This is a genomic window from Streptococcus minor DSM 17118 (assembly GCF_000377005.1).
In the GTDB taxonomy this organism is placed as follows: Bacteria; Bacillota; Bacilli; order Lactobacillales; family Streptococcaceae; genus Streptococcus; species Streptococcus minor.
Map to the genome: position 1 here is coordinate 1 of NZ_AQYB01000028.1, position 57,671 is coordinate 57,671.

General features: G+C 40.3%; 63 protein-coding genes and 1 other annotated feature (1 of these 64 running past the window's edge). Of the genes, 55 read left to right on the plus strand and 8 right to left on the minus strand.

Annotated features, from left to right (window positions below):
- Window positions 1-91: 91 nt before the first annotated feature.
- The 3 genes from F602_RS0102840 to F602_RS0102850 are packed head-to-tail and all read left to right on the plus strand — an operon-like array spanning window position 92 to window position 1,224.
- Window positions 92-367, plus strand: a complete 276-nt coding sequence (locus tag F602_RS0102840; protein WP_018166386.1) for a phage holin — start codon at window positions 92-94, stop codon at window positions 365-367.
- A gap of 10 nt (window positions 368-377) precedes the next feature.
- A complete protein-coding gene (locus F602_RS11150; RefSeq protein WP_018166448.1) occupies window positions 378-503 on the plus strand; it encodes a hypothetical protein in 126 nt (41 codons plus the stop codon).
- Window positions 487-1,224: a PlySs2 family phage lysin gene (locus F602_RS0102850; RefSeq protein WP_018166449.1), complete on the plus strand. Its 738-nt coding sequence runs from the start codon at window positions 487-489 to the stop codon at window positions 1,222-1,224. Before F602_RS11150 ends, F602_RS0102850 begins: the two co-directional genes overlap by 17 nt.
- A gap of 13 nt (window positions 1,225-1,237) precedes the next feature.
- Here F602_RS0102850 and F602_RS10305 read toward each other — a convergent pair whose 3' ends face one another.
- The 6 genes from F602_RS10305 to F602_RS10890 all read right to left on the minus strand — a co-directional run bounded on the left by F602_RS10305 (window position 1,238) and on the right by F602_RS10890 (window position 3,804).
- On the minus strand, window positions 1,238-2,053 hold the full coding sequence (locus F602_RS10305) for a recombinase family protein (RefSeq protein ID WP_169331164.1): 816 nt from the start codon (window positions 2,051-2,053) through the stop codon (window positions 1,238-1,240).
- Between the two features lie 2 nt (window positions 2,054-2,055).
- A complete protein-coding gene (locus F602_RS0102860; RefSeq protein ID WP_018166451.1) occupies window positions 2,056-2,397 on the minus strand; it encodes a hypothetical protein in 342 nt (113 codons plus the stop codon).
- A gap of 22 nt (window positions 2,398-2,419) precedes the next feature.
- On the minus strand, window positions 2,420-2,695 hold the full coding sequence (locus F602_RS0102865; protein WP_018166452.1) for a hypothetical protein: 276 nt from the start codon (window positions 2,693-2,695) through the stop codon (window positions 2,420-2,422).
- A gap of 24 nt (window positions 2,696-2,719) precedes the next feature.
- Window positions 2,720-3,034, minus strand: a complete 315-nt coding sequence (locus tag F602_RS0102870; RefSeq protein ID WP_018166453.1) for a hypothetical protein — start codon at window positions 3,032-3,034, stop codon at window positions 2,720-2,722.
- 219 nt (window positions 3,035-3,253) lie between these two features.
- Entirely contained in the window at window positions 3,254-3,466 is a 213-nt protein-coding gene (locus F602_RS0102875; RefSeq protein WP_018166454.1) for a hypothetical protein, read from the minus strand.
- Between the two features lie 164 nt (window positions 3,467-3,630).
- Window positions 3,631-3,804 (minus strand): hypothetical protein, encoded by a 174-nt coding sequence (locus tag F602_RS10890; RefSeq protein WP_156801842.1) that lies wholly within the window; start codon window positions 3,802-3,804, stop codon window positions 3,631-3,633.
- A 172-nt stretch (window positions 3,805-3,976) separates the two neighbouring features.
- Here F602_RS10890 and F602_RS0102890 point away from each other — a divergent pair, with 172 nt between their 5' ends.
- From F602_RS0102890 to F602_RS0103085, 39 genes are all read left to right on the plus strand, one after another.
- On the plus strand, window positions 3,977-4,162 hold the full coding sequence (locus F602_RS0102890; RefSeq protein WP_018166457.1) for a competence regulator inhibitor paratox: 186 nt from the start codon (window positions 3,977-3,979) through the stop codon (window positions 4,160-4,162).
- Between the two features lie 200 nt (window positions 4,163-4,362).
- Complete coding sequence (gene ezrA, locus F602_RS0102895; protein ID WP_018166458.1) at window positions 4,363-6,087, plus strand: septation ring formation regulator EzrA; 1,725 nt, start codon at window positions 4,363-4,365, stop codon at window positions 6,085-6,087.
- A gap of 376 nt (window positions 6,088-6,463) precedes the next feature.
- Window positions 6,464-7,516, plus strand: a complete 1,053-nt coding sequence (hisC, locus tag F602_RS0102900) for a histidinol-phosphate transaminase (protein WP_018166459.1) — start codon at window positions 6,464-6,466, stop codon at window positions 7,514-7,516.
- Window positions 7,513-8,484 (plus strand): ATP phosphoribosyltransferase regulatory subunit, encoded by a 972-nt coding sequence (locus F602_RS0102905; RefSeq protein WP_018166460.1) that lies wholly within the window; start codon window positions 7,513-7,515, stop codon window positions 8,482-8,484. The genes hisC and F602_RS0102905 overlap by 4 nt, the downstream gene beginning before the upstream one ends.
- Window positions 8,484-9,131 (plus strand): ATP phosphoribosyltransferase, encoded by a 648-nt coding sequence (gene hisG, locus F602_RS0102910; RefSeq protein WP_018166461.1) that lies wholly within the window; start codon window positions 8,484-8,486, stop codon window positions 9,129-9,131. Before F602_RS0102905 ends, hisG begins: the two co-directional genes overlap by 1 nt.
- Complete coding sequence (gene hisD, locus F602_RS0102915) at window positions 9,128-10,411, plus strand: histidinol dehydrogenase (RefSeq protein ID WP_018166462.1); 1,284 nt, start codon at window positions 9,128-9,130, stop codon at window positions 10,409-10,411. Before hisG ends, hisD begins: the two co-directional genes overlap by 4 nt.
- The gene (gene serB, locus F602_RS0102920) at window positions 10,398-11,072 is read left to right on the plus strand and encodes a phosphoserine phosphatase SerB (protein ID WP_018166463.1); all 675 of its coding nucleotides are present in this window, start codon (window positions 10,398-10,400) and stop codon (window positions 11,070-11,072) included. The genes hisD and serB overlap by 14 nt, the downstream gene beginning before the upstream one ends.
- A gap of 381 nt (window positions 11,073-11,453) precedes the next feature.
- A complete protein-coding gene (gene hisB, locus F602_RS0102930; RefSeq protein ID WP_018166465.1) occupies window positions 11,454-12,038 on the plus strand; it encodes an imidazoleglycerol-phosphate dehydratase HisB in 585 nt (194 codons plus the stop codon).
- Between the two features lies 1 nt (window position 12,039).
- Window positions 12,040-12,645, plus strand: coding sequence for an imidazole glycerol phosphate synthase subunit HisH (gene hisH / locus F602_RS0102935; protein WP_018166466.1), 606 nt, complete (start codon window positions 12,040-12,042; stop codon window positions 12,643-12,645).
- A gap of 118 nt (window positions 12,646-12,763) precedes the next feature.
- Entirely contained in the window at window positions 12,764-13,483 is a 720-nt protein-coding gene (hisA, locus tag F602_RS0102940) for a 1-(5-phosphoribosyl)-5-[(5-phosphoribosylamino)methylideneamino]imidazole-4-carboxamide isomerase (RefSeq protein WP_018166467.1), read from the plus strand.
- Window positions 13,484-13,486: 3 nt separating this feature from the next.
- Window positions 13,487-14,245 (plus strand): imidazole glycerol phosphate synthase subunit HisF, encoded by a 759-nt coding sequence (gene hisF, locus F602_RS0102945; RefSeq protein WP_018166468.1) that lies wholly within the window; start codon window positions 13,487-13,489, stop codon window positions 14,243-14,245.
- Window positions 14,242-14,571 (plus strand): phosphoribosyl-AMP cyclohydrolase, encoded by a 330-nt coding sequence (gene hisI, locus F602_RS0102950; protein ID WP_018166469.1) that lies wholly within the window; start codon window positions 14,242-14,244, stop codon window positions 14,569-14,571. The genes hisF and hisI overlap by 4 nt, the downstream gene beginning before the upstream one ends.
- A 17-nt stretch (window positions 14,572-14,588) precedes the next feature.
- Window positions 14,589-14,903, plus strand: a complete 315-nt coding sequence (hisE, locus tag F602_RS0102955; protein WP_018166470.1) for a phosphoribosyl-ATP diphosphatase — start codon at window positions 14,589-14,591, stop codon at window positions 14,901-14,903.
- A gap of 100 nt (window positions 14,904-15,003) precedes the next feature.
- Complete coding sequence (cls, locus tag F602_RS0102960; protein WP_018166471.1) at window positions 15,004-16,551, plus strand: cardiolipin synthase; 1,548 nt, start codon at window positions 15,004-15,006, stop codon at window positions 16,549-16,551.
- A 111-nt stretch (window positions 16,552-16,662) separates the two neighbouring features.
- Window positions 16,663-17,376 carry a hypothetical protein gene (locus tag F602_RS0102965; RefSeq protein ID WP_018166472.1) on the plus strand — a complete coding sequence of 238 codons (714 nt, stop codon included), beginning with the start codon at window positions 16,663-16,665 and terminating at the stop codon, window positions 17,374-17,376.
- 90 nt (window positions 17,377-17,466) lie between these two features.
- Window positions 17,467-19,665, plus strand: coding sequence for a single-stranded-DNA-specific exonuclease RecJ (gene recJ / locus F602_RS0102970; RefSeq protein WP_018166473.1), 2,199 nt, complete (start codon window positions 17,467-17,469; stop codon window positions 19,663-19,665).
- A gap of 206 nt (window positions 19,666-19,871) precedes the next feature.
- Window positions 19,872-20,390: an adenine phosphoribosyltransferase gene (locus F602_RS0102975; protein WP_018166474.1), complete on the plus strand. Its 519-nt coding sequence runs from the start codon at window positions 19,872-19,874 to the stop codon at window positions 20,388-20,390.
- A gap of 121 nt (window positions 20,391-20,511) precedes the next feature.
- Window positions 20,512-21,453 carry a homoserine O-acetyltransferase MetA gene (gene metA / locus F602_RS0102980; RefSeq protein ID WP_018166475.1) on the plus strand — a complete coding sequence of 314 codons (942 nt, stop codon included), beginning with the start codon at window positions 20,512-20,514 and terminating at the stop codon, window positions 21,451-21,453.
- An 8-nt stretch (window positions 21,454-21,461) separates the two neighbouring features.
- Window positions 21,462-22,136, plus strand: coding sequence for a DnaD domain-containing protein (locus F602_RS0102985; protein ID WP_018166476.1), 675 nt, complete (start codon window positions 21,462-21,464; stop codon window positions 22,134-22,136).
- A 1-nt stretch (window position 22,137) separates the two neighbouring features.
- The gene (locus F602_RS0102990; RefSeq protein WP_018166477.1) at window positions 22,138-22,833 is read left to right on the plus strand and encodes a tRNA (adenine(22)-N(1))-methyltransferase; all 696 of its coding nucleotides are present in this window, start codon (window positions 22,138-22,140) and stop codon (window positions 22,831-22,833) included.
- Window positions 22,811-23,605 carry a Nif3-like dinuclear metal center hexameric protein gene (locus tag F602_RS0102995; RefSeq protein ID WP_018166478.1) on the plus strand — a complete coding sequence of 265 codons (795 nt, stop codon included), beginning with the start codon at window positions 22,811-22,813 and terminating at the stop codon, window positions 23,603-23,605. The genes F602_RS0102990 and F602_RS0102995 overlap by 23 nt, the downstream gene beginning before the upstream one ends.
- A 48-nt stretch (window positions 23,606-23,653) precedes the next feature.
- Window positions 23,654-24,478: a ZIP family metal transporter gene (locus F602_RS0103000; RefSeq protein ID WP_018166479.1), complete on the plus strand. Its 825-nt coding sequence runs from the start codon at window positions 23,654-23,656 to the stop codon at window positions 24,476-24,478.
- Between the two features lie 343 nt (window positions 24,479-24,821).
- Entirely contained in the window at window positions 24,822-25,691 is an 870-nt protein-coding gene (gene rfbA / locus F602_RS0103005; protein WP_018166480.1) for a glucose-1-phosphate thymidylyltransferase RfbA, read from the plus strand.
- Window positions 25,691-26,284, plus strand: coding sequence for a dTDP-4-dehydrorhamnose 3,5-epimerase family protein (locus tag F602_RS0103010; protein WP_018166481.1), 594 nt, complete (start codon window positions 25,691-25,693; stop codon window positions 26,282-26,284). The genes rfbA and F602_RS0103010 overlap by 1 nt, the downstream gene beginning before the upstream one ends.
- 1 nt (window position 26,285) lies before the next feature.
- The gene (locus F602_RS0103015) at window positions 26,286-26,780 is read left to right on the plus strand and encodes a nucleotidyltransferase family protein (protein WP_018166482.1); all 495 of its coding nucleotides are present in this window, start codon (window positions 26,286-26,288) and stop codon (window positions 26,778-26,780) included.
- A 124-nt stretch (window positions 26,781-26,904) separates the two neighbouring features.
- A complete protein-coding gene (gene rfbB / locus F602_RS0103020; protein WP_018166483.1) occupies window positions 26,905-27,945 on the plus strand; it encodes a dTDP-glucose 4,6-dehydratase in 1,041 nt (346 codons plus the stop codon).
- Window positions 27,946-28,001: 56 nt separating this feature from the next.
- Window positions 28,002-28,853: a dTDP-4-dehydrorhamnose reductase gene (gene rfbD, locus F602_RS0103025; protein WP_018166484.1), complete on the plus strand. Its 852-nt coding sequence runs from the start codon at window positions 28,002-28,004 to the stop codon at window positions 28,851-28,853.
- Window positions 28,854-28,970: 117 nt separating this feature from the next.
- The gene (locus tag F602_RS0103030) at window positions 28,971-29,585 is read left to right on the plus strand and encodes a TVP38/TMEM64 family protein (RefSeq protein ID WP_018166485.1); all 615 of its coding nucleotides are present in this window, start codon (window positions 28,971-28,973) and stop codon (window positions 29,583-29,585) included.
- Between the two features lie 128 nt (window positions 29,586-29,713).
- On the plus strand, window positions 29,714-30,862 hold the full coding sequence (cps2T, locus tag F602_RS0103035) for a beta 1-4 rhamnosyltransferase Cps2T (protein WP_018166486.1): 1,149 nt from the start codon (window positions 29,714-29,716) through the stop codon (window positions 30,860-30,862).
- On the plus strand, window positions 30,859-31,794 hold the full coding sequence (locus F602_RS0103040) for a glycosyltransferase family 2 protein (RefSeq protein WP_018166487.1): 936 nt from the start codon (window positions 30,859-30,861) through the stop codon (window positions 31,792-31,794). The genes cps2T and F602_RS0103040 overlap by 4 nt, the downstream gene beginning before the upstream one ends.
- Window positions 31,791-32,597: an ABC transporter permease gene (locus tag F602_RS0103045; RefSeq protein ID WP_018166488.1), complete on the plus strand. Its 807-nt coding sequence runs from the start codon at window positions 31,791-31,793 to the stop codon at window positions 32,595-32,597. The genes F602_RS0103040 and F602_RS0103045 overlap by 4 nt, the downstream gene beginning before the upstream one ends.
- Window positions 32,597-33,823, plus strand: coding sequence for an ABC transporter ATP-binding protein (locus F602_RS0103050; RefSeq protein ID WP_018166489.1), 1,227 nt, complete (start codon window positions 32,597-32,599; stop codon window positions 33,821-33,823). Before F602_RS0103045 ends, F602_RS0103050 begins: the two co-directional genes overlap by 1 nt.
- A 12-nt stretch (window positions 33,824-33,835) precedes the next feature.
- The gene (locus F602_RS0103055) at window positions 33,836-35,248 is read left to right on the plus strand and encodes a glycosyltransferase (protein WP_026183280.1); all 1,413 of its coding nucleotides are present in this window, start codon (window positions 33,836-33,838) and stop codon (window positions 35,246-35,248) included.
- The gene (locus tag F602_RS0103060) at window positions 35,245-36,993 is read left to right on the plus strand and encodes a rhamnan synthesis F family protein (protein ID WP_018166491.1); all 1,749 of its coding nucleotides are present in this window, start codon (window positions 35,245-35,247) and stop codon (window positions 36,991-36,993) included. Before F602_RS0103055 ends, F602_RS0103060 begins: the two co-directional genes overlap by 4 nt.
- A gap of 161 nt (window positions 36,994-37,154) precedes the next feature.
- Entirely contained in the window at window positions 37,155-39,521 is a 2,367-nt protein-coding gene (locus F602_RS0103065; RefSeq protein ID WP_018166492.1) for an LTA synthase family protein, read from the plus strand.
- A 16-nt stretch (window positions 39,522-39,537) separates the two neighbouring features.
- Window positions 39,538-41,304: a hypothetical protein gene (locus tag F602_RS0103070; protein ID WP_018166493.1), complete on the plus strand. Its 1,767-nt coding sequence runs from the start codon at window positions 39,538-39,540 to the stop codon at window positions 41,302-41,304.
- Window positions 41,301-42,230 carry a glycosyltransferase family 2 protein gene (locus F602_RS0103075; protein ID WP_018166494.1) on the plus strand — a complete coding sequence of 310 codons (930 nt, stop codon included), beginning with the start codon at window positions 41,301-41,303 and terminating at the stop codon, window positions 42,228-42,230. Before F602_RS0103070 ends, F602_RS0103075 begins: the two co-directional genes overlap by 4 nt.
- 63 nt (window positions 42,231-42,293) lie before the next feature.
- A complete protein-coding gene (locus tag F602_RS0103080) occupies window positions 42,294-43,913 on the plus strand; it encodes an LTA synthase family protein (protein WP_018166495.1) in 1,620 nt (539 codons plus the stop codon).
- 339 nt (window positions 43,914-44,252) lie between these two features.
- Window positions 44,253-44,741, plus strand: a complete 489-nt coding sequence (locus tag F602_RS0103085; RefSeq protein WP_018166496.1) for an EbsA family protein — start codon at window positions 44,253-44,255, stop codon at window positions 44,739-44,741.
- Here the strand turns inward: F602_RS0103085 and F602_RS0103090 are convergent.
- Window positions 44,730-44,924: a ferredoxin gene (locus F602_RS0103090; RefSeq protein WP_018166497.1), complete on the minus strand. Its 195-nt coding sequence runs from the start codon at window positions 44,922-44,924 to the stop codon at window positions 44,730-44,732. The genes F602_RS0103085 and F602_RS0103090 overlap by 12 nt on opposite strands.
- Before the next feature lie 50 nt (window positions 44,925-44,974).
- On the opposite strand from F602_RS0103090, the gene F602_RS0103095 reads away from it, so the two are divergent.
- The 5 genes from F602_RS0103095 (at window position 44,975) to rplT (ending at window position 47,482) form a co-directional block, all read left to right on the plus strand.
- Window positions 44,975-45,448: an SAG1386/EF1546 family surface-associated protein gene (locus tag F602_RS0103095; RefSeq protein WP_018166498.1), complete on the plus strand. Its 474-nt coding sequence runs from the start codon at window positions 44,975-44,977 to the stop codon at window positions 45,446-45,448.
- An 11-nt stretch (window positions 45,449-45,459) separates the two neighbouring features.
- Window positions 45,460-46,137 (plus strand): (d)CMP kinase, encoded by a 678-nt coding sequence (cmk, locus tag F602_RS0103100; protein WP_018166499.1) that lies wholly within the window; start codon window positions 45,460-45,462, stop codon window positions 46,135-46,137.
- A 26-nt stretch (window positions 46,138-46,163) separates the two neighbouring features.
- Window positions 46,164-46,289 (plus strand) — a sequence feature (ribosomal protein L20 leader region).
- Between the two features lie 16 nt (window positions 46,290-46,305).
- The gene (gene infC, locus F602_RS0103105; protein ID WP_018166500.1) at window positions 46,306-46,836 is read left to right on the plus strand and encodes a translation initiation factor IF-3; all 531 of its coding nucleotides are present in this window, start codon (window positions 46,306-46,308) and stop codon (window positions 46,834-46,836) included.
- 32 nt (window positions 46,837-46,868) lie between these two features.
- Window positions 46,869-47,069 (plus strand): 50S ribosomal protein L35, encoded by a 201-nt coding sequence (gene rpmI, locus F602_RS0103110; protein WP_018166501.1) that lies wholly within the window; start codon window positions 46,869-46,871, stop codon window positions 47,067-47,069.
- A gap of 53 nt (window positions 47,070-47,122) precedes the next feature.
- Window positions 47,123-47,482, plus strand: a complete 360-nt coding sequence (rplT, locus tag F602_RS0103115; RefSeq protein ID WP_018166502.1) for a 50S ribosomal protein L20 — start codon at window positions 47,123-47,125, stop codon at window positions 47,480-47,482.
- Between the two features lie 231 nt (window positions 47,483-47,713).
- Here rplT and F602_RS0103120 read toward each other — a convergent pair whose 3' ends face one another.
- Window positions 47,714-49,897, minus strand: a complete 2,184-nt coding sequence (locus F602_RS0103120) for an LTA synthase family protein (protein WP_018166503.1) — start codon at window positions 49,895-49,897, stop codon at window positions 47,714-47,716.
- A gap of 120 nt (window positions 49,898-50,017) precedes the next feature.
- Between F602_RS0103120 and F602_RS0103125 the strand changes: the two genes are divergently transcribed.
- The 8 genes from F602_RS0103125 to F602_RS0103160 all read left to right on the plus strand — a co-directional run.
- Complete coding sequence (locus F602_RS0103125; protein ID WP_018166504.1) at window positions 50,018-51,181, plus strand: class I SAM-dependent rRNA methyltransferase; 1,164 nt, start codon at window positions 50,018-50,020, stop codon at window positions 51,179-51,181.
- A complete protein-coding gene (gene aroD / locus F602_RS0103130; RefSeq protein WP_018166505.1) occupies window positions 51,178-51,849 on the plus strand; it encodes a type I 3-dehydroquinate dehydratase in 672 nt (223 codons plus the stop codon). The genes F602_RS0103125 and aroD overlap by 4 nt, the downstream gene beginning before the upstream one ends.
- A 3-nt stretch (window positions 51,850-51,852) precedes the next feature.
- Complete coding sequence (aroC, locus tag F602_RS0103135) at window positions 51,853-53,019, plus strand: chorismate synthase (RefSeq protein WP_018166506.1); 1,167 nt, start codon at window positions 51,853-51,855, stop codon at window positions 53,017-53,019.
- 34 nt (window positions 53,020-53,053) lie between these two features.
- Window positions 53,054-54,160, plus strand: a complete 1,107-nt coding sequence (locus F602_RS0103140) for a prephenate dehydrogenase (protein WP_018166507.1) — start codon at window positions 53,054-53,056, stop codon at window positions 54,158-54,160.
- 25 nt (window positions 54,161-54,185) lie between these two features.
- Window positions 54,186-54,524 carry a YlbF/YmcA family competence regulator gene (locus F602_RS0103145; protein WP_018166508.1) on the plus strand — a complete coding sequence of 113 codons (339 nt, stop codon included), beginning with the start codon at window positions 54,186-54,188 and terminating at the stop codon, window positions 54,522-54,524.
- Window positions 54,525-54,830: 306 nt separating this feature from the next.
- Window positions 54,831-56,228 (plus strand): glycoside hydrolase family 1 protein, encoded by a 1,398-nt coding sequence (locus tag F602_RS0103150; RefSeq protein WP_018166509.1) that lies wholly within the window; start codon window positions 54,831-54,833, stop codon window positions 56,226-56,228.
- Between the two features lie 10 nt (window positions 56,229-56,238).
- Window positions 56,239-57,345, plus strand: a complete 1,107-nt coding sequence (locus tag F602_RS0103155) for a DUF871 domain-containing protein (RefSeq protein ID WP_018166510.1) — start codon at window positions 56,239-56,241, stop codon at window positions 57,343-57,345.
- A gap of 77 nt (window positions 57,346-57,422) precedes the next feature.
- On the plus strand, window positions 57,423-57,671 hold the start of the coding sequence (locus tag F602_RS0103160) for a BglG family transcription antiterminator (protein ID WP_018166511.1). The gene runs 1,764 nt beyond the window's last position; the window shows 249 of its 2,013 coding nt (coding positions 1-249); it begins with the start codon at window positions 57,423-57,425; the stop codon falls past the right edge of the window.

Here is a 57,671-nt window from a genome sequence, read left to right on the forward strand (position 1 = left end):
CTGGTGGAGCAAATCAAAAATTTATCGACAGACATCGGAGAACTCAAGCAAGACTTCAAAGATTTTCAAAAAAATTACGGAGGGAAATAGAATGAAACTCAATTGGAAAGTGCGGTTTAACGCAAAAAACAAGGCATTTTTAGCCCGTTTTGCTGTAGCAGTGTTATTGCCTATCTTGGGCTATTACGGCCTTAAAACAAGCGATTTGACAACGTGGCAGGCTGTTTTAGATGTCATTGTCAAAGCTCTATCAAATCCTTACGTTTTAGGGATGATGGTTGTCAACGCAATCAACATCTTGCCAGACCCAACCACATCAGGTCTATCTGACAGTGAGCAAGCACTCACTTATACCAAACCAAAATAGGAGGCTCAGCATGAAGACGGTTTTAAAAAATCTAGCACTGGCTATTTTATCACTGCCCCTGATCGCGGTTGTCTTTTTGCTTAGCCCGTTTGTTGAGATTTTAGGAAAGGAGGAACAAGATGGCAACAGTAAATGAAGCTCTAAATAATGTCAGGGCTCACGTAAATTCTGGTAAGTCTATCGGAAATGGTGAGTGCTACGGCCTAGCCAGTTGGTATGAGTCCATGATTACCCCTGGTTCAGTCGTAGGGCTCGGAGCTGGCATTGGTTGGGTCACAGGAGCAATTGGCGATACGATGGCTGCCCACAATATCGGCTCATCATACAACTGGGCAGCAAACGGTTGGAATGTCTCAAAAACAGGGCCATTCAAATCTGGCCAGATTGTTACTATGTACGGCGGAACTTATGGACATGTTGCCATTGTTGAGTCAATTGACGGCGATAGGCTAGTTATTTTGGAGCAAAACTATGCTGGCAAGCGATATGTTACTCGGAATGTCTATAGTGCTTCATCATATGCCCGCAATATCGCCCACTATATCACTCCTCCTGGATCAGAAGTGACTCAAAAAACAGTCCCAACTCAATCCGCTGGAGCTCGAACTTATGCCGAAAGCGGAACAATGACAGTCATGGTCGATGCGCTAAATGTTCGCAGAGCGCCGAACACATCAGGCCAGATTGTAGCGACTTACACAAAAGGTCAGTCATTTAAGTATGATACAGTCATCATTGATGCCAATGGCTACGTCTGGGTATCCTATGTCGGTGGCAGTGGCAAGCGAAACTATGTTGCAACTGGTGCGACCCGTAATGGGTCTCGCTATGGTGCTGCATGGGGAACTTTTAAATAAAAAAAATTAAACCCTAGCGTTTGCTAGGGCTTTTTTGTTTGGAAATGTTTGGAGTTTGCTTTGTCATTGGTATCCTTATTTGGGCCAGATTATACATTTCTTCAGAGATTATCGGCTCATGGTTTCCTTGGTACAACTGACCGCGCCAACGAATTTTACCACAGTAGACCGGATTTTCCAGGATTCGTTTAATAGTGGCATAGTGCCATTTTTTATTTAAAACCTTTCTATCTGTCAGGTCGGAGGCGATAGTGTTTATCGTATCTCCGGCTATAAATCTACCAAATATATATATAACCCATTTGCTGTATTCGTTCTGATGATAATTTTCGTCTATATAATCATATCCGAGCGGAACGAATCTATCTACCCATGCCATTGGTTTGCCTTCCATAGCTCTACCAAGTTTTCCTAGTTGCATCCGCTCTCTGATTTGATCGCGCTCAAATTGAGCGAAAACTGCCAAAAATCCTATCATAGCCTTTCCAAGAGGTGTTCTCGTGTCGAAGCTTTCTGTCAGGCTAACAAATTCGATATTATTCTTTAAAAAAATATCTTCGATGATGTATAGGATGTCTTTCTGCGACCGTCCGAGTCTATCCAGCTTGTGTACGACAACACAGTCAAACAAACCATCCATTGCGTCTTCTAGCAATTTATTTAGAGCTGGTCTATCCATTTTCGCCCCTGTTATTTCATCGGTATAGATACTGAAAATATCAATATTGTTAGTTTCGCAATATGATTTTGCTGTCTTAGATTGCATGTCAAGTGAGTAACCTTCGGATTGCTCGAAGGTACTCACTCTTGTGTAAATTGCTGCTTTCATAGTCATAGTCCAACTTGAGCCCTGCTTCTGTTCGAGTACCAAATCTCAAAACTTTCTTTCTCCCAGCCAAATAGATGTCTAATTTGCTCGTGGAAATACTCAGTTGAAAGAGTAGCTATTACTTGCTTCTCGAAACATTTGAGGATAGCTGGAGAAAATCCGATACGATATCCCTCTTCGCGTAAAATCTCCATACATTTGCTAGGTATATTGTGTTTTTTCAGCATCTCCATATGCTGTTCAGATAGTACATTAGCAAGTACCTCATCGATGATAGCAAAGCACTTTTCGTTTTGAATTGCATAAAACCCTATTGTTTGTATAGTTATTGTTTTTGTTTTCATGTTATTTTCCTCGTTTCTGTTTTTAAAATGGATTATATGCTCCCTCAACCGTGTTTCCGATTAGATCATATTTAAGCAGACGGTAGTTGACGATTGGTCCTGTTGCTCCATCTCGCTCAACTATCAAGATTTCTGTATCAGATAGATTAAGTAGTTGCTTGCTTTTTTCAATGTAAACAGCTGGTTTACGGATTTTGTTGGTTTTTTCAACTTTTCCTTGGTCTTCAAGGATTTGCACTAAATCCCATACTAAGTTGTGTCCTTGGTTAGCTTGAGCGATAATTTCTTGTTTTTTCATGTTTTTTACCTCTTTCTTTTTTTGTTATTTCACCATGTCTATGATTTCTGCTTGTGTGTACTCTTTAAGTTCGTTGTTTTCTAATTTTACAAAATATTGTTCTTTATATTTTATGCTTGGGCAAATGCAGTAGATGACATTTTCTTTGATTTCCCAAATTTTAAAGAAACCGTCATCTTCTTTTGCATCAATAAATTTTCTGTCCAATTTATAAGTTGGATGAGGGCCAACAATTTCTGCTACCCAAGCCCCTTGACGTTTGCTGTAAGGCATTTCGATTTTTCCATTTACGATTGCTTTTTCCATTTCCCAGCTTGTTACATTAGTAACTGTTGCCATATGTCTACCTCTTTCTAATTTTTGAGGTACTAAAAAAAGTACCTGTTGCAATCAGCAGGTACTTTATGATATACTGTATACATCATTAGCTTTCTGCTGATGAGTTCCAGCTCTTAACGTGTCAGCTCGCCAAAGTAGTCACGTTAGGGGCTTTTTTTATTTTTCTTGATTATATGTTATCATAGTTTATAAACCATGTCAAGAGAAAAATCAATTTTTTTAAAAATTTTTTTCTCTTTCAAAAATTAGCTGTTTTAATTCCTGCAAATCGTCAGCCGTAGCATGCTTTCTAATAAAGCTTCTAGCGGTTCCGCGATAAGTTAGATAGTTGCGATGTTTACGCTTCTCTTCGTTGTTTAGCCATCGTTTAGTTGCTTCACGCTGTTGCTCTTGAGTTGCGTAGCCTCTACGCTTTTTAGTTTCTTTTTCCAATTTTATCTGCCTTTCTGTTGATGAGATAAGCTAGTAGATTAAAAAAACCAGCCATGCCTATCATAATAGCAATAATCTTCATTGCGTCCATCTTGCTTTCTCCTCTCATATATAGTATACTATGAGTAGAGGGAAAGCCGTTAGGCTTTCCATACTCAATGATTCTAGCGTTTGCCTTTCGTTTTGGACTTGATAGGCTTACGCTTTTTTGTTGCAATCAGGAGACTAATGCTTTCTATCAACTTTGCGATAGCTTCAATTAGTTTAGCTATGCTTGTCAATAGACTTGCTAGGACTCCCAACATAACGACCAAGGTTAGTACATCCAGTGGATTCACCTCCCTTCGTGGTTAGCTATCTGCTAACCTTGATTATAGTTTATCATAGTTTATAAACCATGTCAAGTATTTTGCTAAACTTTTTTAATTTTTTTGCCGTTTTAACAGAAAATTTTCAGATTGTCTGTTTTATCGGACTTTTTTGCGAATAGAGTAAGTAGGAGGAAGAAAGATGTTAGATCTAAACGAATTAAAAACAGCAATGGATAATGGACAAGTAGACCGTGAGCAGGTCAGGGTTGTCATCAGAGATGGCCAGATAGTGGATTTTCTGACAAACAGTGATAGTCCGCGAGAGGATGAGGAAATAAGAGTGATGCCTCTGATTGAAGTGCTGAGCGATATTTTTGAGATTTAAAAAAGGCAGCAAATTTCCGAAAGTGGCATAAAAGTGGCAAAAATATTGTAAAGTTACACAATTTTGCGCAAAAATAAGGTATAATATAGTTTGAAAACATTGATTTGCGTAAGTTTATGTCAAACTATGTACTTTTGCGTTTGTTCGTGATATAATGAAGCGATATTTTCTAGTAACTACTATTACCTAAGGAGATTTACATGTCTAGAGGAACAATCATTTTAATCATTGCGATTGTTGTAATACTCATTGTTGCCTATATTGCTGGGCTTATCGTGCGGAAACGCAATGATAACTTGTTGGATGCTTTGGAAGGGCGCAAGGATGACTTGTTTAACCTTCCTGTCAATGAAGAAGTCGAAGCTGTAAAAAGTCTTCACTTGATCGGTCAAAGTCAGGTTTCCTTCCGTGAGTGGAATCAAAAGTGGGTAGATATTTCTCTCAATTCCTTTGCGGATATCGAAAATCATATCTTTGAGGCGGAAGCTTTCAACAATTCCTTCCGTTTCGTTAGTGCCAAGAATGCGATTGAGAGCATTGAGAGTCAAATTGACCTGATTGAAGAGGACATCGCAGCTATTCGTCTCGGCCTGAAAGATTTGAAAGAACAAGAAGTCAAAAATACTGGGCGTGTGAAACATGCCTTGGATCTCTTTGATAGTTTACAAGATTCTGTTCGTGAGAATGCAGATAGCTTTGGTGAAACACTTCCTGAATTGGAAAAACAGCTTAAAAATATTGAAGTTGAGTTTTCAGAATTTGTCATGCTCAATTCATCTGGTGACCCAATCGAGGCTTCTGAAATCTTAGATAAAACTGAGGAACATATGATTGCCCTCAATCAAATCATGGATCGTATCCCTGGTTTGATTGAAAAGGTCAATAAATCCTTCCCAGAACAATTGGAAGATTTGGAGACAGGTTACCGTAAATTGGTGGAGCAAAACTACCTCTTTACAGAGCAAAATATCGAGTCGAGCTTCCAGGATATTCGTGTAGCAATCCGTGAAAATACGGCTTTGATTGTCTCATTTGACTTAGATGCAGCGGAAGAAGCTAATAAAGAAATTCAAGAAGATATTGACCAGCTTTACCAAATCTTCACAGCTGAAATTGAGGCTCACAGGGCAACGGTGAAACTCAGTAAGACTCTACCAAAATTCTTGGAACACAATGCGCAAAATACCAAGAATCTCTTGGAAGAAACAGACCGTCTCAACAAGTCTTACACTCTGGCTGATAGTAAATTGTCTCGTATTCAGCAGTTGTCCAAACGGATGGCTTCTGTTGAGACCATTATCAAGGATAGCTTGGAAGATATTGAAAATCCAGAAGTGGCCTACACAATCTTACAAGAACGCCTAGAGCATTGTTTGACAACGCTGAAAGAGATGGAAGAAGAACAATTAGTTTTGGCTGATTATCTTCAGTCGCAAGAAGTTTCTGAAACTAATGCTCGCAAAAAAGCTAACCAGTATATCAATCAATTGCATACCCTCAAGCGCTACATGGAGAAACGCAATCTTCCAGGTATACCCGATCAATTCTTAAATACCTTCTTCCGTGCGAGCGATCATGTGGAAGCACTCTTAGCTGAGTTAGACTACAAACGCATCAATATCGAGATAGTCAACCGTCTCTTGGAGAGTGCTACTTATGATATGAATGAATTGGAAGAAGTGGCCTATAATATTGTCCAACATGCGACCTTGACCGAGCAACTTCTCCAGTATTCAAACCGCTATCGTTCCTTTGATGCGAGTGTTCAAAAGGCCTTCAATCGTTCTCTAGCTATCTTTGAAAAAGAGTATGACTATGAGGCAGCCTTTGAGGAAATTTCATTCGCTTTGGAGACAGTGGAACCAGGTGTAACTGAACGTTTTGTTCATTCCTATGAAAAAACACGTGAGTTAATTCGCTACTAACATGTAAAAGTCTTCTGAAATCAGAAGGCTTTTATTTTTGCAATAATAAAATAATTTCTTGCAATGTTTGGCTTTTTCTTGTAAAATGGTAGAAATAAGAAAGCGATGATAGAAAAAGTCTAAGACAACAGACAGAGAGTGCCCGGGGGTGAGAAGGCATGCAATCCTTAGACGACACATTCTTGAGTGCGTGTGCGAAATCGAAAGAAACTAGTGCACGACGGGTGGTTCCGTTAACAACCCGGACTCATTTTTGAGTTCATGAGGGCAGGGGAGTGATTCTCTGTCGAAACAAAGGTGGAACCACGTTTTATACGTCCTTGCAAAATTTTTTGCGAGGACATTTTTTGTATCGTTGACAGGGAGGAAAGTGAGAATGACTATCAAAGGGTTACGCAAGATTGAGCCTTATGTTGCAGGCAGTCAACCTCAGGGAAAAAATATCATAAAACTCAATACCAATGAGAATGCTTATGGTCCTAGTCCAGCTGTCCAATCCGCTCTGGTGGAGTTTGATGTAAATAGCTTGCGCAAATATTCCAGTTTGGATCAGGCAGAACTTCGTGAGACTCTATCTGAACATCTAGGAGTTTCTAGTGATCAAATCATTGTCGGAAATGGTTCAGATGATATTTTAGCTATGGCTTTTTTGGCCTTCTTTAATACGGATAGGCCGATTTTGTTTCCTGACTTGACCTATGGCTTTTATAAGGTTTGGGCGGATTTGTACCATATCAATTATCACGAGATTCCACTCAATGATGCTTTTGAAATAAAGACGAGTGATTATCTCACAGATAATGGCGGTATCATCATCGCCAATCCCAATGCACCAACGGGAATAGTCATGCCGCTTGCAGAAATCGAGGCAATTGTTGAGGCTAATCAGGATGTAGTGGTTATCATCGATGAGGCCTATGTCAATTTTGGTGGTCAAACAGCCCTATCTCTACTAGATAAGTATGACAATGTCTTTATCACCAGAACTTTCTCAAAAGACGCTTCTCTAGCAGGTTTACGGGTGGGGTATGGCATCGGCTCTCCCAAGCTCATATCGGTCATTAATGCGGTTAAAAATTCAGTTAACCCCTATAATGTCAATACATTGTCAGAGCGGTTGGCGACTGCAGCAGTTCGCTCATGGTCGTATTATGAAGACACTAGTCAAAGAATTGTAAAGACTAGGGATTGGTTTAGCTTGGAACTAGAGGCTATTGGCTTTTCCGTATTACCAAGTTCGACCAACTTTGTCCTGACAGAACCAGCTGGGATTTCGGCTGAGGAGCTATTTCATTACTTACAATCTAAAAACATCTATGTCCGCTATTTTCCAACGGTTGGGCGCCTCAAAAACTGGCTCCGAATTTCTATCGGAACGCAGATAGAAATGGAAAAAGTGGTCCAGACGATTCAGGAGTTACTGCCATGAAAAAAACTAGTTTGCCCATGGGCATGCACGACAAACTCTTTAAACGGGCACGGGTCACCTATCAAATAGAGAGGGTTATCAGTGATTTGCTGATGGAGAGGGGATTCAATCGCATTGAAACTCCAACATTAGAACATGTGGAAGTCTTTGGAGATGAAGTCAACCCTAGTCATTATAATCTCTTTGATAAAAACGGAGCATTGCTCAGTCTTCGTCCTGATATTACCAGTCAAATTGGACGAGTGGTTGCTTCAACTCAGGTAGAGACACCCATTAAATTTTCTTATTCTGGTAAGGTATTTCATTACAATGAAGAGATGCGAGGGCTTATTAACGAACAGACCCAAGCAGGTGTAGAAATTGTTGGTTTTCCAGTAGAAGTGGCTATGCCTGAAGCTATTTATTCTGCTCAGGCAGCTTTGGATAAGGCTCAGGTCCGCTCCTATCGCTTTGAGTTTTCTCATGCGGTAGTCTTGCAAACTATCTTTGCTCATTTGAGTCTAACTGCAGGAGAGCAGAAGAACTTGATGGTGGATATTGTCGATAAAAATATTACAAAATTAAAGGAATTCACCAAGGGTCATCCTAGTGATTTTGATGTTCTGATTCAGCAATTACCCTATCTCTTTGGTGAGAGTAGTAAGGTTTTAGCAGCTGCCCGTCAAATAACAGATGATAGAATTATTTTGTCTGCCTTAGACGAAGTGGAAGAATTGATAGGACAAGTTAAGCCAAGTTTAGGGCAAGTCAATTTGGACCTAGCCCAATTTCCATCTATGCCTTACTATACAGGTGTTATGTTTAAGGTTTTTGGTGATAAGGTTCCTGATGCTTTTGTTTCTGGGGGCCGATACGACAAACTGTTTGAGCGCTTTGGAGCTTCAGAATTAACAGCAGTAGGTTGGGCTATTGACATTGATTCGGTTTACCAAGCCATCCACCATTCTCTAAAAGAAGGAGATAGCTGATGAAAAAACAGATGACTATTGCACTGACCAAGGGACGGATTGAAAAAGATACTGTCAAATTGCTGGAGAAGGCTGGCTTTGATTTAACATTTATGGCTCAAAAGGGGCGTAACCTCATTTTTGAAAGTCCAGATAAGAGTTTTCGTTTTTTGTTGGTCAAGGCTCCCGATGTCACTACTTATGTACGTCATGGAGTAGCAGATTTGGGGATTGTTGGTAAGGATGTCCTTATGGAGCACCCATCAGGTTATTTGGAAATGCTGGATTTGAATTTGGGGCTTTGTAAGTTTTCATTGGCTTCAACAGAAGATTATCAACCAAAAGATCACAAACGTAAGCGCATAGCGACCAAGTATCCGACTGTTACAAAAGAATTTTTCAATAAAAAGGGAGAGGATGTGGAAATCATTTCGATCCAAGGTTCTGTGGAGATTGCGCCAGTCATTGGTTTAGCGGATGCTATTGTGGACATTGTGGAGACAGGAAATACCTTGGTGGCCAATGGTTTGAAGGTCTATGAGGATATTTGTCGGATTTCTACCCGCCTGATTGTCAACAAGGCAGCCCTTAAAAATAAGCCGGAAGTGATGTCCTTTATCCAAAAACTGGAAAGCATTGTAGGCAATGAGGAGGTACCTTTTCAATGAAATGTTTAGTTGGAAGTAATCAGGAGATTGCAGCTCTTCTCTATAAAGAGCAATTGGAACTAAGTCAACAAAATTTGGATGTAGAAGAAGCAGTAGCGACGATTATTCGGGATGTGCGTCTTCGTGGGGATGAAGCTTTACGTCATTATTCATCTAAGTTTGATCGTGTTGACCTAGATCATATTGAAGTTGACCAAGATTTAGTAGAACAGGCTTTTGAGCTGATAGATAAGGATGTCTTGACAGCACTTGAGAATGCCAAGGCCAATATCGAATCTTATCATCGTCAACAATTGGAAACAGGTTTTGAGGACCAACCCAGCCAAGGTGTGGTTCGAGGGCAACTCATTCGTCCTATCGAGCGTGTCGGAGTCTATGTACCAGGTGGTACAGCAGCCTATCCTTCTTCAGTTTTGATGAATGTCATTCCAGCTAAGATTGCTGGGGTCAAAGAAATCATCATGATTACGCCCCCCCAAGAAACCTTTGCACCGGCCATTTTGGTGGCGGCTAAGTTAGCAGGTGTGGACAAGATGTATCAGGTTGGAGGTGCCCATGGGATTGCTGCTCTAGCCTATGGAACGGAGACTATCCCTAAGGTGGATAAGATAACTGGACCTGGCAATATCTTTGTTGCTACAGCCAAGAAACAGGTTTTTGGTATTGTAGGCATTGATATGATTGCAGGACCTTCTGAGATTGGCATTATAGCGGACGAGACAGCTAATCCTATCTATGTAGCAGCAGATTTACTTTCTCAGGCAGAACATGATATCTTGGCTCGGTCCATCTTAGTGACCAATTCGCAGCAATTAGCAGATGCGGTAGAAGTAGAGATTGAAAAGCAACTTCAAATGTTACCAAGACAAGCTATTGCAAGAGCCTCTATTGAGAATAATGGCCGAATCATCCTTGCTAAGGATGTAGATAGTATGTTTGAACTCATGAATTTGGTGGCACCTGAACATTTGGAAATTGCAATGGAAGACGCTTATGCTTATCTGGACAAGGTTGAAAATGCTGGATCTATCTTCCTAGGTCATTACACCAGTGAGCCCATTGGGGATTATTATGCAGGTACCAACCATGTCCTGCCAACAACTGCCACCAGCCGCTTTTCATCAGCTTTGGGTGTTTATGATTTTATCAAACGGATTCAATACACCCAATACAATAAGGCTGCTATTTTAGCAGCAGAACAGGATATTACAAATCTAGCTTATGCAGAAGGATTACAAGCACATGCCAGGGCAATTGAGGTGAGAAATGACGAATATTAAAGGACTGCTGGTGATGGATGTGGATTCCACATTGGTTCAGGAAGAAGTAATTGATTTATTGGGAGAAGAAGCTGGTGTCGGCGAGCAGGTTGCGGATATCACTGAGCGAGCCATGCGGGGCGAATTGGACTTCAAAGAGGCTTTGGAAGAGCGGGTAGCTACTCTTAAGGGCCTGCCTGAAACCATCTTCGACAAGGTTTTTGCCCGCATCCATTTCAATAAGGGAGCCAAGGAATTAGTGGATGAACTCCATATCCGTGGTTACAAGGTGGGCTTGGTTTCTGGAGGTTTTCATGAAACGGTAGACCGCTTGGCTGAGCAGATTGGCATCGATTATGTAAAGGCCAATCATTTGGAAGTTGTAGATGGATTTTTGACCGGCAAAACTTACGGGGACATTGTCACCAAAGATGTCAAGGTGGAAAAATTGTGCCAATGGGCGGAGGAAAATGGCTTGACCTTGGACCAAACCATTGCCATGGGAGACGGGGCCAATGATCTGCCCATGATTCACAAGGCTGGTATTGGTATTGCTTTTTGTGCTAAACCAGTCGTCCGAGAGGAAGCACCCTACCAAATCAATGAACCTGATTTGTATCAGGTGATTGGGGTATTGGATGGAGTAAAAAATGAGCAGCAGGAGTATAGTTACAATAGATAGCTTATCAACATTTATTGAATTTGTGTTTATTGAATTTGTGTTGAATGCTGAAGAGAATAAGGAACAGGATTCTAATTATTATAGAGGTGAGCCAGAATTCTACGAGTTGAGGAATCCTTCACTTTACTTAAATGAAAAGTTGACTGTTAGTGGGTCGGAGAAATACTATAAAACACTCTTTAATGAGTTGGGGATGGATACTTTCTACAAATAAACCATTACATAAATATGTTAATGCAATACAAATTCCTGCTGACTATAAGGCAAATATTAAAAAGCAACTTTCTTTAATAGGAATAACTGACGGCTTTATTTACCCTGACATAGAACATATTTCTAAATCGTTACTATAAAATAAAATGTTAAGGAAAGGAAACAACTATGAGACAAGCAAGCATTGAGCGCAATACTTTTGAAACCAAGATTAAGCTGAGCCTAAACTTGGATGCCCAAGAACCAGTTGATATTGATACGGGAGTTGGTTTTTTTGATCACATGCTGACCCTTTTTGCCCGCCATAGCCGTCTGTCTTTAGTGGTTAAGGTCGATGGTGATCTCCATGTGGATAGTCACCATACAGTCGAAGATGTGGGGATTGTTCTAGGGCAGGCTATTAAGGAAGCTCTTGGTGATAAGGCAGGTATTAACCGATATGGAACCTCTTTTGTACCCATGGATGAGACGCTTGGCATGGCTAGTTTAGACTTATCAGGTCGCTCTTATCTCGTTTTTGATGCCAGCTTTGACAATCCCAAACTAGGTACTTTCGATACCGAATTGGTGGAGGAATTCTTTCAGGCTTTGGCTTTTAATCTTCAAATGAATCTACATCTCAAGATTCTCCACGGCAAGAACAGTCACCACAAGGCAGAAAGTCTCTTCAAGGCCACAGGTCGTGCTCTGCGTGAAGCCATTACCATCAACCCTGACATAAAGGGTGTTAACTCAACCAAAGGAATGCTATAATATGTTAATTGTTATTGATTACGACGCAGGCAATACAGCTAATGTTCTACGAGCCTTGAAAAAAATTGGAGCAAGCGCTGAGTTATCAGCAGATTCCGAAAAAATCTTATCAGCTACTGGCTTGATTTTGCCTGGCGTAGGAGCCTATCCTGCTGCCATGGCTGAGCTGGAAAAAAGAGGCTTGATTACTGTCATCAAGGAGGCTGTTGCCAAAGGAACTCCACTATTGGGTATTTGTCTAGGCATGCAGATTTTGACTGAAAAGGGCTTGGAACATGAGGAGACTAGGGGGCTAGGCTTTATACCCGGTGTCTGCCGGGCCATTCCTACTAGCAAAGATAAACCAGTGCCGCATATGGGCTGGAATAGTTTACAGGTTGAGCAAGAAACCCCTCTGACGTCCGATTTGGAGGACCAAGATGTCTATTTTGTTCATTCTTATTATACGGATGTTCCAGAGGAATACATTGATGTGACTGCAAATTATAGTATTCAAATTCCAGCTATGATTCATAAGGGTAGGGTGTTTGGTGCCCAGTTTCATCCAGAAAAATCTGGAGATGTCGGTCTAGGTATTCTTGAAAAATTTGTCACCTTGTGCCAATAAGGAAGGGCAGGTATTAGGAGTGAGGAAAGTTTCCGCCTAGTGTTATATAGTTCTTAGGTTTAAGAGATAGGAATTGACTGAGGAATGTAAAAAAGATTTTTGAAAAAGGAGTAACAAAATGAATATACTTCCTGCTATTGACATCAAAGATGGGCAAGCAGTCCGTCTTTTCAAAGGCGATTTTAATCAACAGACGGTAGTCAATCCGGATGTTTTGGGTCAGGCCCGTATTTTTGCAGACGCTGGGATTGAATTTATCCATGTTGTAGATTTGGATGGGGCGCTAGATGGCAAGGCTACTAATCGTGACCTGATTGCGGCTCTCAAGGTAGCAACGGGTCTCGGTGTCGAAGTTGGTGGTGGAATCCGAACCTTGGAGCAAATTCAAGATTACCTCAATGTTGGCATTGACCGTGTCATTATCGGCTCCATGGCTGTGAAAAATCCATCTTTTGTCAAAGAAGCTATTGAGAAATTTGGAGCAGAAAAAATTGTAGTCGGTATTGATGCTAAAGATGGATTTGTCGCAACGGAAGGATGGCTAGAGACCAGCGATGTCGATTATCTTAGTCTAGCAAAAGAAATGGAGAAAATAGGTGTGAACCTTTTTGTCTATACGGATGTGGACAGAGATGGTACCCTGACGGAACCTAATTTTGACCATTATGAGCGTCTAGTGGCTGAACTAACTACTGCCAAGGTGATTGCATCTGGTGGTATTGCTCAGCTATCTGATTTGAACAAGCTAGCTGAAATTGGTGTAGCTGGAACAATAGTTGGCAAAGCCTATTACAATGGTAATATTAGCCTAGATGAGCTAAAAACCTTTGGAGGGTAAACCATGTTGAAAAAAAGAATCATTCCTTGTCTAGATGTTAAGGATGGTCGAGTAGTCAAGGGGATTAATTTTATCAATTTGACCGATGTCGGCGACCCTGTCGACTCAGCTCGAGCTTATTATGAGGCGGGATGCGATGAGTTGGTTTTTCTAGATATTACCGCCACCCATGAAGAACGAGATACCACTGTGGAGATGGTTCGCCAGGTGGCCGACCAAGTCTTCATTCCTTTTACAGTTGGTGGCGGCATTCGTTCGGTGGATGATATGAACAAGATGCTCAAGGCTGGTGCCGATAAGGTAGCAGTCAATTCGTCAGCTGTGACCAATCCTCAACTCATCAAGGATTGTGCTGAAAAATTTGGGAGCCAGTGTGTAGTGGTAGCCATCGATGGTCGAAAAGAGCTGGATGGAACTTGGCATGTCTATGTGGCTGGTGGTCGTAAGGACACTGGTAAGGATTTGATTGAATGGGCAAGAGAAGTTGTCCGACTTGGAGCTGGTGAAATTCTCTTGACATCAATGGATAAAGATGGCACAAAATCAGGTTTTGACCTTGACATGCTCAAGGCTGTTGCTGGAGTGGTAGATGTGCCGATTATTGCTTCGGGAGGTGCTGGCAACAGTGACCACATTATCGAGGTTTTCCAAAAAACACCAGTGACAGGTGCCCTCGCCGCTTCTATTTTCCACTTTGGGGAAGTATCGATTGCACAGACCAAGCAGGCTATGCAAGAAGCCGGAATCGAGGTGCGCCTATGACACATGTCAAATTGGATTTTGCTAAGCAAGGTGGTCTGATTCCTGTTATCGTGACTGACCATGAGACGGGTCAAGTCCTCATGCTGGCCTATATGAATGAAGAATCCTACCAGCTGACTCTAGCTACTAAGACCATGCACTACTGGAGCCGTTCCCGCAATGAACTGTGGCACAAAGGAGCTACTAGTGGCCATTATCAGCATGTTAGAAGCATCAAGACAGACTGTGATGCGGATACTTTGTTGATTTCAGTTGAGCAAGTTGGTGCAGCCTGTCATACGGGTCAATATTCTTGTTTCTTCACAGAGATTTTTACAGAACAGTAGATAGAACAGGAGATACAATGTTAGAAACGCTATACAAAGAAGCCTTAAACCGTAAGGAAAATCCCAAGGAGGGTTCTTATACCAATTACTTATTTGACAAGGGATTGGATAAAATTTTGAAAAAGATTGGCGAAGAAGCTACAGAAGTTGTCATTAGTGCTAAAAATGCAGACAAGGTAGAAATTGCTAATGAAACAGCAGATCTCCTCTATCATTTAGCAGTCATGCTAGTAGAGACAGGGGTTAGCCTGAATGAGGTGAATGCAGTCCTACAATCCCGCCATGGAAAGATAAGCAAAGTCCAAGATCGTCCTGAAATAGAAGAGTATTAAGCGCCAGCAGGTGCTTTTTCTTTTCGTTTTATACTTTCCTAGTCAGAGGGATTGATTTTTGGTATAATAACAAAATATACAAATGAAATAGGAGCTTACCGTGAAAAAGATTTGGAGATTGATTTATAGTCGGGTCTTTATTGTTCTACTCTTATTGCTTGTGACGATCCTGACCATCCTTTGGGTGGTAACATCAGTAGCTACCTACTTCCCAGCTTTTTTAGCTTTCCTACAATTCTTTTCGATTGTTATTGCTATTTCCATTGTCAATCGACCCATGAATGCTAGTTTTAAGCTGACCTGGATACTGTTTGTGATGGGAATTCCCATCTTTGGGGCTCTCTTTTACTTTATCCTCCAATCCAATATTGAAACCAGACGCTACCGCAAAAATTTCCAAAAACAAGCAAAACTGTTGAAAGAATATGGGCATACTTCTTATAAAGTCATGAGTGGCTTGGGGAAAAAGGATAAGGAGCAACTCAAACTAGCTAATTACATGAGTGAACATGTCGGCTATGCCCTTCATGCAAACAGTGATGCCAAATATTACTCCTCTGGAGAGGCTTGGTTTGAAGACCTTCTAACGGATTTACGTCAGGCTAAAAACCATATTTTTATGGAGTACTACATTGTCGATTTTGGTTATATGTGGGATACCATTCTGGAAGTCCTAAAAGAAAAAGCTGCACAAGGTGTGGAGGTGCGATTCATGTATGATGGCATGAACTCCCTCAATACACTCCCATATAGTTACTATAAACGGTTACGGGAAATGGGCATCAAAGCTAAAGTTTTTTCTCAAATCATCCCTGCCTTGTCTACGATACATAATAATCGTGACCACCGAAAAATCACGGTTATCGATGGCCAAATTGCTTACACAGGTGGGGCAAATCTAGCTGACGAATACATCAACCGCATCGAGCGCTTTGGTTACTGGAAAGATGCCAATATCAAAGTGACAGGGGAAGCAGTGGCGAACTTTACACTGATGTTCTTGCAGATGTGGAATTTTGATGAAAAGACAGAGAACCGTGACATGGCCTATATGGAGGAACATTATGAACGAGAAAGTGACGTAGTGGAGTCAGATTCGTACTTCTTAGCCTACGGAGAAAGTCCGTTTGACAACGACGCAGTTGCTAAGCGTGTCTACCTTGATATGTTCCAGTCGGCGCAAGATTCCATTGATATTATGACTCCTTATCTTGTATTGGATGATGAAATGCAAGAGTCCCTCATCTATGCTGCTAAGCGTGGGGTCAAGGTTCGCATTCTCCTGCCTCATATTTATGACAAGCAGATGCCTTACTTAGTGGCGCGAACAGATTTTGAACTCTATCTCAAGGCGGGGATTGAGATTTATGAATTTTTACCTGGTTTTGTCCATTCCAAGGTTGTTTTAGTGGATGGGCAGATGGCTTCTGTCGGTACGGTCAATCTAGATTTTAGGAGCTTTTACCTCAATTTTGAATGTGGTCTCTATATCTATAATCACAAGCAAGTCATGGCTGATATTACCAGAGACTTTGAGGAGTCCCTTGCCCAATCCGAAAGAATTACGCTACTTGGCTTTCGGAAACATTATCCTTGGTATAAGCGAGCAGCTGGTGCTGTAATGGCCATGGTTTCACCCTTGTTGTAGACGAAAAAGACAGGTTCTAGACCTGTCTTTTATTTATCAATAACTATTTTTCTTTTTTACAAATGTATGCTATAATTAAAGGTGAAATATCCTAAAAAAGGAGATGGGAATATGAAAAAACAATGGTTCGTAGCAGGTATCATAACCTTGGCGTCAGTCAGTTTGTTGATGGCTTGTGGTTCGTCCGATACTAAGTCGGTAGCCAAGCAGGAAAAAACGACAGAAGTTACAATGGAGACGACTAAATCCTCTGACTCAGTGGATAAGAAAGAAAAGAAGGGTGCGACAGCATCAAATTTTTCATCAACAAAATATGCTGACACAGAGAACATGGAGTTTGCAATCAATGGGAAGGTCTACAAGTTAGGTGAAACAACGATTCAGACCCTGATAGATGATGGTGTACCATTTGAAGAAAATAGTCTAAATAATGTTGGTAATAATGTAAATCCGGATTATGTCTCTGATACCTTTAAAGTGGTAGTGGGAGAGTACTGGGGATTGCAGATTTGGGCAGGTAACTTTACAGATGCCCCTAAGGCTACCAAGGATCTACCTATCACCAAGATTTATTTCCCATTTAAAAAAGATCAAACACAAGATATTTTGAGTTTTAATTTCCCAACAGATTTGTCTATGGATGATTTAAAGGCGAATAGTGGAGAACCAACAGAAAACGATCACTACGAAGGAGATGGTGGATATACATCTGATAATATGCAGTATGAATATGAATCTTCCACTTATCTTTCTAAAGGCGGTTATCAATTTAACTTTATCAAGGGAGTATTGGATAATATCACTATCACCTATATTCCACGATAATGACCAAATAAAAAACAGACTGAACGGTCTGTTTTTTATTTGGTCATTTTCGTGATATAATAAGTGGTGACGTTTTAAAGGAGTAAGACTGTGATTAGATCAAAGTATAATTGGGAATTATTGCCTAGTTTTTCAGACCAAGCATTTGTAAAAGCTACCAAAAAAGAAGGATTGGATAGTTTAGCAACACAGATTTTGTATGAGAGAGGGATTCAGACGCCAGAAGCACTGAGCGCTTTTTTAAATCCCTCTTTAGAGCAACTTCACGACCCGTACTTGTTTCATGATATGGACAAGGCAGTCAAACGGATTCGTAGGGCTATTGAGGACAATGAACGGATTTTAATCTATGGGGACTACGATGCAGATGGTATGACTTCGGCTTCCATTTTAAAGGAGACTTTGGAAGAGTTGGGAGCAGAATATCAGGTTTATTTACCTAATCGTTTTACAGACGGCTATGGTCCTAATAAGTCAGTGTATAAATATTTTATTGAGCAGCAGCAGGTTTCTCTGATTGTCACAGTAGATAATGGAGTAGCAGGGCAAGAGGCCATTGCCTATGCTCAAGACATGGGGGTTGATGTTATCGTCACGGACCACCATTCCTTACCGGACCAATTACCAGATGCTTATGCTATTATTCATCCAGAGCATCCCGCAGGTGAGTATCCCTTCAAATATCTAGCTGGATGTGGTGTGGCTTTTAAGTTGGCTACAGCCTTATTAGAACAAATTCAACCAGAATTACTGGATTTGGTGGCTATCGGAACTATTGCGGATATGGTGTCCTTAACAGATGAAAACCGTATTATGGTACAATACGGTCTTGCTTTGTTACGCCAAAGTGAACGAATAGGTCTGCAGGAGTTGCTGAAATTGGCTGGTGTCGAGGCTAGCCAAGTCAATGAAGAAACAATTGGTTTTCAATTGGCTCCACGCCTCAATGCTTTAGGAAGACTAGACGACCCTAATCCAGCTATCGAACTGTTAACTGGCTTTGACGAGGAAGAAGTGGCGGATATTGCAGCCATGATTGATGACAAGAATACTGAGCGAAAGCATGTGGTTCAAACCATTTACGAAGAAGCTAAAGTCATGATTAAGCCGGACAGTCCTGTTCAGGTGTTGGCAGCCGAAGGTTGGAATCCAGGCGTCTTGGGAATTGTGGCAGGTCGACTCTTGGAAGAATTGCAACAGCCTGTCATTGTTTTATCCATCCAGGATGGTTTGGCCAAAGGCTCAGCACGTTCTGTAGAAGGACTTGATATATTTCAAGCTCTTAATAGCGGTCGAGAACTGTTTGAAGCCTTTGGTGGTCATAGTGGAGCAGCTGGTCTAACCGTGAAAGTGGAAAATCTAGAATCCTTATCTGAGTTGTTAGTGGCATTTATTCAAAAATATCAGCTAGATTTGACTCAAAAACCTACATTGATTCTTGATGAAGAGTTGGATTTGGCAGATTTGACACTAGAGACTGTCAAATCTTTAGAAAAATTAGCTCCGTTTGGAATGAACTTTTCTAAACCGACTTTTTATCTCAGAGATTTTCAGGTAGAATCTGTTCGTACGATGGGTCAGGACAATGCCCATCTTAAACTTCGTATCCAAAAAGATGCTGTCAGTGTAGATGTTCTGGCCTTTGGTCAAGGAGCATTGGCTCAAGAATTTGCTCAAGTGAAGCATCTCGAGCTAGCTGTTCAGCTCTCTGTCAACCAGTGGAACGGCAATACGACGCTTCAATTGATGTTAGTGGATGCACGTGTTCAGGGGGTGCAGCTCTTTGATATTCGGGCCAAGCATCACCCGCTACCCGAAGCAGTACCTATTTTGTCTGCTAAAGTTGAGAGCGCGAGTGTGGTTCTACTAGATATACCTGATAATCCCCAAGAGTTGCAGACATTATTTGCTCATCAAGACTTTGAGGCAATCTATTTCAAAAATCAAATTAAAAAAGAATACTATCTGACAGGTTACGGTAGTCGTGAGCAGTTTGCTAAGTTTTATAAGGCTATCTACCAATTCCCTGAATTTGATGTCCGCTATAAGCTCAAAGAGTTGGCAACTTATCTCAATATCCCCTATATTTTATTGATTAAAATGGTTCAGATTTTTCAGGAGCTAGAGTTTGTAACCATCGCTGATGGTATCATGACAGTCAACAAAGAAGCCCCCAAACGAGAGATTGCAGAGAGCCAAATTTATCAAGACTTAAAAAAGACAGTCCAATTTCAGGAACTGATGGCTCTGGGTACTCCACAGGAAATCTATGATTGGCTGACCAAGTAAATTTTTAGAAGAACAAATAAGAACTGACTCATTTTTTCCAGAAATGGTTTTTAATGTCGATTGAGGTTGTTGAAATCGAATGATAACAGAACCTAGGTCTCTTTGTTGTTGAAGGAAGAATCAAAATAAGGGAAGGCCATATTTTACCAAATACCAATTTCGTGGTATAATGAGGAATGTATTAAAAAAGTTAAAGTGAGAATAGAATGAACTTAGAAAACTATATTGCGTCCATTGAAAACTATCCACAAGAAGGCATTACCTTCCGCGACATCTCGCCTTTGATGGCTGACGGCAATGCTTATAGCTATGCCATTCGTGACATTGTCCAGTATGCAACCAATAAGCAAATTGATATGATTGTTGGTCCAGAAGCGCGTGGGTTTATCGTCGGCTGTCCAGTTGCTTTTGAGTTGGGAATCGGTTTTGCCCCTGTCCGCAAACCTGGAAAATTGCCACGTGAGGTGATTTCAGCGGACTACGAAAAAGAATATGGTGTAGATACCTTAACCATGCATGCGGATGCGATCAAACCTGGTCAACGTGTCCTTATCGTAGATGATCTCTTGGCAACGGGTGGTACGGTGAAAGCTACAATTGAAATGATTGAGCGTCTAGGTGGCGTAGTAGCTGGTTGTGCCTTTCTGATTGAGCTAGATGGTCTAGGGGGTCGCGAGACTGTCGGAGACTATGATATGAAGGTCTTGATGAACTTCCCAGGATAGAGATATGCTGAAAAGTGATATAGCTTTCGACTATAGCCTGTCCTAGTTTCTAACACATTGAAAAGACATCTTTCCTACTGTATAATGAAGTTATACTTATGAAATGAATGGGGGATCGTCTATGCCAATCAAAATTCAGAAATCTTTGCCTGCAGTAGATATCTTGCGGACAGAGAATATTTTTGTGATGGATGATAGCCGCGCTCAGCATCAGGATATCCGCCCCCTTAATATTCTCATTCTCAACCTCATGCCGCAAAAAATTGTGACAGAAACTCAGCTTCTACGGCATTTGGCCAATACTCCTTTACAGTTAGAAGTTGAGTTTTTGTATATGGCTAGTCATCGCTCTAAAAATACCCATGAAGGGCATATGGAGCAGTTTTATAAGACTTTTGCTGAAGTTAAGGAAAGGTTTTTCGATGGTCTTATCATTACAGGAGCACCAGTAGAGAATCTTCCTTTTGAGGAGGTTGATTATTGGCAGGAATTGGTTGATGTTTTAGACTGGTCCAAAGAACATGTTTATTCCACCCTCCATATCTGTTGGGGGGCTCAAGCAGGCTTGTATGCCCGCTATGGTATCCGCAAGCACAGCTTAGTAGACAAGTTATCTGGTGTTTACAAGCAAGATGTAATCAAGAAAGACAGTCCTCTTATGAGAGGATTTGATGATGAGTTTTCAGCTCCTCATTCTCGTTATACAGAGGTCAGAACAGAAGATCTCTCACCAGTCAGCCAGCTAGAAGTCTTGTCTAGTGGCAAAGAAGTTGGTTTGTCTATTTTAGCTAGTAAGGACATGCGCGAGGTCTATAGTTTTGGTCATCTAGAATATGAGCGAGATACTTTGGCGAAGGAGTACTATCGCGATGTGGAGGCAGGTCTAGACCCTCACCTTCCAAAACATTATTTTAAGAATAACGACCCAAGCCAAACACCACCTTTGACTTGGAATCTGCCAGCAGCCCAATTTTTCAATAACTGGATTAATTATGCAGTGTATCAAGAAACTCCTTATGATTGGAATATGGTGGAACTCTCTTCCTTATCTGCGAGTTTATAAGAGGAACTATGAAACTTTCACAACAATATCAGTCTGGCAACTTGGTCTTACCAAGTGCTTTGCTATTTCATTTTAAGGACTTATTTCCATCAGCTGATGATTTTTTAGTTTGGCAATTTTTCTTTTTCCAAAATACGAGTAAAATGGATGAAATAGCTTCAAGCCAGATTTCACAAGCTATTGGTAAAAGCATCTCCGAAGTTAATCGTTCGATTGAGAGTTTACAGGAGGCCGGTTTGCTTCAGTTTAAGACTATTGAGTTAGCTGGTGAAATCGAGATGATTTGTAATGCTTGGCCGGCTCTTGAAAAACTAGATGAGCTTTTGCAGCCAGCACCAGCAGAAAAACCTCTATCAGAACCCAATGATTTCAAGATTCTGGTGGGAGAGTTTGAGCGTGAGCTAGGTCGCCTGTTGTCCCCTTTTGAGATTGAAGATTTGCAAAAGACTATTCAGGAAGATAAGACCTCTGTCGATTTGGTTCGTACAGCTCTGCGTGAAGCTGTCTTTAACAATAAGACCAATTGGCGCTATATTCAAGCTATCCTGCGCAACTGGCGTCGCGAAGGGATTACAACTACCAGCCAGGTTGAAGCCAAACAGGTTGACCGTGAATCTCAGCAGGCGAAAACAGTCCAAGTATCCCAAGATTTTAAGGATGCTATGAATCTCTGGAAAGACTAAGATGGAAACAAAATTATCAAAACGTTTAGCAGCTGTGGCAGCTTACGTTCCTAAGAACAGCCGCCTAGCAGATGTGGGGAGTGACCATGCTTACCTCCCTCTTTTTTTAGTAGAAAAAGGTCATATTGACTTTGCTGTAGCTGGTGAAGTGGTTCAAGGTCCATATCAGTCAGCTTTAGCCAATGTTACTCAAGCTAGTAAGCAGGAGCAAATTCAGGTTCGTCTTGCTAATGGACTGGCTGCTATCGACAGCTCAGATCAAATTGATACCATAACCATTGCTGGTATGGGTGGCCGCTTGATTGCAGATATTTTAAGCGCTGGTATGGATAAATTAGCCAATGTTCAACGCTTGATTTTGCAGCCCAATAACCGTGAGGATGAGCTCCGTATCTGGTTGGAGGAAAATGGTTTTCAGATTGTGGCCGAAGAAATAGTTGTAGAAAACCAAAAATTTTATGAGATTCTGGTGGTTGAACAAGGTCAGATGACTCTGAACCAGTTGGAGAAGCGCTTTGGTCCTTATTTGATGCAAGAAAAGTCGGCAGATTTTATTGCCAAATGGCAAAATGAAGCTAGGAAACTGAGCCAGTCCCTAGAAAAAGTTCCGTCAGACCATCAGGATGATATAACTTTACTGCGGGAAAAAATCAAGGCTATCAAGGAGGTTTTAGATGTTAGCTCGTCAAGTGATTGATCGTTACCAGGTCTTTTGCCCACCTCATCTATCTATGGAGGGAGATGTGTCGGGCCTACAAATTGGTACTCTCAACAAAGATATCAAACGAGTGATGGTGGCCCTTGATATTCGAGAAACCACAGTGGCAGAAGCTATTGATAAAGAAGTGGACTTGATCATTGTCAAGCATGCTCCTATTTTTCGTCCCTTGAAAAACTTGGTAGCAGACGACTTGCAAACCCAAATCTACCTCAACCTAGTGAAGCATGATATTGCTGTCTATGTTAGCCATACAGATATTGATATTGTAGAAGGTGGTCTCAATGATTGGTTCTGTCAGATGCTAGATATTGAAAATACAGAGATTCTTCATGAAACAACTCCAGGCTACGGTCTAGGAAGAGTAGGGACTGTTGAGGAGCAGACCTTGGAGGAATTGGCAGGTAAGGTCAAGTCTGTCTTTGGGCTGGATAGTGTTCGGTTGGTGACTTATGCTCATCAGGCTCATCAGTATGTCAATCGAGTGGCCATCTGCGGTGGCTCTGGCGATGATTTTTACAAAGATGCTCTGGAAAAGGGAGCAGATGTGTATATTACTGGAGATATTTACTACCATACTGGGCAGGAAATGCTGACACATGGTCTTCTAGCTATTGATCCTGGGCATCATATTGAAGTATTGTTTGTAAAGAAAATAGCAGAAAAATTACAAAACTGGAAAGCAGAAAACAACTGGGATGTTGAAATTTTGGCTTCCACCGTCTCAACAAATCCCTTCAGACACCTGTAAGATTGAGTGTGCTAAAAATAAAAATGAGAAAGAAAGTGAGGAAGAAGTATGTCATGGTTTGCGGAGCAGTCCGTCGTCTTACAAGCTTTTTTAGCTGGACTGTTTACCTGGACTTGTACCATTGTGGGCTCAGGCATCGTCTTCTTTTTTAAATCTGTCAATCGAAAATTATTGGATACCATGCAAGGCTTTGCAGCAGGTGTTATGATTGCAGCTTCTTTTTGGTCGCTTCTAGCACCGTCTATCTCCTATGCGGAGGCTAGCTATGGAATTTGGTCTTGGGTTCCAGCGACAGTTGGCTTTCTACTGGGGGGTTATTTTCTACGCTTTATTGATGCTATTATTCCCCACCTGCACTTAGGTAATGATGTAACCAAGGCCGAAGGAGGGAGCAAGGAAGAGCGCAAGCGCTTATCTAAGACAGCTCTATTATTTTTAGCTATCACTATTCACAATATTCCAGAGGGTTTAGCAGTTGGAGTGACTTTTGGTGCCTTAGTGAATAATTACAGCCAAGCTGCCTACTTCGGTGCTTTGGGCTTGGCGCTAGGAATTGGCTTGCAGAATATCCCAGAAGGTTCTGCTCTATCGATACCCATTCGAACGGATGGTAAAACCCGTAAGCAGGCCTTTTTCTGGGGGGCTATGTCGGCTATTGTTGAGCCGATAGCCGCAGTTATTGGAGCAGTTGCAGTTATTTATATGACGCCGATTTTACCCTACGCTCTTTCTTTTGCTGCAGGAGCTATGATTTTTGTAGTAGTTGAAGAACTGATTCCAGAATCTCAGACAAATGGCAACACAGACCGAGCAACTCTTGGACTGATGATGGGCTTTGTCATTATGATGATTTTGGATGTGGCATTGGGATAGGTTGTGCTTTAGACAGGTACTTCGCTAAGCCACTTTTTGGCCAAAAAATAAAGGATGCTAAGGGAGAGGCAGGGTATTAGAAATGTCGGACGAAACAGATTGAGATCGCAGTTTGGATGTCTGGTTTATACGAAGCCTTCACTCGTGAAGGTGTGTTGACTCTCTCGAAATGTTAGAATCAAGCATCAAAGCATCGATTTTACGCTTATATATTGATATGGAGAAACAGGATAAATTAGTAAAAATGAGGAGGGAACTCCTCATTTTTTACGCTGACTGCAAGATGACATCATGTTTAAAGTATGGTATAATGGAGTGATTATAATAATGGAAGGTATCATTTATGAAAGGTATTATTCTAGCAGGTGGTTCAGGTACTCGTTTGTACCCCCTCACACGCGCTGCTTCAAAACAACTCATGCCTATTTATGACAAGCCGATGATTTATTATCCGCTGTCTATTTTGATGTTGGCAGGTATCAAAGAGATTCTGATTATATCCACTCCTCAAGATTTACCACGTTTTAAGGAGATGTTGGGAGAGGGTTCTGAACTAGGGATTTCCCTTTCTTATGCAGAACAACCAAGTCCAGACGGTTTGGCTCAAGCCTTTATCATTGGTGAGGAATTTATCGGTGATGACAATGTTGCGCTGGTTCTTGGAGATAATATCTTCCATGGAAATGGGTTGACTAAGATGTTGCAACGAGCTTCTGCTAAGGAAAAGGGAGCAACTGTATTTGGTTACCAAGTCAAAGACCCTGAGCGTTTTGGTGTAGTGGAGTTTGACGAAAATATGAATGCCGTCTCCATCGAAGAAAAACCTGATATTCCAAAGTCAAACTTTGCTGTTACAGGCTTGTATTTCTACGATAACGATGTGGTCGAAATTGCAAAAAATATCAAACCATCGCCTCGTGGTGAATTGGAAATTACGGATGTTAACAAAGCCTATTTAGAGCGCGGTGATTTGTCCGTTGAGTTGATGGGACGTGGTTTTGCTTGGTTGGATACAGGAACTCACGAAAGCCTTCTGGAGGCCGCTCAGTATATTGAAACCGTTCAACGGCTGCAAAATGTCCAAGTTGCTAACCTAGAAGAAATTGCCTACCGTATGGGTTATATCACTAAAGAACAGGTGTATGATTTGGCACAACCTTTGAAGAAAAATGAATACGGACAATACTTGCTCCGTTTGATTGGAGAAGTTTAATGACTGAACAATTTTTTGACAAAACATTAGCTGCCCGTAAGATTGATGCCATTCCTGGAATGTTGGAATTTGATATTCCTGTTCGTGGGGATAACCGTGGCTGGTTTAAAGAAAATTTTCAAAAGGAAAAAATGTTGCCACTTGGCTTTCCAGAATCTTTCTTTGCTGAAGGTAAGTTACAAAATAATGTCAGTTTTTCTCGCAAGCATGTTCTTCGTGGTCTCCATGCAGAACCTTGGGACAAGTACATTTCTGTAGCAGATGAAGGTAAGGTTCTTGGTTCATGGGTAGATCTTCGTGAAGGCGAAAGTTTTGGCAATGTTTACCAAACAGTGATTGATGCTTCAAAAGGTATTTTTGTTCCTCGCGGGGTGGCTAACGGCTTCCAAGTGTTATCAGATAAAGTCGCATACAGCTATCTGGTCAATGATTACTGGGCCTTAGAACTCAAACCCAAATATGCCTTTGTCAACTATGCTGATCCAGCACTTGGTATTGAGTGGGAGAACCTAGATGAAGCAGAAGTTTCGGAAGCTGATAAAAATCATCCACTTCTCAAAGATGTCAAACCGTTGACGAAGGAAGATTTGTAATATGTATCAGGTATTTTTAGAGATTGCTAACGAACTCAATGACATAGGCATTACTCCTTTGTTGATGGGTTCTGTAGGATTAGAGAGGCGAACCGGCCGAGATTGGCAAGCAGGAGACATAGACATCCATGTTCCTAGTGACCCAAGAGGTTGGGCAGCACCAGATGAGGGGCGGATTTATCATTTTAACGAACTAAACGCTATCATGGAAAAACTAGGATTTCAACTAGTTGACCGCCATGAACATGAGTTTCAAAGAAATGGGCTATCTGTAGAGTTTGGTGGTCTGCACTCCTTACCAAGTTTTGCTGGAGTAGCCTTGGATGAGCTAGAAGAAGTGGTAGACCAAGGTGTCCATTACTATCTTCCCAACCTTGAACAATATCTAAAAATCTACCAAGCTTCTTCAAAAGACTCCTACCGAGCAGAAAATAACAATCGAAAAGATTTTGCAAAGATTGATTACTTAGCAGAGATTCTGAAGTATTCAAACTAGTAGAAAAAGACCAGTAAAGCAAGTCTATTTCTGCGTATCACCACCGTAGTGAACATCTCTTTGTTTGTGAAACTGCTACTCAAAGTGATACACAAAAAGAAAAAATTCGGAGAAAAAATAAAACATGTATAAACATATCATCGTCACCGGTGGCGCAGGTTTCATCGGTTCAAATTTCGTACATTATGTCTATAATAACCATCCAGATGTGCATGTGACGGTTTTGGACAAACTCACTTATGCAGGAAACAAGGCCAACATTGAAGCCATTCTTGGTGACCGTGTTGAGTTGGTAGTCGGCGATATTGCAGATGCGGAATTGGTAGACAAATTGGCTGCCAAGGCGGATGCAATCGTCCATTATGCGGCAGAAAGCCATAATGACAACTCCCTCAACGACCCTTCTCCTTTTGTCCACACCAACTTTATCGGTACCTACACTTTGCTAGAAGCTGCTCGTAAATATGATATCCGTTTCCACCATGTGTCAACGGATGAAGTTTATGGTGATCTTCCTTTGCGTGAGGATTTGCCAGGACATGGTGAAGGTCCAGGTGAGAAATTTACTGCTGAAACCAACTATAACCCTTCATCGCCTTATTCTTCCACTAAGGCAGCGTCAGACTTGATTGTCAAGGCATGGGTTCGGTCTTTTGGTGTCAAAGCGACTATCTCAAATTGTTCAAATAACTACGGTCCGTACCAACACATCGAGAAATTCATTCCGCGTCAAATCACCAATATCCTATCAGGAATCAAGCCAAAACTCTATGGAGAAGGTAAGAATGTCCGTGACTGGATCCATACGAATGACCACTCAACAGGTGTTTGGGCAATTTTGACAAAAGGTAAAATGGGAGAAACCTATCTCATCGGAGCTGATGGTGAGAAGAACAATAAAGAAGTGTTGGAGTTGATTCTTGAAAAAATGGGTCAACCGGCAGATGCTTACGATCATGTAACGGACCGTGCTGGTCACGATCTGCGCTATGCTATTGATTCAACTAAACTCCGTGAAGAACTGGGCTGGGAGCCACAATTTACCAACTTTGAGCAAGGTTTACAAGAAACCATCAACTGGTACACCGAAAATCAAGATTGGTGGAAGGCTGACAAAGAAGCTGTCGAAGCCAACTATGCCAAGACACAAGAAGTAATCAAGTAAATATATGGATAAGGCTGAACATATTGCTCAGCCTTTCTTAAAGTGAAGGAGTCAAGATGATTTTAATTACAGGTGCAAACGGCCAACTGGGAACTGAGCTACGTTATCTTTTGGATGAACGCGGTATTGAATACGTTGCTGCTGATGTTGCCGAAATGGATATCACAGATGCAGCTAAGGTGGATGCTTTCTTTGCAGAAGTGAAACCTAGCATTGTATATCACTGTGCGGCTTATACAGCAGTGGATGCAGCTGAAGATGAGGGCAAGGAACTAAACTATAAAATAAATGTAACAGGTACTGAAAATGTAGCGAAAGCCGCTGCTACATATGACGCTACTCTGGTATACATTTCAACCGACTACGTTTTTGAGGGTCAAAAACCTGTTGGTCTGGAATTGGAAGTTGATGAGCCAGCCAATCCACAGACGGAGTACGGCCGTACCAAACGTCTGGGAGAAGAAGCTGTGGAAAAATACACTGAAAAGTTCTACACAGTTCGAACTGCTTGGGTCTTTGGAAATTACGGTAAAAACTTTGTCTTCACTATGCAAAATCTGGCAGAGACTCGTGACACTCTGGGTGTTGTCAATGATCAGTTTGGTCGTCCAACTTGGACTCGTACCCTAGCAGAATTTATGACTTATTTGGTGGATACCAAACAAGAATTTGGCTACTATCATTTGTCAAATGACTCAGAAAAAGGAATCTCATGGTATGATTTTGCCAAAGAAATCTTGAAAGGCAAGTCTGTAACGGTTAACCCAGTCTCATCAGACCAATTCCCTGCTAAGGCAAAACGTCCTCTTAACTCAACCATGAGCTTGGCGAAATCAAAAGCAACTGGCTTTGTTATTCCAACTTGGCAAGAGGCCCTAGAAGCTTTTTACAAGCAAGGAAAAAAATAAATATCTAGTAGAAGGCGTGAGCCTTCTTTTTTTGCTATAATGAAAAATCATACCTCAGACTTATGTTTTTGTGCTAATAAAACGATACAATAGAGCTAAATCAAGGAGGTAAAAGTAGTGGTACTGAGATTCCCTTTTAAACTAACCAATAAACAATGGATACAACTCGTGACAGTCTTGGGGATTTTATTCTCCATTTGGATGGCTATTTACATCAAAATGCATCCTAGTGTATTTGCTGTGGGTGGTCGTTTCCAGTCTTTTTTAAAAGCTTTGGGAATATTTGGACCTATTCTTTTCATTTGTATTCAAGTCATTCAAGTGCTATATCCTGTTATTCCAGGTGGTTTAACCTGTGTAGTTGGTCATGTACTCTTTGGACCGCTCATAGGCTTTGTTTACAATACGACTGGTATCTTTCTCGGCTCTATTATTGCCTTTCTTCTGGCACGACGCTATGGTCAGGTTTTTGTCCAGTCTTTTGTATCAGAGTCTATCTATGATAAGTATATTGTTTATTTGGATAAGGGAAAAATGTTTGAACGTTTTTTGGCAACCGCTTTTATCTTACCAGGCTTTCCAGATGATTTTCTTTGTATGGTAGCTGGAATGAGCAAGATGTCCCTTAGGAGATTTATCTATATAACTCTTCTGACCAAGCCAGCGACTCTCTATCTCTACACAGTTCTTAGTTACAATGGACTCCAGATGCTCAACCAATTCTTTTCTTAAAATAGTGGTGAAACGATACTTGTTTTATCAGCTACAAGGGTGGATTTCTATCTGCCCTTTTTCCATGAATTCTCTAGCTTTTTATGGTATAATAGCCTGATTAGACATTTTAGAAAACAGAAGAAAACATGAAACACATTTTTATTATTGGTAGCCGAGGATTACCAGCTAAATATGGTGGTTTTGAGACCTTTGTTAATGAATTGGTATCCCATCAAGTATCGGATGATTTACAGTATCATGTAGCTTGTTTATCAGATGATAGCCACCATCAGCACTCTAACTACAAACAAGTAGATTGTTTCACCATCAATCCGCCCAAACTGGGACCAGCTCGGGTTATCGCATATGATATGATGGCTATTTCTTATGCCCTTAAGTGGATTAAAAAAGAAGGTATTCAAAAGCCTATTTTCTATATCTTGGGCAATACTATTGGGGCTTTCATTGCGCCTTTTGCACATCAAATACATAAAATTGGTGGTCAGCTCTTTATCAATCCTGATGGTTTAGAATGGAAACGCTCTAAGTGGAGCAAACCCGTACAAGCCTATCTCAAGTATTCAGAGAAAGTGATGACCAAATATGCAGACTTGGTTATCTCGGATAATGAGGGGATTGAGACTTATATAAAAGAAAGTTATCCTTGGTCTAAAACAACCTTTATCGCCTATGGAACAGACCTAACCCCAACCGGTTTTACCAAAGATAGTGAACCAGTTCGTACTTTCTTCGATCAATGGAATATTGAGGAAAAAGGTTATTACCTGATAATTGGTCGCTTTGTTCCTGAAAATAATTACGCAGCAGCTATTCGTGAGTTTATGGCTTCAGATACCAAACGAGATTTGGTTATCGTCTGTAACTATCAAGGTTCTGGCTACTTTGAGCAATTGCGAAAAGAAACGCAGTTTGACAAGGATAGACGGATCAAATTTGTCGGTACAGTTTATGATAAGGATATGCTCAAGTATCTTCGACAGGAATGTCGAGCCTATATTCATGGCCATGAGGTAGGGGGAACCAATCCCAGTCTTTTGGAAGCCCTAGCACAGACCAATGAAAACTTAGTGTTGGGAGTGGATTTTAATCGTAAGGTGGCTCTCAATACGGTGCATTATTGGCTCAAGGAATCAGGGAGTTTGGCACGTTTGATCAATCAGATAGATAATCAGCCAGAAGCGCTTGAGCTAGGTCAAGCTGCCAAAAAACACATGCAAACATACTACACATGGGAGGAAATTGTCCGTCAATACGAGGACTTGTTTTTGAAATGAAGGTAAATATTCTTCTGTCCACTTACAATGGTGAGCAGTTTTTAGCGGAACAAATTCAAAGCATTCAAGAACAGACGGTTCAAGACTGGAAGCTCCTGATTCGTGACGATGGCTCTTCGGATAAGACGCAGGACATCATCTCCGCATTTGTAGCTCAGGACAATCGGATTCATTGGGTCAACCAAGAAGATACAAGGAATCTGGGCGTCATCAAGAGCTTTCATAACCTTGTTCAGCAGGAAGAGGCCGATGTCTATTTTTTCAGCGATCAGGACGACATATGGTTGCCAAACAAACTAGAACTTTCTTTGTTAGAAGCTCAAAAATATCCATCGGACATGCCTCTCATGGTTTATATGGATTTGATGGTGGTCAATCAAGAGCTTCAAGTCTTATCAGAGAGTATGATTCGCAGTCAATCTGGACATGCCAACACTGAGCTAGTTCAGGAATTAACAGAAAATACAGTAACAGGTGGAGTGGCCATGATCAATCATGCCCTTGCCCAACTCTGGACTCAGACAGAAGATATCCTGATGCACGACTGGTACTTGGCCCTCTTGGCAACATCCTTTGGGAAATTAGTCTATGTTGACCAGCCTGGGGAGCTTTACCGCCAACACGACAATAATGTTCTGGGAGCTAGGACTTGGTCCAAACGTTTCAAGAAATGGCTACGCCCAAATCTGCTCTTTTCGATGTATTGGGAATTAATAACAAATAGTCAAAAACAAGCAGCCTTCCTGTTAGATATGCCCTTGCCTGCTGACAAGAGAGAATTGGTTTCAGCTTTTGTGACCATCATGGACCAACCTGTACTTGAGCGTTGGCGAATTCTCAGACAGTATGGGCTAAGAAAAAATAAGGCCTTTCATACTCTTGTTTTTACCACACTTATTATTAGCAAATTTGCTTATAGGAGAACACAATGAACTTTTTCAGTAAGGAAAATCGTATCTTACTTAGAGAAATGATAAAAACCGATTTCAAGTTGCGCTATCAAGGTAGCCTCATCGGGCATCTCTGGTCTATTTTAAAGCCCATGATGCTCTTTACCATCATGTATGCTGTATTTATTCGCTTTTTGAGGATTGATGATGGGACCCCTCATACTGCTATTGGAGTTCTTTTTTCCATGGTGACCTGGAATTTCTTTGCTGAAGCAACCAATATGGGCATGCTATCCATTGTCACTCGAGGTGATTTGCTGCGCAAACTCAATTTTTCGAAGGAAATTATTGTTATTTCATCCGTTGCGGGTGCAGGAATCAACTATTCTATTAACTTGCTAGTTGTTCTGACGTTTGCTCTAATCAACGGGGTTCCTCTAAGTGTCAATTTTTTGATTTTGATTCCTCTTTTTGTAGAGTTAGTCTTGTTGGCATCGGGGATTGCTTTTATTCTATCCAGTCTCTTTGTTAAATACCGTGACATCGGACCAATATGGGAAGTCATGATGCAGGCTGGGATGTATGGAACACCGATTATCTATTCGTTGACCTATATTTTACAAAAGGGTCAGATTACAATAGCCAAGGTTTTGATGCTGAATCCAATGGCACAAATTGTACAAGATATTCGTCACTTCATTGTTTTTGATGGCAATATTCGGGGATGGGATTTGATTAATAATAAGCTAATTGCTGTTATTCCATACGTTTTACCAATCTTTATTTTTATGATTGGACTTGCTATCTTTAAGAAAAACGCTAAGTACTTTGCGGAGATTTTATAATGTCAGATAAAAAAATTGCAGTAAAGGTTGATCATGTCAGCAAGTTTTTTAAGTTGCCAACTGAAGCAACTAAAAGTTTGCGAACAAGCCTAGTCAATCGATTCAAGGGAGTTAAGGGTTACAAAGAACAGCATGTGTTGAAGGATATTTCCTTTGAAGTCGAAGAGGGAGATTTCTTCGGTATTCTAGGAAGAAATGGTTCTGGTAAGTCCACTCTCCTCAAAATCATCTCTCAAATCTATGTTCCTGAAAAAGGTTCTGTGACTGTCAACGGGAAATTGGTTTCCTTTATCGAGCTTGGGGTTGGTTTCAATCCAGAATTGACTGGCCGCGAAAATGTTTATATGAATGGTGCGATGCTCGGTTTTACTACTGAGGAGATCGATGCTATGTATGATGATATAGTTGATTTCGCTGAGCTAAAAGAGTTTATGAACCAAAAGCTGAAGAATTATTCAAGTGGTATGCAGGTTCGTCTAGCTTTCTCTGTTGCAATCAAAGCGCAGGGGGATATTTTGATTTTGGATGAGGTTCTTGCTGTCGGGGATGAAGCCTTTCAGCGCAAATGTAATGATTATTTTATGGAGCGCAAGAAGAGTGGTAAGACTACTATCCTAGTGACCCATGATATGGGGGCGGTCAAAAAGTATTGTAACAAGGCTGTCTTGATTGAGCATGGTTTGGTCAAGGCCATTGGTAATCCAGAAAATGTGGCTAACCAGTACAGTTTTGACAATACTGCACCTCTGCATCAGGATGCTACTGAAGAAGGTCAACATGCAGTAGAATCACAAGAAGAGGTTGTTCGTGTTGAAAATTTCAAATTGCAGCTATTGACACCCAACCAGATTAGTCCAGCAGATGAGATTCGCTTCCAGATGGATTTTGATGTTTTGGAAGATATAGAGACTTATATTGCTTTATCTTTGACCGATATTGACCGTAATATCTGGATTTACAATGACAATTCCATGGATACTAAGATGAGTGGAAAGGGTCATAAGACGGTCCATTATACCTGCTCTTTGCCAAATGTCAATGACTTGAAGATGAAGCTGGAAGTGACAGTGCGGGATAAGGATGGGCAAATGTTGGCTTTTTCAGATGCGACTCAAACACCGATTATTTTTGTCAATCGTCAGGACATTGCTCCAGATGATACATCTGCCTTGGATTCGGCTAGCGGTTTGATTCAACGTAATGGTCATTGGACAATGGAAGACTAGTGAAAGGATACTATGATGACAGAGCCTCTTGTTTCGATTCTCTGTACTGTTTATAACAAGGAGCCTTGGCTGGCTCAGACCATCGAGAGCTTCTTGGCACAAGAACGGGATTTTCCGATTGAAATCCTTTTGATAGATGACGCTTCAACAGATGGTTCCAAAGCCATTATTGCAACCTATCAGGAAGAGTACCCAGATTTGATTCGAACCTTTTACAATCAAGAAAACCAAGGAATTGCTAAAACATGGGTGTCTATTTGCCAAGAAGCGCGTGGTCACTATATCGCCCGTTGTGATGGCGATGATTTCTGGCTAGATAAGCAAAAGTTGAAAAAACAACTCTCCCTCCTAGCAGATAATCCTCAGGCTAAGTGGTCTAATACAGATTTCGATGTGTACAATGAATATGGTGAACTCGTATCGCAAGCTGGTTTCGAAAATGGTTTTATTCCTTTAGCTGACACTTTTGAAAAAATGTTGGCGACTCGTGGTTTTACCATGGCCTCGACTTGGTTAGTGGAGCGAGAATTGATGCTAGAGGTCAACGCTGAGTTAGATTTGACCACTTCAGACGATACTTTCAATCTGCAGATGGATCTCTTTCAGCGGACAGAGTTGGCTTATTTGCCAGAAGCAACAGTGGCTTATGTTATCAATCAGGGTTCGGATTCTAGGCCTAAGGATTTTAACAGTATTGTTCGACGGTTCAATACATTGTTGCAAACTCAAAACCAGTATCTGGATAAATACCCAAATAGTGATTACCGGGAAATGCTCCGAATTCTCCTAGATCGAAATAATCGTTATGAACTAGAATTGACCAAACGGGAGGGTAGCCTTAGTCAAGTCGGAATAGAGAATGTGACGATCTACCTCAATCGTGGAGGAAAAGGTTTCAATCAAGAGGATATCTTGCAGTTTCCACTGGCTCAGTCTGACGCTATCGATTTTCAACTGCCAGATGATTGCTCCATGATACGAGTAGATTTATCTGAAATTCCTAATTTTTTCAAAGAAGTACACCTCATTTCCAAACTTGGACAGACCGATATTTTACCAGAGTTTACAAATGCGATTGTACTAGGAGATGCTTATATCTTCCCGAATCGGGATCCTCAAATGCTTTTCACGATACCAGTTGATCTTTTTGGACGAGATTTGCAACTTAAGTATGAAATCTATGAAGTAGATGATATCCATTCGGATGATTATATTGGTAAGATTTTAGCTCAGGATTTCTTAGATGCTAAAGCTAAAATCCGGCAATTACAACGTGATCAACTGAAGTTTGAAGCTGCTCTTCGTACTGTTGAAACACAACAAAAAGATATAGAGGAATTAACCCGTCTGTATAATTCGGTGATTTGTTCCAGACGTTGGACTATTCCGACAAAAATTATCAATTTTTTCAGGAGAAAAAAATGAAACGTTTACTCTTGTATGTGCATTTTAATAAATTCAATGACCTCAGTTCACATGTGGAATACCAACTGACGCAGATGCGCCCACTGTTTTCAAAACTAGTCTTTATTTCAAATAGTAGCTTATCAGACCAAAAAAGAGATGAATTGCTTGAAAAAGGTTTGATTACAGATTTTCTCCAAAGAGAAAATACTGGCTTTGACTTTGCAGCCTGGCGTGATGGTATGCACTGGATTGGTTTTGATTTCCTTAAAGATTATGACTCTGTTACTCTCATGAATGATACCTGCTTTGGGCCTCTTTGGGATATAAAGGAAGTTTATAATCGTTTTGAAGCAGATCCGGAGACAGATTTTTGGGGAATGACCAATTTTCGGGCGAATCAGCAGTTTAAGGAACATTTACAAAGTTACTATCTGTCATTTTCACGACGTGTTGTTCAGTCAGAAGCATTTCAACAGTTTTGGATTGGTGTCAAAAATTATAGTGATGTGCAGGATGTAATAAACAATTACGAAACCCAGGTAACGACAAACTTGACGGATGTGGGCTTCAAATACAAGGCTGTTTTTGACACAGTAGATGCTGATACAACGGGAATGCTGCATCCTGATTTTTCTTACTACAATCCAACAGCCATTCTCAAACATCAAGTCCCTTTTATCAAGGTTAAAACTATTGATGCCAACCAGCACATCATTCCTTATGTCTTAGATGAAATCGAGAGAAAAACAGACTACCCAGTAGAACTCATCATCTCTCACATGTCCAAGATCAACTATCCTGATTTCAAATACCTCTTAGCCAGAAAATACCTCAAGGCAGCTCAAACGGACTTCTCAGGTAATAAAACAGTAGCGGTACATTTGCACGTCTTCTATACGGATCTCTTGCAGGAGTTTTTGGATGCTTTTAAATACTTTGATTTTTCCTATGATCTCTTTATTACTACGGATATAGAGACCAAGCGTACAGAAATCGAAAGTATTTTAGAGAAGAACCAAGTCAATGCTCAGATTTTTGTCACAGGCAATATTGGTCGTGATGTCTTGCCTATGCTCAAATTAAAAGAGCAGTTGCAACATTATGACTATGTCGGACATTTTCATACTAAAAAATCCAAAGAAGCAGATTTTTGGGCTGGTGAATCTTGGCGTAAAGAGTTAATCGATATGCTGATTTTGCCAGCTAATACCGTTCTAGCAAATTTTGAAGAAAAAGCAGATTTGGGGCTAGTCATTGCTGATATTCCGACGTTCTTCCGTTACAATAAGATTGTTGATGCTTATAATGAACATCAGATTGCTCCAGCTATGAATGACCTATGGGAGAGGATGGGGATGACCAAAACTATTGATTTCAATAGTCTCCATACCTTTGTCATGTCCTACGGCACCTATGTCTGGTTTAAATACGATGCTCTCAAACCTCTTTTTGACTTAGATTTGACAGACCGAGATGTGCCATCAGAGCCTCTGCCACAAAATTCTATCCTTCATGCCATCGAGCGCTTGCTCGTTTATGTCGCATGGGATAGAAACTATGACTTTCATATTTCAAAAAACCCAATCGATTTGACTCCTTTTATTGATAATAAATTACTGAATGAGCGGGGTGATGCTTTACCCCATACTTATGTTAATTTTGATCATTTAGGCGGTATAAAAGGTGCGGCCAAGTATATCTTGATTGGCCCAGCACGTGCTCTTAAGTATATTGTTAAACGATTGATACGAAAGGTAAAATAATTGTCATTCAGACATTTACTGAATCATATATTATAAAAATGTTATATATAAAAATATTTGAAAATCAAGAATTTAAAAAGTATTTTTGGGGAGCACTCTCTGTTCTCCTAGTTGCACTATCTCTCATCACAATAGTCCTCCACTTATTTTTAATACACTTTATGACAGGTTCAGAAAAGGCTGCTGAATATTTCGAACCAGTTCAGGCGGGCTTCTATATGGCCTCTACCCTATCTGTTGTGATGTGTGCTTGGTTCGTCAGTAAGGAAATAAAGGTAAGTTACCTTTATAAATTGGCTGGACTATACTTGACCTATCTCATTGGCTCTTATTTTCTGACAACAACACTTAACCTGAATAACGGCTCTTTTCGTTTTTCTAATTTCTCCAAGAACGGTTTCTTTCAATTCAATTTTCTATTACCCCTTATAATGATATTGGGTCTAGGAATCAGTCTACAGTATTATACCCAATGGCTGAGGCAAAGATTTAACAAACCCATAATACAAACTACCAGTAAGTCTGAACTAACCCTTCATGGTTTAATGGCAGCTATACTGTTAACGGATGATTTGACTTTTCAGGTTATCAATCGCCTATATGGAGAGTATGTGCCCTCAAACCTGTTTGCATTATGTGTCCATCTAGTCATTTATATTGCTGCTTTATTGTTTCTTTATGGCATGCTTTCATATTTTTTTGTGAGTAGTGTTCATGCTATTTGGAATAATAAGCCTAATCTAGGGTTGGTTGTTAGTTCAAGTTTTCTATTTGGTCTCATCTTCAATTACTTCCTTCAATATGGTTTGCAAAAAGATGAGAGCCTCATGGAAATGTATATTTTTCCAGCAGCTACGACTTATCAGATAGGGTTGATTTTCATCCTTTCTTTAGTGCTATATTTTGTCGTCAATCGTTATTTATTCTCCACTTTTCTGATTATTGGATTTTGGACCATCATCTCTATTATCAATATTATTAAGATGGCTATGCGCAATGAGCCCCTCCTTTTAACCGATTTTAACTGGGTCAAGCAAATTGGTTTGGTGATAGACTTTGTAGAAACAACGTGGGTTATCAATATTGTACTCGGATTGAGTGTGATTTTTACTGCCTATTTAGCCTTGCATAAGCGTCTATTACCTGGAAAAATTTTTCCTGATATACGCTTACGTCTGTCGGGTCTTTTTGCTCTCTATATCCTTTTAACAAGTGGTTTTATAGTTTTTCAAAATGAAAAAAATCGACTGATCCAAGATGGAGTACCCGTTCTTTCACAACTCAATAACAATTATAATGCTTTTTGGTTAGACTTGTCTTATCACGCTCGCTACCGTTCTCTTTTATTTGTCTGGACCAAGCAACTGACAGCCAATGCTATTGAAAGACCTTCCGATTATAGCCAAAAACGAATGGAAGAAGTCGCAGAAAAATACAAGGGATTGGCTGAAGAAATAAATAAGAGCCGTTCTGAGGAATTGAATGAGCAAACTGTCATTTTTATACTGAGTGAAAGTTTTGCCGATCCAAATCGTTTAGATGGAATTTCTATTTCACAAGATATTATACCGAATATTGAGAAAATTATGGAAAAAAATACCAGTGGAACTATGAAATCAGATGGATATGGTGGCGGAACCGCCAATATGGAATGGCAAAGTTTAGTTGGCTTACCGATGTATAACATGTCAGAGAGTATTTCGACAATCAATACAGAAGTGGTTCCTAAAATGTCCTATATCCCTTCAATCAGTAATTTGTTTGAACCTGAAAATCGCGTGGTTATCCACCTAGGAGATGCAACAACTTATTTGCGAAATAGATTATATATAGATAAATTAGACTTTTCGACTTTCGTAGCTGAAAAAAATGGAACCAGTAAGGCGAAAGATTTTTATCGTTTAGGTTTTTTTCCAAGTGATCATTCTACCTATGAATCTGTTCTAAAAGCTATCGAAAATGAAAAGCATCAATTTTTTTCTGTCATTACCTACCAAAATCATATTCCTTATAACCACGGGGAACCATCCGAATTAGTGGCAACTGGGAAATCCTTTACTGAGGATGAAAATATCAGTCTAACTAGTTTTTCACGCTTAATGTACCATACAGATTTAGAAACACAGAGTTTTTTGGAACAATTATCACATTTAAAACAAAAGGTGACAGTTGTTTTTTATGGAGACCATCTACCAGGCTTTTATCCTAAGAGTCAATTTAAAAATATGCCAAATTCTCAATACGAGACGGACTACTTTATTTGGAGCAACTATCAGGAGGAAAAGTTAGACTATCCTTACATTACTTCCAATGATTTTCCTGCGGCTGTACTGGCACATACAAACTCTAAAGTATCACCTTACTATGCCCTGTTGACAAAAGTATTAGAAAAGGCTAATATCAGAGAAACTGATTATTCACCTGAACAACAGGAAGTTGCTGAGGATTTGATGCTTGTAGAATATGATTTGATTGAAGGTGAGGGCTATCTAAGCCAAGACAGTCATTTTTTTGAAATAAACAAATAATAAAGGGAGAATATTTATGGAAACATTGCAGAGACGAAATAGAAAAGAAAACGAAAAGCAATTTTGGAGCCGGTATCCGTACATTATATTAGCTATTTTTGCTATCGTTTTAACAGCAATCTCCTATGTTCCCATCAATACCAATAGCCAGATTTATGATTACCCATTTCACATGGCTAGAATTGTGGGACTTGCCCAATCAATAGCTAATGGAGATTGGCTTCCTAATTTGAATTACCTCTTTACTCATGGTTCTGGTTATGCAGTACCTATGTTTTATGGCAATGGTATTCTCTATCTCCCGGCATTAGTCTACCTCGTTACAAAGGTGGGAACCCTTGCTTATACAACTTACGCTTTTATTATCATTCTTGCGACAACCTGCACATCCTATTATAGTCTGTTCCAGATGACAGGAGATAAGGCTAAAGCTATTCTTTTTGGAATGACTATGGCGACTGTATTTCCTTACTTCGGTTTTGGGATGACTGCCGCCGTCCCATTTATTCCAATTTTAATTTACTGCATCTATAAAGTACTCTTTATGGAGCGTTTGAATCCGATTTTACTGGGTGTAACAGTTGGTCTTCTAGTGCAAACGCATGTGATTTCTACTCTTGTCTTGGCTATTTCATCAGCTATTATTGTTTTATTTAACATCCATCGGTTTACTTGGAGAAAACTCTTTTCTTTTCTAATTTCAGTTGCCATAGCTTTATCTTTATCCATTGGATATATTCTACAATATTTAGAACAGAATCGTTCACAGACTTTCTTTGTATCTTGGGGGTTACGGGACTATCCATTCCCAAGTCCAACTATTTTAGCGGCAGGTAATCTTTTCCAACTTTTGAAGAACTACTTTTTCCCACTCGCGTTAGTATTTTTGGTACTTGGTTTTATACTAATCAAGTATGTAAAACCCCTATCGCGAACGCTACTTTTTACAAGTCTGGTCTTACTTATTGCTGCGTCAGATATTTTACCATGGCAGTCTATTCTCCGTTTTACCTTTTTAACGGTCTTCCAATATACGACGCGTTTGATTTACTTTTTGCCAGCTTTTATTTTGATGGCACTCTTTCTTGCGGATATCAAATATTTGGACAAGGTACTGGCAGTTGTCCAAATTGGCTTTTATATCCTTACTGGACCACTCAGCTTTTTACCAAATGCAACCAATTACAAGGAGCGATATGGCCTATTAGCAACCAATATTGAAGTGATGCGGGCGCAAAACGCACAAGCCACCACTGCTTATACTCATCCGACAATAACAACTTACTGGTCATCAGGAAGCGAATATTTCAATTTGACTATTGATCATAAACATGTAGAAGACGGCACAATCAATCAATTTATATATGATCAAAGCCTGGTAGAGATTACAAATGTCCAGCAGGGTTATAATCATCTTGAATTTGATATTAGCTTATCAAATGAGGGAACAGAAGCATTAGTAGTTCTCCCACGTATTTGGTACAAGGGGTATGTAGCCGAATACTCAAATGGTGCTGATGGAACCCAGCCTGAGATTTCTTATGTTTCATTAACAGAGGAAGAACTCAAGCAGTATAAAGAAGCTCATAAACCTGCGGTGAAGACTAAAGCTTTATACGATGGTCGCGCAACTATAAATGTTACTAAAAGTGGTCATATCAGCATTCGATACAAAAAGACAAACATTCAGTGGATTGGTCTTATGTTAGAATGTTTCTTCTGGATTAGCCTGCTGAGTTTTTCGATTATTATGTATGTAAAGGAGAAAAAGAAAAGCCTATGAAAACATTATCAATCATCATTCCCTGTTACAATGAAGAAGAGACCATTCGACCATTTTTAGCAGCCACTCAAGATATAGAGGCTGCGATGGCAGACAAACTAGTATTTGACTATATCTTTGTCAATGATGGCTCAAAAGATGCGACCTTAAAGGTGCTGAGACAGGTTTCCAAAGAATATGACAATGTTCATTACCTTTCTTTTTCAAGAAATTTTGGGAAGGAAGCTGGACTTTTAGCTGGGTTAGAAGAAGCAGATGGTGACTTGATAACTGTGATGGATGCCGATTTACAAGATCCTCCGGAAATGTTGATAGATATGTATCAGAAAATCCAAGAAGGATATGATGTTGTTGGCACGAGACGAGCTGACCGCAAAGGGGAACCAGCTATTCGTTCATTTTTTGCCAAAATGTTTTATAAGATTATGAGCTCTGTTTCAGATACTGAGATGGTGGATGGGGCTCGTGACTTCCGTTTGATGACTCGACAAGTGGTGGATAGCATCCTCCAGCTTAATGAAGTCAATCGCTTTTCTAAAGGAATTTTTTCCTGGGTTGGCTTCAATGTGACCTACTTACCTTATGAAAATAGGGAGCGTGTAGCCGGAGAAACTTCTTGGAATTTTTTGAGCTTATTACGTTATTCCATCGATGGCTTTATCAACTTTTCGGAAGCCCCTCTTAATCTAGCCATTTGGGCAGGAATATTGTCCTTCTTTCTATCTATTTTAGGTATTGCTTTTGTAGTGATTCGAAAATTAACTATCGGTGGAAGTATCGCTGGATGGGCTAGTCTTGTAACGATTATCCTATTTATAGGTGGGGTACAGTTATTGGCACTAGGTATTATCGGTAAATATTTGGCCAAAATTTTTTTGGAAACCAAGAAAAGACCAGTGTATATCATAAAAGAAAAGAGTGAATAAAGGAAACTTTAATCACATCTTTTATTTCTAAAAAAATTATCCTCTTCTTAGGAGACGACTGACATGAAAACCTTTTTTGAAGGAAAGAAAGGCCGCCTATTTTTGGCTGGCAAATATCTTTTTTCAATTTTATTGACGATATTGGCTTATCAGACGATTAAAAATCCCTTTTATCTGCTAATCTCTTTGCTGGAGTTGGGCATCATCCTGCTGACGACCAACTGGCTCTTGAAGACCAATAGGGTGTTATCCTACGTTTTCAATATCCTGTTCATTTTTTTATTTAATATCCAACAAATGGTGATGTATTTTGGAGGTTCCTATACAACCCTGGTTATGGTAACCAATCTAGAATCTTTGGAATCTTTGAGTGGACGGATTGTTCCTATTTCCATTGGAGTTGTCTGCCTCATATTCTTTACATTCTTACCAGTCCAAAAGTTTTCTATCCCTAAATTTCGGACAACTTCATTACTCTCACTTTTTTTGATGGCGGAATTAGCCTTGACTTTCCTTTATGGGAATGCTTATTCTCCTCTTTTTGCAGTTTATCGATTGGGTCTGAGCGCAAAAGAGTATCGAGCTCAGATGGCCGCTATTGCAGAACAGCCCAATACAACAGCTTTTTTCTATAAAGATGATAATAAGCCGAGCCGTGATAAGCCAGAAAATTTGCCTGAGAAACCAAATATTGTCTTGATTTTCACTGAGGGATTATCTCAAAACATTATCGATGATAATCGCCAAGTGATGCCAACTGTTCAGGCTTTGCAACAAAAATCTTTGAATTTTGAAAATTACTACAATCATACTTTTGCAACCTACAGAGGCTTAATTGGGCAACTCTATTCGGGCTACCAGTTAAACAACTATGACACCAACAGCTTGATCTCTATTCAGGATATTTTAGCGGGTCAGGGTTACGCTACTAATTTCATCAATACTGAGCCGACGAATACTCAGTTTACTAGTTACCTAGAGAGTTTGAATTTCCAAAACGTGGTAACAGATGCCAAGATGGCAGATGGTATCAATGGTAGTTTAACTGATAAGACTGCCTTTAAGTTACTCTTCGAAACTATTGAAAAACAAGGGAAGTCAGAACAGCCATTCTTTACAAGCATCTATACATATGGAACACATATGAGTTTTGATTCGCCAGATAAAAAATTCGGCGATGGAAAACAAACTTTATTGAACCGTTTCTATAATTTTGACTATTATTTTAATGAATTCTTAGAAAAGTTTGAGAAGAGCTCACTTGCAGACAATACTATTTTAGTATTTACAGCAGATCATGCTACTTTTGAAGATAGTGATTTTAAGGCAGCCTATCCAGATTACCCACGTGCAAATGCTGATGTAGATAAGATGCCGTTGTTTTTCTACTATAAAGGGGTTCAGGCAGAAACTATCAACGCAGAAGGACGGAATTCTCTCAGTATGGCACCGACTCTTTTAGACTATATAGATATTGATCAGCCAAACTATTTCTTAGGCCAGTCACTGTTTTACTACAAGGAAAATAATAATTCCTTTGACACAGTTTTTCATGATAATGCCTATGTTCTTAGTACGGATTATGGAGAGATTGCGCCCTTATCGGAAACCAACCAACAGACAATAGAAGAACTACTGCAACGATACTTTGCTGCCAAGACTCAGGTACCTCAAAAACCATAGGTAACTGTATCTAATTCAGGATCTATTTGATAGGGCTATTTGTTTCAAATGGATCTGGGACTGAGTGATGACAAGATAACCAAAAAAGAAGCAGAATATTTATTTCAGAGACATGAAATCCATTCTGCTTCTTTTTGATGTCATCAGCAAGTTTTATATCACTTGACCTACAAAAATTAAACCAATGTCTGATTTCTTACACGATTGAAATTGGGAGTGCAGATCCTTGAGATAGGAAATCGGATGATAGATGTCAGATGGCTCTGAAAATTAACTGTAGTATTGATTTTGCCATATCCATTTGAACATTTTTGTGATAGAATAGAGAAGGAGGCACTCATGATTAAAATTTTTGGAAAGATCAGTTATCATTGGCAGCCAGAGTTATCTTGGGCCATCATATACTGGTCCTTATCACTGACACCGATGTTTATTGGATTGGCTCTTTTGTATGAGCGTTCTCAGATTTCGCTGGCTATTTTTGTGATGTTCATTCTTTTCATTCTGTTGATGGGGATAGGATTTCATCGATATTTTCGGATTGAGGAAAATCAACTTTATATCGCCTCTGCTAATCCATTTGCTAGCCGTAAAATCCAGATAAAAAGTATTTCTAAAATTGAAGTTACTATTTTGTTTATCAAAATCTTCTCAACAGCTTTTCCTGAAGGTAAGATTTTTTATATGCGCAAGTGGCCTAAAAAGTTTTTTATCAACGACTTGGTCAGAAATCCTCATTTTCAGGGAGAAATTGAACTAACTGACCATATGATTGCTCAAGATTATTTTGAGGAATACTATTCAGATGAGGCGAAATCAGTCCGCTAGAATAGCTTTAGTAGGACATGATTTGGCAGCTAGCAGGATAGCAGGATCATCTGGAAACTGGGCTTCTAGCTCGGCTTGATCAGCAAATATGACGATGCCGTCATCATCATAGTCAAAAACCTCAGAGTAGGTCTGGCAAAGTCCACAGGCAATACATTTTTCAGGAATTAATTGAATCTTCATATTGCCATTTTAAACAAGAATTATAAAAAATACAAGGAGAAATAGATTAAATGTCACAAGAACCGTGGAATGATGAAATTTATACTTCTGAAGAGAAAAGTAGAAGAAACAAAACAGGAAATAGTCCTATTGCAAGTAAGATTTTTACAGTGTTAGCAGTTCTTTTTCTGATTATTGTTGCGACGATAATCGGAGTTGCCATTTATTTATCAGGTGGTGGAAGCAATACCAATTCTACCGAGGAATTTTATAATACAAGCAATTCAAGCACTGTAGAGCAGAGTTCGGTGGCTGTGTCGGAACAAACTACAGTTGCTAGCACGCCTGAACAGAGTGAGAGCACTGAAGCAAGCACTGACCAAGCGCAAGAGGGTGAAACCATAACGGTCCAACCTGGAGAGGGTGTCGCAGCGATTGCAGCTCGAGCAGGGATTTCTATTGCAGAATTGGAACGTCTGAATCCTGAAAAAATGACAACAGGTTCTTGGTTGGCACACCCAGGAGATGTCGTTCGAATTAAGTAAGAGAGGAATATATGAGATCTATTCAAATCGCTATTGATGGGCCTGCCTCGAGTGGGAAATCCACAGTTGCAAAAATCATTGCCAAAAACTTAGGCTATACTTACCTTGATACAGGAGCTATGTATCGTTGTGCGACTTATCTAGCCCTAAAAAATAAGTTAACGAAGGATCAAGTTCCTACTCTCCTAAAAGAACTAGAAACCCATCCGATTTCCTTTAGTAAGGGAGATGACGGTAGTCAAAGGGTATTTCTTGGAGGTGATGATGTGACCTTGGCGATTCGTCAGAATGACGTAACCAATAATGTTTCTTGGGTATCTGCTCTGCCAGAGGTTCGTGAAGAATTGGTGGCGCAGCAGCAAAGAATTGCTGCGACAGGTGGCATTGTCATGGATGGCCGCGATATTGGAACAGTTGTTTTACCGGATGCGGATTTGAAAATTTTCCTGATTGCTTCAGTGGAAGAACGAGCTTTACGACGCTTCAAAGAAAACCAAGAAAAGGGAATTCCATCCGATTTAGAAACCCTCAAGGAAGAAATTGCAGCCCGTGACTTTAAGGATAGTAACCGCAAGGTTTCTCCCCTCAGGGCTGCTGATGATGCAATCACCTTTGATACGACTGGAGTATCCATCGATGGAGTAGTAGCTTTTATTTCAGAAAAAGCGAATGAAATTCTTGACAAGTAGGAAAAGTCTTGCTATACTAGTAACACTGAGAAAAGCAGAAGTGAGAGCTTCTCGCCTTGCGACTTCGGTTGTCTGGCCCTACATGTCAAATTTCCTTTAGGGAAGATTATGTGTGCGGGCTTGATTTATCAGGTCCGCCTTTGTTTTTCTCAAAAATAAAAAAATGAGGTGAAAGCCATAGCAAAGCAAGATTTGTTCATCAATGATGAAATTCGTGTGCGGGAAGTTCGTCTAATCGGTCTCGATGGTGAACAGTTAGGAATCAAACCGCTCAATGAAGCACAAGCATTAGCTGACAGTGCCAATGTTGATTTGGTATTGATTCAGCCACAAGCTAAGCCACCGGTTGCGAAAATTATGGACTACGGTAAGTTCAAATTTGAGTACCAGAAAAAACAAAAGGAACAGCGCAAAAAACAAAGTGTTGTGACTGTAAAAGAAGTTCGTCTGAGTCCTGTTATTGATAAGGGAGATTTTGAGACAAAACTTCGCAATGCCCGTAAATTCCTTGAAAAAGGAAACAAGGTCAAAGTATCTATCCGATTTAAGGGTCGGATGATTACGCACAAGGAAGTTGGAGCTAAGGTCTTAGCCGAGTTCGCTGAAGCAACACAAGATATTGCTATTATCGAACAACGTGCGAAGATGGATGGACGCCAAATGTTCATGCAACTAGCCCCAAATTCAGATAAAAAATAAGCTTTGAAAGCTAAGCTAAAAGGAGAATAAACATGCCAAAACAAAAAACACACCGCGCATCAGCTAAACGTTTCAAACGTACAGGTTCTGGTGGCTTGAAACGCTTCCGCGCCTTTACTTCACACCGTTTCCATGGTAAAACTAAGAAACAACGTCGTCACCTTCGTAAAGCAACTATGGTACATGCTGGTGACTTCAAACGCATCAAAGCTATGCTAACTCAAATGCGCTAATATTCAGCAGCATTTTAACTAGATTTAATTAGACACATTCGGAGGAAATAGAAATGGCACGTGTTAAAGGTGGCGTTGTTTCACGCAAACGCCGTAAACGTATTTTAAAATTAGCTAAAGGTTACTATGGAGCAAAACATCTCTTGTTCCGTACTGCTAAAGAGCAAGTAATGAACTCTTACTACTACGCATACCGCGATCGTCGTCAGAAAAAACGCGACTTCCGTAAATTGTGGATTACGCGTATCAATGCAGCTGCTCGTATCAATGGATTGTCTTATTCACAATTGATGCACGGTTTGAAATTGGCTGAGATCGAAGTGAACCGCAAAATGCTTGCTGACTTGGCAGTAAATGATGCAGCAGCATTTGCAGCATTGGCTGATGCAGCAAAAGCAAAATTGGGTAAGTAATTTAAACGATTTTCTTACATGAGTCTGAGCTTAGAACTAAAAGAGCAAGGATATTAGAAAACTTGGACGTGTTCCAAGTTTTTCTTTTAGTCTTATAGAATAAGCATTTCAGTTTAGAACTACTCACCTCATCATTTCACAAGTAGAGCGACTATTGTCATCTTGTAAGAGTTAGATTTTTTGGGATGCTCTTATTTTTATAAAACATATCAAAAAAAAGAATAGGTTCGCCTATTCTTTTTTGCTTGGTGTGGTCGTAGTTGTGCTGTCCGAAACAGAACCTCCAGTAGTATCATTTTCTGGCTTATTTCCATAAAGGGCTTGATAACTTGGTGAGTTGAAGAGGTCGATAGTAGATTTTTTACCATTACGACTATAGATACTAGTGGATTTTTCTCCTAGCTTTTCTTCGATAGCTATTTCTGCTTCTAAAGATTGGATATAGGAGAATTGACTGATATCAAGTGGAGGTAAATCATTTTTCTTGAAGCGAATCAGGTCTCCTGTCTGGATAGCGTCACTAGCAGCAAGTTGTGCATTTGCAGCTGCTTCTACAGCTTCGACTTCTTTTTGGGTTGTTTCATCCGGGTTGGTGATTTCCTGTCCGTTTTCAGTATAATACAACTTACCACCATAGCTAGTGTATTTCGGTGTGATGAAAGAGCCTGAAGTGCGAGTAGCTACAATTTGACTATGATCTGGAGAAAGGAGGTCCTGTCCGACTTGAAGATATTGTTTTGAATCAACACCCAGTAAGTGCTCCAAGGTTGGGAGGCCATCAACTGCACCACCGTAGGTTTCGATGATACCGCCTTTATCTGTACCAGGAACAACAATCATATAAGGAACACGTTGCAACATGGCATTGTCATAATCCGTCCAGGTTTCAGAGTCTTTGCCCAGTAAGGGTGCAAGGTCAGGGTTTCGAGAGTTTGAGATACCGTAATGGTCTCCATAAAGTATAATAATTGAATTTTCGTAGATACCTGTTGCTTTCAAATAATCAAAGAATGACTTGATAGATGCATCTAGATAGTTAGCGGTAGCAAAGTAACCATTGATGGTTTCATCTTTGGTTTCAGCTAGTGGAAACCCGATTTCGTCACCAATGAGGCTGGTCGTATAGGGATAGTGATTGGAGACAGTGATGAACTTGGTATAGAAAGGTTGTTGGAGCCGCTCCAGATACTGGATAGAATCCGCGAACATAATCTTATCATTCAAGCCATATTGAAAGGAATTTTCCTCTGTAGCTGGTGAGAAGTAAGATTGGTCAAAGAAGTAGTTATACCCCCAGCTTTTATAGGTATTGTTACGGTTCCAAAAGCTAGCCGAATTTCCGTGGAAGACAGCTGAGGTGTAGCCTCCATTTTGAGAGAGGATGTAGGGAGCAGCTTGTTGGGTGTTGCTACTACCATACTGTACCATGAAGGAGCCTTGATTGAGACCAAATAGGGATGTTTCCAACAGGGTTTCTGCATCAGATGTTTTTCCTGCCTTAACCTGATGAAAAAAGTTAGGGAAGGAAAACGTAGATTTAGAATGGTAGAGAGAGTTTAGGAAAGGAGTTACTTCATACTCCTTGTCTCCAACTTTTAATTTATAGTCAATGATAAATTGCTGTAAACTTTCTAAGTGTAGGTAGATAACATTTCGTCCCTTTGCCAAACCAAAGAACTCTGGATTTGGAGCAGCATAATGTTGGTCAATATAAGCCTGGACAGGCTCCAAATCTTTGGCAGTAGCCTCTGAGCGATCCCTGTGAGCAGAATAGGTCTGATTGGCATTGTAGCCTAAAAAAGCTGGAAGACCAAGGGCGCGGACAATGTAAGTATTGGAAAAGCCGCGGGATAATAATTCGGGGCGATCAATTTCTGCTAGAAAGAGGTTGGCTGAAAAGAGCATAACAGATAGAGCTGTGACAGCAAAACTAGCTCTCTTGTTAAAGGCTTTTGTATCAAACTTTAATTTTCTACGAATCGCTAGGAAAATCAAGATAAAGAAATCAAGGAAATAGATAATATCTGTCCAGCGAAAGAGCTTGATAGCAGCTTCCCCCAGACCAGCTGACACACTTGAGCTGGCCATCATGGTGGAGATGGAGATGTAATCTGTAAATTCCCGATAGTAGATCGAATTTGAAAAAAGCCAGACAAAGAGCACAAAGTAAATCAGGCTAGAAGTGATGTAAAATGCCTTTGTATGTTTAATATAGAGGGCGGCCCCTATTAAGAGAAGGGCAACTGGTACAGGATTGATAAAGGCAATGAAATTTTGATAGAAACCTTTTGTATCTAGGTTAAAATCAATCAGATAAGCCCACAAGGTCTTTAACCAGTAAATACTAACCAGTGTTAATACGAAGCCTAGGCGAGACTGGAGAAACTCGACTAGGTTGAATGTTGTTTTTTTCACGAAAAAGTCCTCGTACATGTTCCTTTGTAAAGATTACTCCATTATATCATATTTTTAAATTATCCTTCAAATAGGAATGTTTTTTTGAGAAGTAGGCTGATTTTTGATATAATAAAAACTATGAATACAGTCAGGGTCAGCCGAATTGCAGAAAAGAAAATCAAGCAGGGAATTTGTATTTTGGATGGGGTGGACTTAAAGGAGCAAAACCTATCCAATACAGTGGTAAAACTAGTTTCTGAACAAGGAAAATTTTTGGGAACAGCCTACCTTTCACAACAGAATAAGGGAGTCGGCTGGTTGGTGAGTCGCGCAGCAATAGAGCTCAATCAGACTTTCTTTGAAGATGTTCTGCACCAAGCTAAACTCAAACGCCAAACCTTTCATGATTCCGAATGGACAACAGCCTACCGAGTCTTTAACCAAGATGGGGATGGTTTTGGTGGATTGAGCATTGATCTGTACAATGATTATGCGGTCTTTTCCTGGTACAATCCATTTGTATACTCCATCAAGGAAAGGATTGTAGATGCTTTTAGAGTGGTGTACCCGGAGATTCAGGGAGCTTATGAAAAAATTCGCTTCAAGGGAGTCGATTATGACTCGGCTCATTTATATGGGCAGGAAGCGCCATCTACCTTTACGATTTTTGAAAATGGTGTTGCCTACAAAGTTTTTTTAAATGATGGCTTGATGACTGGTATTTTCTTAGACCAACATGAAGTCCGTGCCAGTTTGGTTGACGGGTTAGCAACTGGAAAATCCTTGCTCAATATGTTCTCCTATACAGCGGCATTTTCTGTGGCAGCAGCCATGGGAGGGGCTCGTCAAACAACTTCGGTGGATTTAGCCAAGCGCTCTAGAGAACTATCGCAAGCCCATTTTGATGCTAATAGATTAGAGATGGACCATCACCAACTGGTGGTTATGGATGTCTTTGATTATTTTAAGTATGCAAAACGCCATGGTCTGTATTTTGATGTGATTGTACTGGACCCACCTAGTTTTGCCCGTAATAAAAAGCAAACTTTTTCGGTAGCCAAAGATTATCATAAACTAATCGCTCAGTCTTTGGACATTCTATCGCCAGCAGGAATAATTATTGCCTCAACGAATGCCTCCAATGTGAGCCTTGAGCGCTTTAAAAAAGAAATTGAAAAAGGCTTTGTGGGTGTTAAACACCAGTATCTAGCCAATTATCGCCTACCCAGCGATTTTGTTTACAATAAAAATGATGAAAGTAGTAATTACCTCAAGGTCTTTACAATACAGGTACAAAAATGAAAATTGTAGTTCCAATAATGCCAAGAAATGTAGCGGATGTGGAAGCAATTGATCTGGACCGACTGGCAGATGCAGATATCATCGAATGGCGAGCAGATTTTTTGCCTAAAGAAGAGATTTTGAAAGTGGCTCCAGCAGTTTTTGAAAAGTTTCTGGGTCGGGAATTGGTTTTCACCATTCGGACCAAGGCAGAGGGTGGTCATATCGAGCTAACTGACCAGGAATATGTAGCCCTTATCAAGGAAGTAGCAGCTCTTTACCATCCTGATTTTATTGATTTTGAATATTACAGCCATAAGGACGTCTTTGATGAGATGTTAGATTTCCCAAATTTAGTTCTCAGCTACCATAATTTTCAAGAAACTCCGGAGAACTTTTTGGAAATTATGTCTGAGTTAACCAGTTTGTCTCCGGCTATGGTCAAGATGGCAGTGATGCCCAAAACAGAACAGGACGTTCTGGATGTGATGAACTATACACGTGGATTTAAGACTTTGAATGCTGAGCAAGCCTACGCTACAATGTCTATGGGGGAGCTGGGCACTTTGACCCGTCTATCTGGTCGTATCACCGGATCCTGCTGGACTTTTGCCAGTCTGGATGAGGCTAGTGCGCCAGGTCAACTACCTTTGGGTACACTAAAGAAGTTTTTAGAAGTATTGGAGTAGGCAATGAGATATTTAACTGCAGGAGAGTCACACGGTCCTCGTTTGACCGCCATTATTGAAGGAGTACCCGCGGGTCTTCCCTTGACAGCTGAGGATATCAATGTTGACTTGAAGCGTCGTCAAGGTGGTTATGGTCGTGGTGGTCGGATGAAAATTGAGTCTGATCAGGTAGAAATTACCGCTGGGGTACGCCATGGGAAAACGACGGGTGCTCCCATAACCCTTCATGTTATCAACAAGGATCACCAGAAATGGTTGGATATCATGGCTGTTGAGGACATTGAAGACCGTTTGAAATCTAAGCGTAGAATCACTCGTCCGCGACCAGGCCATGCCGATTTGGTGGGTGGTATGAAGTATCGCTTCGATGATTTGCGCAATTCTTTAGAGCGTTCTTCTGCTCGTGAAACGACCATGCGAGTAGCTATCGGTGCGGTTGCAAAGCGGATTTTGGCAGAATTGGACATCGAGATTGCTAACCATGTCGTGGTCTTTGGTGGTAAAGAAATAGATGTGCCAGATGGCTTGACTGTCTCACAAATCAAAGAATTGGCCCAAGAATCTGAAATCTCAGTAGTCAATCAAGACCGTGAAGATGAAATCAAGGCCTATATTGACCAAATCAAGCGTGAGGGTGATACTATCGGTGGTGTTATTGAGACAGTAGTTGGAGGAGTACCAGTCGGACTAGGTTCTTTTGTCCAATGGGATAAAAAGTTGGATGGTAAGCTGGCTCAAGCTGTTGTTTCTATCAATGCTTTCAAGGGTGTTGAATTTGGTGCTGGTTTCAAAGCAGGTTATCGTCGCGGTTCAGAGATTATGGATGAGATTCTCTGGAATGAGCACGAAGGCTACACACGTCGTACCAACAATCTAGGTGGTTTTGAGGGTGGTATGACCAATGGACAGCCACTGGTGATTCGTGGCGTCATGAAACCCATCCCGACGCTTTACAAGCCTTTGATGTCAGTTGACATTGAGACACATGAGCCCTATAAGGCTACCGTTGAACGGTCTGATCCAACAGCACTTCCGGCAGCAGGTGTGGTCATGGAGTCTGTTGTAGCAACTGTTATCGCAACAGAAATATTGGAGAAGTTCTCATCTGATAACTTGGAAGAGTTGAAAGAAGCAGTAGCTGCTCACCGAGACTATGTCAAATATTTCTAATATCAGAACGTAACAGACAAAGATGGGAGAAGTCATGAGTCAAAAAACAGTGTACATTGTTGGCCTAGGACTAATTGGTTCTTCTTTGGCTCTGGGCATTCGACGTGATCATCCCGATTACCGAATTTTAGGTTATAATCGGAGTAGAAAATCTCGCGACATTGCCTTGGAAAAAGGCTTTGTTGATGAGGCGACAGATAGGTTTGCTCTTTTTGCTAGTCAGGCTGATGTCATTATTCTGGCTGTCCCGATTGAGCAGACCATTGACTTTATCAAAGAATTGGCTCAGATCCCGCTCAAAAGTATGGTTCTAGTGACAGATGCAGGTTCAACTAAACTGGCTATCTGTCAGGCTGCTGATGCGTATTTGAAGCCCGCTGGTATCAATTTTATTGGTGGTCATCCCATGGCTGGGAGTCATAAGTCAGGAGCGATTGCAGCAGATGTTAATCTGTTTGAGAATGCCTACTATATCTTTACCAAAACTGCGGCCACGAAGAAAGATGCTCTGCCGCGTTTGACAGATCTCTTGTCTGGTCTACATGCCCGTTTTATCGAAATCGATCCTCAGGAGCATGACCGAGTGACAAGTCAGGTATCTCATTTTCCACATGTCCTAGCTTCTAGTCTGATGAATCAGGCGGGAGATTATGCTTTTGAGCATCCCTTTACCAATAATTTTGCAGCTGGTGGTTTTCGAGATATGACAAGGATTGCAGAAAGTGAGCCTGGTATGTGGACCAGCATTCTCATGACCAATCCTGATGCTGTTCTAGAAAGGATTTCCGAATTTCAAAGTCGTCTAAATGAGATAGCAGATGCTATTCGTCTACGGGATTCTGAACATATCTGGAATTTTTTTGACAAGGGGCGTCAGACACGAAAAGAGATGGAAATCCACAAACGGGCAGGTGTAGATAGTTTCTACGATATTTATATCAATGTTCCTGACCAGGAAGATGTCATCCTAGAGATTTTAGAACTTTTGAGAGGAATATCAGTAGTCAATATTCGCATTAACGAGGAAAACAGAGAAGATATTGCTGGTATTTTGCAAATTACTTTCAAAACAAGAGAAGACTTGGACCGAGCTTTCCAAGTGATTCGAGACCATACACCGTATCAGGTAACCATTACATAAGTTTTATTTTAAGAGGAGAAAGACGATGACACAAAATATCTATGATTTAGCAAATGAATTGGACCGTTCAATCCGATTGTTGCCAGAGTACAAAGCAGTCGAAGAAGCAAAACTTGCTATCGAAGGTGATGCAGAGGCCAAGCTTATTTTTCAGGATTATCTAGCCTTTCAAACAGAACTGCAAGGTCTCATGCAGGCAGGTCAAATGCCTAGTCCAGATGTGCAAAACCGCATGGAAGAAATCAGTAAAAAGGTGCAAGAAAATAGTCTATTGGCAGTTTATTTTGCCAAGCAACAGCAATTGTCAATTTATATGGCAGATTTGGAGAAGATTATTTTTAGTCCTTTAAGAGACTTACTGTAAAGAGAAAGCTGATCTTTGATTACTTTTGTAAAAGGAACTCTTTAGATGAATCTAGAGTTCCTTATTTTTATAAATCCTGGCTAGTGAGCTAATTTGGTTTTACAATAAAGATAAGAGAATCATTATGAAGTTTAAAAATTAGACTAGTCTGTATAAATCAAGGCCATAGAGAAAAAACAGTCGATTGACTGTTTTTCTTTTATCCTATTTTCCTTAATAATGTGGAAAAAGTCTTTGTTTGGAAGGGTTTACTTTCTCTTCTATTGTGCCTATAATGGTGATAACTAAGAAAAAAGGAGACATCTTATGGCAGTTCCAACTGAAACTTTTTATCAGTTTCCAGAGGGTTTTCTCTGGGGTAGTTCCACTTCTGGTCCACAAACCGAAGGAACAGTTGAGGGTGATGGTAAATCAATGAGCAACTGGGATTACTGGTACAGCATTGCACCAGAAAAATTTCATGCTCAGATTGGTCCTAAGGATACTTCAACCTTTTACAAAAACTATAGGAAAGACATCAGCCTGTTGAAGGAAACAGGGCATACAGTTTTTCGTACCTCTATCCAGTGGTCACGCTTGATTCCAAAAGGAACAGGAGAGGTAAACCAGCAAGCCGTTGCATTTTACAGAGAAGTCTTTTCAGAGATTAAAAAGCAAGGGATTCAGTTAATCGTCAATTTGTACCATTTTGACTTACCTTATTGTCTGCAAGAAATCGGTGGCTGGGAAAATAAGGAAATAGTCTACGCCTTTGAAGCCTATGCTCGCACCTGCTTCGATTTGTTTGGTGATATCGTAGATACTTGGATTACTTTTAATGAACCAATTGTCCCCGTAGAATGTGGTTATTTAGGAGAGTATCACTATCCTTGTAAGGTTGATATGAAGGCAGCCGTTCAGGTTGCTTATCATACGCAGCTAGCTAGTTCCTTAGCTGTGAAAGCTTGCCATGACATAAATCCTCACCATAAAATTTGTATCGTTCTCAATTTAACACCTGCTTATCCAAGAAGTGAAAGTTCAGAAGATAAAACAGCTGCTCGCTTAGCAGAACTCTTCCAGACAAAGAGCTTCCTAGATCCGTCTGTTTTGGGGACATATCCAGAAGAACTGATTTCTATCGTAAAAGAACATGACCTGTTACCAGAATGGACTCAAGAGGAATTGGATATCATCAAAGAGAATACTGTTGATTTTCTAGGTGTCAATTATTATCAACCCTTGCGCGTGCAGGCTCCAAGTGCTGATTCAAAAGAAAAACTTACCTTGGACTCTTTCTTTGCACCATATGATATGCCTGGCAAAAAAATCAATCCACATCGTGGTTGGGAAATCTACGAAAAAGGTATTTACGACATCGGCATCAATTTGAAAGAACATTATGGCAATATCGAATGGCTGGTGACAGAAAATGGTATGGGTGTTGAAGGAGAAGAGAAATTTAGAAAAGATGGTGTCATTGAGGATGACTACCGAATTGAATTTATCGAGGATCACTTAATTGAACTACACCGTGCTATACAGGATGGCAGCAACTGCAAGGGCTACATGCTGTGGACTTTCATTGATTGCTGGTCTTGGTTGAATGCTTATAAAAACCGCTATGGATTGGTAGAACTCAACTTGGAAAGCCAAGAACGAATCATCAAAAAATCAGGTTACTGGTTTAAGGAATTAAGCCAGAATAATGGTTTTAGAAAGTAGGAAATTCCCCATGGTCACACTTGGTTTCTCTATCTATCCTGAAAAACATTCTTTAGACAAATCTTTAGCTTACATCGAACAACTTGCCCAATATGGAGCAAAGCGGATGTTTATCAGTTTGTTACAGTTTAGCGAAGAGAGTCAATCCATCATAGACCTGTATCGTCGAATCATTGCCTGTGCAAATGATAAAGGAATCGAGGTTGTGGCAGATATTAGCCCTGACTTTATTGCTAATAACAACTGGACTGGTCAGATTATATCCAAGGCAAAAGATATTGGATTGGCGGGAGTTCGGTTGGATGAAGCTCTTCCTTTGGATGAAATAGTGTCGCTGACACACAATGCCTACAATCTCAAGATAGAACTCAACTCTAGCACGGATAAACAGCTTCTTTTAGACTTGATAGATGCAGGGGCTAACATTGAAAACTTGATTTGTTGTCATAATTTTTATCCTCATGAATTTACAGGCTTGTCTAGAGCACATTTTATGGACATGTCCCGATTTTATCATGAGCACCGCTTGGTTTCATCCGTTTTTGTTAGCTCTCATACCGCAACAGAAGGCCCCTGGCCAGTTACTGAAGGTTTGCCTACTCTGGAAGAATTGCGTCATGTTCCGATTTGGGTACAGGCTGAAGTCTTAAAAGCGACAGGCTTCTTTGACAACATTATCATTTCTAATCAATTTATTGACGAAGAAGAATTGGCAATATTGGCTGAGACTCTTCATCGGGAAGAATTGGTTCTGGAATATGAAACCAGCCTTTCTTTGACAGATGTGGAACAACAAATCATGGATTTTCACCATGTCTACAGAGGTGATATTTCAGAATATGTGATTCGCTCAACTTGGCCACGGGTTCACTATGCTAGTGAATCCATTCCACCAAGAAATCATGAAAAAAATGTCCAGCGTGGCACGATTATGATTGACAATGATCTCTATACTCGCTATAAGGGAGAATTACAAATTGCCTTGAAGACATTTTCCGTCAGTGAAAAAACCAACCCAGTAGGGCAGCTAACTGAGGAGAGTCTCTTGATTTTAGACTTTATGAAGCCTGAGCAATCCTTCTTTTTACGAAAAAAATCTTACACTAAACTTCATTAATGATACGGAAAAAATACTTACCACAGATTCCATTAAGTTTGATACAATATATAGTATAAGAGTGAATGGAAGTATGGATGGCCATGTTATCAAAAAAAGAAATGAGTATTGTGGAAGTCCTGCTCAAATACCAGGGAGTCTACATTAGCAGTCAAGAGCTAGCAGATGCTGTAGGCTATAGTGATAGGACGGTTCGTAAATATTTAAAGTCTTTAGAAAATATTTTAAAAGAACACGGAGCCCATCTTTCGTCCAAACAGGGCAAGGGAACACAATTTTGGATAAGTGATTCTGTAGCCTTCGATACTTTCTGGATTGAGGAAAAA

Bases quoted from the DNA above. Each gene is read 5' to 3' on its own strand.
- F602_RS0102840 (WP_018166386.1), top strand. From the start codon at position 92: ATGAAACTCAATTGGAAAGTGCGGTTTAACGCAAAAAACAAGGCATTT.
- F602_RS11150 (WP_018166448.1), top strand. From the start codon at position 378: ATGAAGACGGTTTTAAAAAATCTAGCACTGGCTATTTTATCACTGCCC.
- F602_RS0102850 (WP_018166449.1), top strand. From the start codon at position 487: ATGGCAACAGTAAATGAAGCTCTAAATAATGTCAGGGCTCACGTAAAT.
- F602_RS10305 (WP_169331164.1), bottom strand. From the start codon at position 2,053: ATGAAAGCAGCAATTTACACAAGAGTGAGTACCTTCGAGCAATCCGAA.
- F602_RS0102860 (WP_018166451.1), bottom strand. From the start codon at position 2,397: ATGAAAACAAAAACAATAACTATACAAACAATAGGGTTTTATGCAATT.
- F602_RS0102865 (WP_018166452.1), bottom strand. From the start codon at position 2,695: ATGAAAAAACAAGAAATTATCGCTCAAGCTAACCAAGGACACAACTTA.
- F602_RS0102870 (WP_018166453.1), bottom strand. From the start codon at position 3,034: ATGGCAACAGTTACTAATGTAACAAGCTGGGAAATGGAAAAAGCAATC.
- F602_RS0102890 (WP_018166457.1), top strand. From the start codon at position 3,977: ATGTTAGATCTAAACGAATTAAAAACAGCAATGGATAATGGACAAGTA.
- ezrA (WP_018166458.1), top strand. From the start codon at position 4,363: ATGTCTAGAGGAACAATCATTTTAATCATTGCGATTGTTGTAATACTC.
- hisC (WP_018166459.1), top strand. From the start codon at position 6,464: ATGACTATCAAAGGGTTACGCAAGATTGAGCCTTATGTTGCAGGCAGT.
- F602_RS0102905 (WP_018166460.1), top strand. From the start codon at position 7,513: ATGAAAAAAACTAGTTTGCCCATGGGCATGCACGACAAACTCTTTAAA.
- hisG (WP_018166461.1), top strand. From the start codon at position 8,484: ATGAAAAAACAGATGACTATTGCACTGACCAAGGGACGGATTGAAAAA.
- hisD (WP_018166462.1), top strand. From the start codon at position 9,128: ATGAAATGTTTAGTTGGAAGTAATCAGGAGATTGCAGCTCTTCTCTAT.
- serB (WP_018166463.1), top strand. From the start codon at position 10,398: ATGACGAATATTAAAGGACTGCTGGTGATGGATGTGGATTCCACATTG.
- hisB (WP_018166465.1), top strand. From the start codon at position 11,454: ATGAGACAAGCAAGCATTGAGCGCAATACTTTTGAAACCAAGATTAAG.
- hisH (WP_018166466.1), top strand. From the start codon at position 12,040: ATGTTAATTGTTATTGATTACGACGCAGGCAATACAGCTAATGTTCTA.
- hisA (WP_018166467.1), top strand. From the start codon at position 12,764: ATGAATATACTTCCTGCTATTGACATCAAAGATGGGCAAGCAGTCCGT.
- hisF (WP_018166468.1), top strand. From the start codon at position 13,487: ATGTTGAAAAAAAGAATCATTCCTTGTCTAGATGTTAAGGATGGTCGA.
- hisI (WP_018166469.1), top strand. From the start codon at position 14,242: ATGACACATGTCAAATTGGATTTTGCTAAGCAAGGTGGTCTGATTCCT.
- hisE (WP_018166470.1), top strand. From the start codon at position 14,589: ATGTTAGAAACGCTATACAAAGAAGCCTTAAACCGTAAGGAAAATCCC.
- F602_RS0102965 (WP_018166472.1), top strand. From the start codon at position 16,663: ATGAAAAAACAATGGTTCGTAGCAGGTATCATAACCTTGGCGTCAGTC.
- F602_RS0102975 (WP_018166474.1), top strand. From the start codon at position 19,872: ATGAACTTAGAAAACTATATTGCGTCCATTGAAAACTATCCACAAGAA.
- metA (WP_018166475.1), top strand. From the start codon at position 20,512: ATGCCAATCAAAATTCAGAAATCTTTGCCTGCAGTAGATATCTTGCGG.
- F602_RS0102985 (WP_018166476.1), top strand. From the start codon at position 21,462: ATGAAACTTTCACAACAATATCAGTCTGGCAACTTGGTCTTACCAAGT.
- F602_RS0102990 (WP_018166477.1), top strand. From the start codon at position 22,138: ATGGAAACAAAATTATCAAAACGTTTAGCAGCTGTGGCAGCTTACGTT.
- F602_RS0102995 (WP_018166478.1), top strand. From the start codon at position 22,811: ATGTTAGCTCGTCAAGTGATTGATCGTTACCAGGTCTTTTGCCCACCT.
- F602_RS0103000 (WP_018166479.1), top strand. From the start codon at position 23,654: ATGTCATGGTTTGCGGAGCAGTCCGTCGTCTTACAAGCTTTTTTAGCT.
- rfbA (WP_018166480.1), top strand. From the start codon at position 24,822: ATGAAAGGTATTATTCTAGCAGGTGGTTCAGGTACTCGTTTGTACCCC.
- F602_RS0103010 (WP_018166481.1), top strand. From the start codon at position 25,691: ATGACTGAACAATTTTTTGACAAAACATTAGCTGCCCGTAAGATTGAT.
- F602_RS0103015 (WP_018166482.1), top strand. From the start codon at position 26,286: ATGTATCAGGTATTTTTAGAGATTGCTAACGAACTCAATGACATAGGC.
- rfbB (WP_018166483.1), top strand. From the start codon at position 26,905: ATGTATAAACATATCATCGTCACCGGTGGCGCAGGTTTCATCGGTTCA.
- rfbD (WP_018166484.1), top strand. From the start codon at position 28,002: ATGATTTTAATTACAGGTGCAAACGGCCAACTGGGAACTGAGCTACGT.
- cps2T (WP_018166486.1), top strand. From the start codon at position 29,714: ATGAAACACATTTTTATTATTGGTAGCCGAGGATTACCAGCTAAATAT.
- F602_RS0103040 (WP_018166487.1), top strand. From the start codon at position 30,859: ATGAAGGTAAATATTCTTCTGTCCACTTACAATGGTGAGCAGTTTTTA.
- F602_RS0103045 (WP_018166488.1), top strand. From the start codon at position 31,791: ATGAACTTTTTCAGTAAGGAAAATCGTATCTTACTTAGAGAAATGATA.
- F602_RS0103050 (WP_018166489.1), top strand. From the start codon at position 32,597: ATGTCAGATAAAAAAATTGCAGTAAAGGTTGATCATGTCAGCAAGTTT.
- F602_RS0103055 (WP_026183280.1), top strand. From the start codon at position 33,836: ATGATGACAGAGCCTCTTGTTTCGATTCTCTGTACTGTTTATAACAAG.
- F602_RS0103060 (WP_018166491.1), top strand. From the start codon at position 35,245: ATGAAACGTTTACTCTTGTATGTGCATTTTAATAAATTCAATGACCTC.
- F602_RS0103065 (WP_018166492.1), top strand. From the start codon at position 37,155: ATGACAGGTTCAGAAAAGGCTGCTGAATATTTCGAACCAGTTCAGGCG.
- F602_RS0103070 (WP_018166493.1), top strand. From the start codon at position 39,538: ATGGAAACATTGCAGAGACGAAATAGAAAAGAAAACGAAAAGCAATTT.
- F602_RS0103075 (WP_018166494.1), top strand. From the start codon at position 41,301: ATGAAAACATTATCAATCATCATTCCCTGTTACAATGAAGAAGAGACC.
- F602_RS0103080 (WP_018166495.1), top strand. From the start codon at position 42,294: ATGAAAACCTTTTTTGAAGGAAAGAAAGGCCGCCTATTTTTGGCTGGC.
- F602_RS0103085 (WP_018166496.1), top strand. From the start codon at position 44,253: ATGATTAAAATTTTTGGAAAGATCAGTTATCATTGGCAGCCAGAGTTA.
- F602_RS0103090 (WP_018166497.1), bottom strand. From the start codon at position 44,924: ATGAAGATTCAATTAATTCCTGAAAAATGTATTGCCTGTGGACTTTGC.
- F602_RS0103095 (WP_018166498.1), top strand. From the start codon at position 44,975: ATGTCACAAGAACCGTGGAATGATGAAATTTATACTTCTGAAGAGAAA.
- cmk (WP_018166499.1), top strand. From the start codon at position 45,460: ATGAGATCTATTCAAATCGCTATTGATGGGCCTGCCTCGAGTGGGAAA.
- rpmI (WP_018166501.1), top strand. From the start codon at position 46,869: ATGCCAAAACAAAAAACACACCGCGCATCAGCTAAACGTTTCAAACGT.
- rplT (WP_018166502.1), top strand. From the start codon at position 47,123: ATGGCACGTGTTAAAGGTGGCGTTGTTTCACGCAAACGCCGTAAACGT.
- F602_RS0103125 (WP_018166504.1), top strand. From the start codon at position 50,018: ATGAATACAGTCAGGGTCAGCCGAATTGCAGAAAAGAAAATCAAGCAG.
- aroD (WP_018166505.1), top strand. From the start codon at position 51,178: ATGAAAATTGTAGTTCCAATAATGCCAAGAAATGTAGCGGATGTGGAA.
- aroC (WP_018166506.1), top strand. From the start codon at position 51,853: ATGAGATATTTAACTGCAGGAGAGTCACACGGTCCTCGTTTGACCGCC.
- F602_RS0103140 (WP_018166507.1), top strand. From the start codon at position 53,054: ATGAGTCAAAAAACAGTGTACATTGTTGGCCTAGGACTAATTGGTTCT.
- F602_RS0103145 (WP_018166508.1), top strand. From the start codon at position 54,186: ATGACACAAAATATCTATGATTTAGCAAATGAATTGGACCGTTCAATC.
- F602_RS0103150 (WP_018166509.1), top strand. From the start codon at position 54,831: ATGGCAGTTCCAACTGAAACTTTTTATCAGTTTCCAGAGGGTTTTCTC.
- F602_RS0103155 (WP_018166510.1), top strand. From the start codon at position 56,239: ATGGTCACACTTGGTTTCTCTATCTATCCTGAAAAACATTCTTTAGAC.